This window comes from Pedobacter sp. AW31-3R, assembly GCF_052180285.1.
Classification (GTDB): Bacteria; Bacteroidota; Bacteroidia; order Sphingobacteriales; family Sphingobacteriaceae; genus Pedobacter.
Window position 1 is genome coordinate 4,037,006 of record NZ_CP197475.1, and the last position, 57,671, is coordinate 4,094,676.

37 protein-coding genes (2 of these 37 running past the window's edge) are annotated in these 57,671 nt (G+C 43.8%); 11 read left to right on the plus strand and 26 right to left on the minus strand.

What is annotated here, in order from left to right:
- A protein-coding gene (locus tag ACSBL2_RS16585; protein ID WP_442587661.1) for an aminotransferase-like domain-containing protein crosses the window boundary here: on the plus strand, window positions 1-1,079 show its 3' portion. Its footprint begins 415 nt before the window's first position; 1,079 of the gene's 1,494 nt are visible here — the last part of the coding sequence; its start codon lies off the left edge, out of view; it ends in the stop codon at window positions 1,077-1,079.
- 96 nt (window positions 1,080-1,175) lie between these two features.
- Here ACSBL2_RS16585 and ACSBL2_RS16590 read toward each other — a convergent pair whose 3' ends face one another.
- From ACSBL2_RS16590 to ACSBL2_RS16705, 24 genes are all read right to left on the minus strand, one after another.
- The gene (locus ACSBL2_RS16590; RefSeq protein ID WP_442587662.1) at window positions 1,176-1,616 is read right to left on the minus strand and encodes a carboxymuconolactone decarboxylase family protein; all 441 of its coding nucleotides are present in this window, start codon (window positions 1,614-1,616) and stop codon (window positions 1,176-1,178) included.
- A 13-nt stretch (window positions 1,617-1,629) separates the two neighbouring features.
- Complete coding sequence (locus tag ACSBL2_RS16595) at window positions 1,630-2,073, minus strand: DoxX family protein (protein ID WP_442587663.1); 444 nt, start codon at window positions 2,071-2,073, stop codon at window positions 1,630-1,632.
- 282 nt (window positions 2,074-2,355) lie between these two features.
- A complete protein-coding gene (locus ACSBL2_RS16600; RefSeq protein WP_442587664.1) occupies window positions 2,356-3,483 on the minus strand; it encodes a redoxin domain-containing protein in 1,128 nt (375 codons plus the stop codon).
- 32 nt (window positions 3,484-3,515) lie between these two features.
- Window positions 3,516-4,658, minus strand: a complete 1,143-nt coding sequence (locus ACSBL2_RS16605; RefSeq protein WP_442587665.1) for a redoxin domain-containing protein — start codon at window positions 4,656-4,658, stop codon at window positions 3,516-3,518.
- A 73-nt stretch (window positions 4,659-4,731) separates the two neighbouring features.
- Window positions 4,732-6,147, minus strand: coding sequence for a RagB/SusD family nutrient uptake outer membrane protein (locus ACSBL2_RS16610; protein WP_442587666.1), 1,416 nt, complete (start codon window positions 6,145-6,147; stop codon window positions 4,732-4,734).
- Window positions 6,148-6,331: 184 nt separating this feature from the next.
- A complete protein-coding gene (locus tag ACSBL2_RS16615) occupies window positions 6,332-9,838 on the minus strand; it encodes a SusC/RagA family TonB-linked outer membrane protein (protein WP_442587667.1) in 3,507 nt (1,168 codons plus the stop codon).
- Window positions 9,839-10,100: 262 nt separating this feature from the next.
- Window positions 10,101-11,282: a FecR family protein gene (locus ACSBL2_RS16620; protein ID WP_442587668.1), complete on the minus strand. Its 1,182-nt coding sequence runs from the start codon at window positions 11,280-11,282 to the stop codon at window positions 10,101-10,103.
- A gap of 122 nt (window positions 11,283-11,404) precedes the next feature.
- On the minus strand, window positions 11,405-11,965 hold the full coding sequence (locus ACSBL2_RS16625) for an RNA polymerase sigma factor (protein WP_442587669.1): 561 nt from the start codon (window positions 11,963-11,965) through the stop codon (window positions 11,405-11,407).
- Between the two features lie 110 nt (window positions 11,966-12,075).
- Window positions 12,076-14,934, minus strand: a complete 2,859-nt coding sequence (locus tag ACSBL2_RS16630) for a M16 family metallopeptidase (protein WP_442587670.1) — start codon at window positions 14,932-14,934, stop codon at window positions 12,076-12,078.
- Window positions 14,935-15,042: 108 nt separating this feature from the next.
- Window positions 15,043-16,236 (minus strand): redoxin domain-containing protein, encoded by a 1,194-nt coding sequence (locus tag ACSBL2_RS16635; RefSeq protein ID WP_442587671.1) that lies wholly within the window; start codon window positions 16,234-16,236, stop codon window positions 15,043-15,045.
- A gap of 12 nt (window positions 16,237-16,248) precedes the next feature.
- Window positions 16,249-17,643, minus strand: coding sequence for a RagB/SusD family nutrient uptake outer membrane protein (locus ACSBL2_RS16640; RefSeq protein WP_442587672.1), 1,395 nt, complete (start codon window positions 17,641-17,643; stop codon window positions 16,249-16,251).
- A 9-nt stretch (window positions 17,644-17,652) separates the two neighbouring features.
- Window positions 17,653-20,865: a SusC/RagA family TonB-linked outer membrane protein gene (locus ACSBL2_RS16645; protein ID WP_442587673.1), complete on the minus strand. Its 3,213-nt coding sequence runs from the start codon at window positions 20,863-20,865 to the stop codon at window positions 17,653-17,655.
- Between the two features lie 297 nt (window positions 20,866-21,162).
- Window positions 21,163-22,314 carry a FecR family protein gene (locus tag ACSBL2_RS16650; protein WP_442587674.1) on the minus strand — a complete coding sequence of 384 codons (1,152 nt, stop codon included), beginning with the start codon at window positions 22,312-22,314 and terminating at the stop codon, window positions 21,163-21,165.
- A gap of 68 nt (window positions 22,315-22,382) precedes the next feature.
- Window positions 22,383-22,958 (minus strand): RNA polymerase sigma factor, encoded by a 576-nt coding sequence (locus ACSBL2_RS16655; protein ID WP_442587675.1) that lies wholly within the window; start codon window positions 22,956-22,958, stop codon window positions 22,383-22,385.
- A gap of 254 nt (window positions 22,959-23,212) precedes the next feature.
- Window positions 23,213-23,605: an acyl-CoA thioesterase gene (locus tag ACSBL2_RS16660; protein ID WP_442587676.1), complete on the minus strand. Its 393-nt coding sequence runs from the start codon at window positions 23,603-23,605 to the stop codon at window positions 23,213-23,215.
- A gap of 65 nt (window positions 23,606-23,670) precedes the next feature.
- Window positions 23,671-26,016: a TonB-dependent siderophore receptor gene (locus tag ACSBL2_RS16665; protein ID WP_442587677.1), complete on the minus strand. Its 2,346-nt coding sequence runs from the start codon at window positions 26,014-26,016 to the stop codon at window positions 23,671-23,673.
- Window positions 26,017-26,236: 220 nt separating this feature from the next.
- The gene (locus ACSBL2_RS16670; RefSeq protein WP_442587678.1) at window positions 26,237-26,611 is read right to left on the minus strand and encodes a group III truncated hemoglobin; all 375 of its coding nucleotides are present in this window, start codon (window positions 26,609-26,611) and stop codon (window positions 26,237-26,239) included.
- 90 nt (window positions 26,612-26,701) lie between these two features.
- Entirely contained in the window at window positions 26,702-27,781 is a 1,080-nt protein-coding gene (locus tag ACSBL2_RS16675; RefSeq protein ID WP_442587679.1) for a redoxin domain-containing protein, read from the minus strand.
- 85 nt (window positions 27,782-27,866) lie between these two features.
- A complete protein-coding gene (locus ACSBL2_RS16680; protein WP_442587680.1) occupies window positions 27,867-29,312 on the minus strand; it encodes a PKD-like family lipoprotein in 1,446 nt (481 codons plus the stop codon).
- 22 nt (window positions 29,313-29,334) lie between these two features.
- Complete coding sequence (locus ACSBL2_RS16685; protein WP_442587681.1) at window positions 29,335-30,096, minus strand: DUF4843 domain-containing protein; 762 nt, start codon at window positions 30,094-30,096, stop codon at window positions 29,335-29,337.
- 155 nt (window positions 30,097-30,251) lie between these two features.
- Complete coding sequence (locus ACSBL2_RS16690) at window positions 30,252-31,688, minus strand: RagB/SusD family nutrient uptake outer membrane protein (RefSeq protein WP_442587682.1); 1,437 nt, start codon at window positions 31,686-31,688, stop codon at window positions 30,252-30,254.
- An 11-nt stretch (window positions 31,689-31,699) separates the two neighbouring features.
- On the minus strand, window positions 31,700-35,119 hold the full coding sequence (locus ACSBL2_RS16695; RefSeq protein ID WP_442587683.1) for a SusC/RagA family TonB-linked outer membrane protein: 3,420 nt from the start codon (window positions 35,117-35,119) through the stop codon (window positions 31,700-31,702).
- Between the two features lie 125 nt (window positions 35,120-35,244).
- On the minus strand, window positions 35,245-36,480 hold the full coding sequence (locus ACSBL2_RS16700) for a FecR family protein (protein WP_442587684.1): 1,236 nt from the start codon (window positions 36,478-36,480) through the stop codon (window positions 35,245-35,247).
- 93 nt (window positions 36,481-36,573) lie between these two features.
- On the minus strand, window positions 36,574-37,158 hold the full coding sequence (locus tag ACSBL2_RS16705; RefSeq protein ID WP_442587685.1) for an RNA polymerase sigma factor: 585 nt from the start codon (window positions 37,156-37,158) through the stop codon (window positions 36,574-36,576).
- Between the two features lie 783 nt (window positions 37,159-37,941).
- Here ACSBL2_RS16705 and ACSBL2_RS16710 point away from each other — a divergent pair.
- From ACSBL2_RS16710 to ACSBL2_RS16745, 8 genes are all read left to right on the plus strand, one after another.
- Window positions 37,942-38,502 carry an RNA polymerase sigma-70 factor gene (locus tag ACSBL2_RS16710; protein ID WP_442587686.1) on the plus strand — a complete coding sequence of 187 codons (561 nt, stop codon included), beginning with the start codon at window positions 37,942-37,944 and terminating at the stop codon, window positions 38,500-38,502.
- A gap of 125 nt (window positions 38,503-38,627) precedes the next feature.
- A complete protein-coding gene (locus ACSBL2_RS16715) occupies window positions 38,628-39,812 on the plus strand; it encodes a FecR family protein (protein WP_442587687.1) in 1,185 nt (394 codons plus the stop codon).
- A gap of 155 nt (window positions 39,813-39,967) precedes the next feature.
- Window positions 39,968-43,561: a SusC/RagA family TonB-linked outer membrane protein gene (locus tag ACSBL2_RS16720; RefSeq protein ID WP_442587688.1), complete on the plus strand. Its 3,594-nt coding sequence runs from the start codon at window positions 39,968-39,970 to the stop codon at window positions 43,559-43,561.
- Between the two features lie 19 nt (window positions 43,562-43,580).
- The gene (locus ACSBL2_RS16725; protein ID WP_442587689.1) at window positions 43,581-45,041 is read left to right on the plus strand and encodes a RagB/SusD family nutrient uptake outer membrane protein; all 1,461 of its coding nucleotides are present in this window, start codon (window positions 43,581-43,583) and stop codon (window positions 45,039-45,041) included.
- A gap of 41 nt (window positions 45,042-45,082) precedes the next feature.
- Window positions 45,083-46,024, plus strand: coding sequence for an ABC transporter ATP-binding protein (locus tag ACSBL2_RS16730; RefSeq protein ID WP_442587690.1), 942 nt, complete (start codon window positions 45,083-45,085; stop codon window positions 46,022-46,024).
- Between the two features lie 10 nt (window positions 46,025-46,034).
- On the plus strand, window positions 46,035-48,314 hold the full coding sequence (locus ACSBL2_RS16735) for a Gldg family protein (protein ID WP_442587691.1): 2,280 nt from the start codon (window positions 46,035-46,037) through the stop codon (window positions 48,312-48,314).
- 687 nt (window positions 48,315-49,001) lie between these two features.
- On the plus strand, window positions 49,002-52,073 hold the full coding sequence (locus ACSBL2_RS16740; RefSeq protein ID WP_442587692.1) for a SusC/RagA family TonB-linked outer membrane protein: 3,072 nt from the start codon (window positions 49,002-49,004) through the stop codon (window positions 52,071-52,073).
- Between the two features lie 40 nt (window positions 52,074-52,113).
- Complete coding sequence (locus ACSBL2_RS16745) at window positions 52,114-53,997, plus strand: RagB/SusD family nutrient uptake outer membrane protein (RefSeq protein ID WP_442587693.1); 1,884 nt, start codon at window positions 52,114-52,116, stop codon at window positions 53,995-53,997.
- A 102-nt stretch (window positions 53,998-54,099) separates the two neighbouring features.
- Here ACSBL2_RS16745 and ACSBL2_RS16750 read toward each other — a convergent pair whose 3' ends face one another.
- Entirely contained in the window at window positions 54,100-54,759 is a 660-nt protein-coding gene (locus tag ACSBL2_RS16750; protein WP_442587694.1) for an LA_2272 family surface repeat-containing protein, read from the minus strand.
- A 202-nt stretch (window positions 54,760-54,961) separates the two neighbouring features.
- Between ACSBL2_RS16750 and ACSBL2_RS16755 the strand changes: the two genes are divergently transcribed.
- On the plus strand, window positions 54,962-55,918 hold the full coding sequence (locus ACSBL2_RS16755; protein ID WP_442587695.1) for a hypothetical protein: 957 nt from the start codon (window positions 54,962-54,964) through the stop codon (window positions 55,916-55,918).
- A 14-nt stretch (window positions 55,919-55,932) separates the two neighbouring features.
- On the opposite strand, the gene ACSBL2_RS16760 is transcribed toward ACSBL2_RS16755, so the two are convergent.
- The gene (locus ACSBL2_RS16760; protein ID WP_442587696.1) at window positions 55,933-56,493 is read right to left on the minus strand and encodes a hypothetical protein; all 561 of its coding nucleotides are present in this window, start codon (window positions 56,491-56,493) and stop codon (window positions 55,933-55,935) included.
- A gap of 270 nt (window positions 56,494-56,763) precedes the next feature.
- Here ACSBL2_RS16760 and ACSBL2_RS16765 point away from each other — a divergent pair, with 270 nt between their 5' ends.
- Window positions 56,764-57,671, plus strand: the start of a protein-coding gene (locus ACSBL2_RS16765; RefSeq protein ID WP_442587697.1) for a hypothetical protein. Its footprint extends 982 nt past the window's final position; the window shows 908 of its 1,890 coding nt (coding positions 1-908); the start codon lies at window positions 56,764-56,766; its stop codon lies beyond the right edge, outside the window.

Sequence of the window (57,671 nt, forward strand, 5' to 3'; positions counted from 1 at the left end):
CTGATGCAAGGATAGCCCCCTTAAATTCCCTGCTGGCACAATACAGGAAATACCTGAAAAAGCCTTATATGAATGGTTTATTTATGCAAGGCAAACCTTCGGGATCGGCAAGCCTCAGAACGGAACTGGCTTCCTTTCTTGCGAAAACGAGAGGGCTATCTATTGACGCTGACCACATGATGCTCACCAGGGGAGCACAAATGGCCATCTTTATCGCCGCAAGAATGGTCATCAAACCCGGCTCTACCGTCATCGTTGCGGAACCGAACTACCATTTCGCCAATAAAGTGTTTGAACATCTCGGTGCGCAGCTTATCCAGGTAAACGCTGATGCCAATGGAATTGATGTGGATACTGTAGCACAGATCTGCAAGACCCAAAAACCGGACCTGTTGTATATCATTCCCCACCACCATCATCCAACAACAGTCACCCTCAGCAGTGAAAGAAGGATAAAACTCCTGGAAATCATCAGGAATTATAAAATCCCTGTGATTGAAGATGATTACGATTATGATTTTCATTATGGAAACAGTCCGATTCTTCCTTTGGCAAGTGCAGATCACCATGGTTTTGTATTGTACATCGGTTCAATCACCAAGACATTGGCACCCTCGGTCAGGTCGGGCTACCTGGTCGCGGGAAAAGAGTTCATCCGGCAGGCTTCAGCCCTAAAGCAAATGATGGAAATGCGCGGCGACCTGTTGATGGAAGAAGCTATTGCATCCTTGTATAGGAACGGAGAAATGCAAAAACACATCAGTAAATCGATCAAGCTGTATAAATCAAGGCGCAATACCTTCTGCGACCTGCTGAAGAATGAACTGACGGATATGGTTACTTTTTCCAAACCAGCGGGCGGCATGTCGGTCTGGGTGACTTTTGATGAAAAATATCCGCTTGCCATCGTGTCTGCGAAACTGGCAAAGGCTGGTATTTTCCTGAGTAATGGCAGTCCATACAATACCGCAGCTGTAAATTATAACGGAGTGAGGATCGGTTTTGCCGCCCTGAACACCGCTGAAATGGAAGATTTTATCAGTACGTTGAAACGGATTAAGCTCAGTTTCCATGTGTAAAAAAGAAATCCCGGCAGCTGTGACCAGGCTAAAAACAGGATTGCAGATCAAAAATGCATTCTTCCACCCCTCAGTAGAAGAATGCAGCACAGTTCATTAATCCTTCACCGGTTGCAGATGGGTCGTAATCGCTAATCTGTTCCAACCGTTAATCGTGATCACCGCCATGATCACCTGCGCAACTGATACCTCATCCAGTACTTTAGCCAGGTGGTTATAGGTCTCATCAGTAACACCTTTGGAAATTAAGGTCATTTCTTCTGCCAAGGCCAGGGCAGCTCTTTCCACTTCAGTAAAGAAGGGCGTATCCCTCCAGGCACTTAAGGCATAGATACGTTGTTCTGTTTCTCCATATTTTCTCGCGTCTTTGGTATGCATATCGATGCAGAATGCACAACCATTGATCTGGGAAACCCGGATTTTGATCAGTTCTTTCAGGCTTTTTTCCAGTTTTGTCTGGTTCAAATATTTTTCTAATTCCAGTAAGGCCTGATAAGCCAGCGGTTGTACCTGGTGTACATTAACTCTATTGCTCATAATTTAAATTTATTTATTTCTCTACTTTATAATTATCCAGACTCCAGCGGTATACAGGAATACCTGCCAGCAGTAATGATGAAGCACTGGCCACAAACACAGCATAGGTGAAGGGAGCGCGGTATCCTGCAAAAAACAGCATACTGAACGCAAAGGCCAATGTCAAGCCGAAACTACCCATTGCCGCTAATCTTGTTTGATACCCCAGCACCAATGCTATTCCGAATAGGATCTCCCCTGCTGTAGCCAAAATGGCCATGAGGGTGGTTAAACCGGTATTCATATAAGGCATTAAAGTTTGTGTGTACACCACAAAATTATCCCAATTTCCCCAGGCATTCCCCTGCTGCCCAACTTCCCCCAGCCACCCGAACCTGTCCATTACAGGAAGAATAAATCCTGAGCCGAGAGATACACGTAGAAATAATTGGGAGATATCGAATGTTTGATTATTCATGGCAGGTGTGAGTGTGAATTGATTTTTGTATCCTCAAAAGTAAGGCACAACAGAAAGGTATTCACATACCAGATTTGAGGAACAGGGCAGACCAGAGCGCAACTCCTTTTTTAAACAACAACAACAACGACAAAGCCCTGGCACTTTCTGTGCTGCTGCTTAAATTCAGCACCGCCTACCTCTCCTTTACGCATAAAAATGCCCCCAAAAGTAAATTTTGAGGGCATCACAGGTACTTCAATCAGATCACTCCTTTAGTACCCGCTCATTCCTATACCAGAATTATTTAAATAAACCTTCCAGGGTTTTATTCAGTTCTTCTCCGCGCAAATCTTTACCTACAAACTTTCCCTGTGGATCAATAAGGAAACTGGCAGGAACAGATTTCACCCCATATTCCGCAGCTGCTGCATTCGACCAGCCCTTTAAATCTGAAACATGTGTCCAGGTCAGCCCGTCTGCGGCTATCGCCTTTAACCAGGCATCTTTTTTCGAGTCTAACGATACTCCAAGAATTTCGAAGCCCTTCTCATGGTATTTTTTATACGCGGCCACTACATTCGGATTTTCCTTACGGCATGGGCCACACCAGCTTGCCCAGAAATCAATCAGCACATATTTCCCTTTGAAATCTGACAGGTTAACGATTTTACCATCGGCATCAGTCATAGAAATTTCAGGGGCAGGATTACCTTTTGCACTCTTGGCATCTATTGCCAGGGCTTTGGTGATCTGGCTGCCAATGGCGGACTGGCGAACATCGGGATGTAAAATGGCAAATAATTCCGCCGCGACCTTGAAATTCGGATAGCTGATAAAACGATCGGAAATAATTGCTGCAGAACCTACAGAAGCAGGATATTTGCCGATATATGTCCGAACTGCGGCCTGATTAAGTACATCCAGATCCGCAAATTCCTTATCAAATCCCACCCGCGTGACTGAATCTACCGGCCCATTTTTTCCAGCCGCATCCAGCCGCTGATAGATATCACCTGCTTTTGCTGTAATCGCTTTCCATGGACCATTGTAGAAGCCTGTATACACATCCTGTGCCGCAGACCCTTTGATCTCAGCCATAGACAAGCTGTCTTTAGTTGTATTCACCGTAATCGCTGAATTCTCCAGGATAAATCCAATCGGATATTTCAGGCTTTTATTCGTCAGGTTGTAAAACTCAGGCTCCTTAACTTTTCCCTTAAAGACAAAAGTTCCGTTGAGTGTATTTACAGAGTCAATAATGACCGGCTTGCCTTCCACTTCATGTCCCAGGTAGACTTTCCCCCTGGCATCGGCAATATTGCCTTTCAGCACATACTTACCATTTTGCGCATGCAGCTGCCCCCCGTAAAGGAGTGGCAATGCTGCAAGTGGCGCTATAGCTAATATTCTCTTTAAATTATTCTTCATTTCAGCTGTTTTTCTTGTGTGATTGTTTGCAATTAAATAGCTTTCAATTTCGCTACGATTTCTTCCAGACTTAAATTTTCGGCTACAACTACCCCTTTTTCATCCAGTAAAAACATGGCCGGAATGGCCTGAATTTTCCATGCGTTGGCAGTAGCGCCTTTGTCCAGTACACTTGGCCATGGCAACTTTTCCTCAGCCTGGGCCTTTACCCAATCTCCTTCTTTTTTGTCAATAGAGATACTGATCACCTGTAAACCTTTGTCTTTGAATTCGGCATACACCTCTTTCAGTTTAGGGATAGATTTACGGCAGGGCACACACCAGGAAGCCCAGAAATCTACCAACACATATTTGTGTCCTTTAATTAAAGAAGCCAACTGCGGACTGCTGCCGGATTCCGTTTTCACTTCAGCCAGAGGTGCTGCCGTTCCTTTAAAACCTACAGGATTGATCAGCTCTCCCAATACTTTTCCATAATAACTTTCTTTCGCCTGCGGAGAAAACTGTGCATACATCGCTTTATCTTCCGGAGTGAAATAGTTGTACAGATCCAGCGCAAAGAAAGGTCCCCACCAGGTATTTTTATTGTCACTCACTACCTTTTTAAGGGTTTCACCTGCAAGTTTGAAAAATGCGCCCTCATCAGACTCCAGTTTTTTCCAGGCCTCAGAGGCCATGATAGATTTCGCTAAAACCGTGTCCTTCATTTTATAGGCTTCATTCCTTTTCCCGGTTACTTCCTTGTTGGCTTCCTGGTTAGCCATGAAAAGTGAATCGAGCATCGCTTTCGGAGCTTTCTTTTTCAGGTATAAGGTATGGGCATCACTTCCTTTTACTTTAAAATCACCGAAATCATAATATTGACTTCCGGCATCACCTGTTAACTTCGCTGTTCCGTTCACTGTGATATGGGCACTTTGCACCATAACAGCCCCGGCACCAGGAAATGCTTCTGCCTGAATGTAAAAAAGACGCGGTGAGGAAACCGTACCCTTAAAGGTGAATTTGCCTTTAATCACGGTAGCCTTTGCCACAGGTTTCTCATCTGAATGGGTAGCCCCAGGAACAAGAATTAACTTTGTTCCCTCAGGAAGGCCTTTAATGGTACCACTTAAGGTAAATGGTGCCGGTGCAGCAGCCATCACCATAGTGGTAAAGACTGTGCAAAGCATCATTATAAAAATCATTTTAAATTTCAGTTTCATAGCTGTTTGTTTATTGCTGAGGTTTTTTAGTGTAGGTAAGGGTTTATTTGTCAACATTCTGTTGAATGGTTCCATTTCCAGGATTTTTTACAGCCCCCAGTGGGAATGGCATTGTCCACAAATGTGAACCTGGCGAAAGTGACAGTGCTTTTCCATTTTCTGTTTTGGTTCGTGTGGTTGCATATTCCGGGTCTTTATTCAAACGACGCGCATCAGCAAAAGGCACAATAGACATGATCATTTCATTCGCTTTGGTCCGCTGGATCAGTTTTACGGCCTGTTGTGTGGTGGTAGCAGTTAAAGGGCTATAGTTCGCTGCAAAAACCCGGGTCACCCGAACGGCATTTAAGGTAGCCATGGCACCGGAAACATCATTCAGACGGGCCTGGCATTCCGCTTTGATGAGGTATACTTCCGTAGTGGTTAAACCACCGGCATTAAAATAGCCTGTCGTAATACTGGTATAATAGGTATCCGCACCTACGGTTCTTAATTTCCAGCGGGAAGCAAACCTGGAATCCCCAGTTTCAAAACGGGTGGCACGGTCGGTACGCACAGCAGATTCACGACCTGCATAATTACTTTCCCCATGACGGAAATAGTAATTCTCTACGAAATTGAATCCCATCGGTGAAGTAGAATTGTTATAGACACCAGGCTCTTCAATCTGCGCTTTATTGGCTGCATAAAAAGCATTCCAGTCAAATAATTTATCGTTGTATTTCAATGCTTCATTGGCTGCTGCCAGGGCTTCAGTATATTTTCCCATCTGGAGAAAAATACGTGCTTTTAAGGCATTCGCCGACCCCAGGTTGGGATGCAATACCGTCGCACTTGTTGCCTTTAATACAGGCATGGCCTGATCTATATCCTGCAACATGAAATCATACAATTCCTTAATGCTGACCTGGGTATGGGGGGCACCGATATTTGCACTCAGGATTAGCGGCACAGACAATTTAGTCCCTGCATTTGCCTCTTCATACGTATCTGCATAATAGTTGGCAAGGATATAATAGTTAAATGCCCTTAGCACTTTCGCCTGACCAATAAGCTCATTGCGCTGCGCATCGGTTGCTTCCGTCGTTTCACTGGCATGCTCGATAATCAGGTTGCTTGTAGAGATTCCGGCATAACTGACATAATACGTAGATTCGTCATTGTTGTTCAATGTCACCCGGTTTGCAGTTTCATCCCAGTTATAGTTTGCTGTCCATAGCGGGTAATAGTTGAGATTAGCCACCGTTTCGAATTTATCATTCAGCAGCAGTCTGGCCTGGGTGACAAAAGTACGCTGATTTCCGTACTCATCACGGATCAGCGCCTCATAGTCTTCAAAAGTGGTGGGTATCTTTTGTCCCACCGGAAGCACATCCAGGAATTTTTTACATCCACTGAAGCCTATAAGTAAGGCCAGTGCTGAGATTTTTATCGTGTTTAAGAATAGTTTTCGTTTCATCAGAATATCTGTTTTATGAAGCTATCACCAGCATAGGTATTGCCTTTTGTAAGCGGTATGCCGATGGTTGCGTCAGTAAATATTTTTTCAGTTTCTTTAAATATCTTGTCATTTTGCCTTCTTCCTGCTGCCTCCGTTAACCGCATTGCTCCATCATTCCTGCAGCATGAAGTTTCATAGGCCGCTAGAAGTTCAGGTAGACTCCCCACACATAACTCGGCATATTGTATCCGTTTAACAGGTACTTGGCCGTGGAACTTTTAGCAATGGTGAATGCATTCTCCACGTTAAACTGGAACCTTACATTTTGCAGTCCCGCTCTTTTCGACATTTCCTGCGGCAGCTTATAAGCCAGGGAAATATTCCTAAGACGCAAGTGTGAAGCATCCAGCACATTGATATCTGCATTTTTATAAAGCAGGTAACTCTGACTGTCATATTCAGGATTTTCAGCAAAAAGAGCCCTTGGAATGTTTGTGTTTGCTTCGTCGCCCGGATTTTTCCACCTGTTCACGATATCTTTGTTTACGGATTCTATCACTGTGGTATATCCACCAAGCGCACTGTTGTAAGCATTATTCAGCAAGGGCAGGAAGGTATTCCTCATTTTATGGCCACCTTCAAAAGTCAGCAAAAATGAGAAAGTGAAATTTTTATAATCCAGCATACTGTTTACCGATCCACTGTATTTGGGCACTGTCGATCCGCTGTAGATGATCGACTCCAGTGTACCCGGCGTACTGGTTACCTTTTCACCGTTTTCATTGTAAACCTGCGGCAAACCTGTTTCACTTAAACCTGCCCATTTATAACTGTAAAGTGCATTATAGGGATTTCCAATGCGTGGATAAGCTTCAGGATAATCCAGTTGGAGGTAATAGACCGGAGCTTCAACATTGACATAGGTTACCTTGTTTTTGTTGAACGCATATTGTATCCCAAGGTTCCAGTTCAGGTCTTTGCTACGGATCACATCACCCGACAAGGCCAGTTCTATTCCATGATTCAGCATCTCTCCATTGTTGATGGTATAGGTGGAATAGCCAAAACCTTCCGTGGGGATACCCGTTGTACTGGCCAGTAAGTTCTTTCCCTCTTTACGGTAATAATCAATGGATCCCGACAAACGGCTATTCCATAAGGCAAAGTCCAGACCTCCATTCGTTGTTGTCGTACTTTCCCAGGAAAGTAATGGGTTAGGTCTGGTACCAATGGTTCCGGCTAAACCGCCAACGTTATTGTTCGGATTGTAATAGGCCGTCATGAATGGGGCGCTGTCCGTGTATACATTCCCTGCAATACCTCTGGATACACGGAGTTTCAGGTTATTTACCCAATCGGCATGAAAGAAGGATTCCCGGTGAATGTTCCAGCCGGCTCCCATCGACCATATCGGTGTCTTTTGGTATTCAGAACTGGTTCCCCATAAGTTGGAACGGTCCCAGCGGATACTCCCTGTGAATAGATATTTGTCTTCATAAGCATAACCCGCATTGGCATATAAAGAAACAAAGCGTTTATAACTGCTTCTTATATTCGCAACATCATTAGAAGAGAAATATCCGCTGCCCAGTAAATTACCCGGGTATCCTGCCAGTAAAGTCTGATTGAGCAGGCTAAAAGTTAAGGACTGGGGATCATAATTGTACAGAGACCTGGAATCATAATCCAGTTTTGTATTTCTGATCTCACTGCCCAAAATGGCCGTCAGGTTGTGTTTCTCTCCAAAGGTTTTGTCTATATTGGCCTGCTGGCGGAAGTTGTACGAACTGCTGAACTGGTTCTCGTTGTAGTTGATGTTTCCGTAAGGGAGATTAAATGTTGCCGTAGTCCCCGGATTACGTGAAGCAAAGCTATTTACCTTCGCACGTACCTCATAGGAATTTTTATTGTACAGCTGATTTAACCTGTTGGTGGTATATTCATACTGTACACTGGAGTTATAGGTTAACCAATCGGTAATCTTTGCCCCTAGTTTTATAAAGGACCTGGTATTGAACACCTTGCTTTTGCCAAGGTTCATCCCCTGCTCATCCAGCGGGTTGATATCCATATTGTACAGGCCATTGTTATTGATCTGCGTCATTGAATTTACAGACAATCGGGACTCTGCAGTGGAAATGAAGTTGCTGCCGTCAGCATTGACCAGGCGATCGTAAGGCAGGATGACATATCCAGGAGAAAGTGTACTGAAAGGCTGTGTATTCTCTTCATTATAAGACAGGTAAGTACTTAAATCCAGTGTCAGCCACTTATTGATTTTTGTCGTATTGTTTACGTTCAGACCAATATTCTCATCATTCGCATACTTGTCCTCACTCTTGTTGTTACGGTAGGTAACAGAGCTGTAGAAGGAATTTTTCTCCGTGGCATTGCCCACATTGATGTTGTATTGCTGATAAAAAGGATTACGCTTGCTGTATTTTTCTACATCATCATAATATTGATAACCTCCGGAAGCCAGCTGATTCAATTTGGCCGTAAGATCTGCCTGAGAAAGTGTTCCTGCATGATTTCTAAGCAGAGCATTGATCCCCTGACTTGGATAGGCCACATTATCCAGCAGACTTTGTGCATAAGCTGCAGCACCGGTTCCTGTCAGGTTCGGGTTATTTGCGGCCCATTCTTTTTCGAGATCAACGATATCCGCAGAACTCGTTAAATTGTCTGTATACTGGCGGTAAGGAGAAACGGTCAACGTACTGGAAACGGAAATCTGAGGTTTTCCGATTTTTGCTTTTTTGGTGACAATTACAATTACGCCATTGGCTGCACGTGCCCCATAAATAGATGCAGCTGCAGCATCCTTCAACACGGTAATGCTGGCAATATCTTCCAGGTTGAGGCCTGGAATTCCGGTTGTGGTGCCTCCTGTCGACACATAATTACTATTTTCTACCGGGAAACCATCGATAACATACAAGGGTGTAGTCACTCCGCCACTCATGGTTGTGGTACCACGGATTAAGCCATTGTTGTATCCCGGAATTCTTCCTTCCAGCAGGGATTCCATGTTACTTAAGCGTTGCTGTTCCAGTTGTTTTGCCGAAATATTGGAAAATGAACCTGTGACACGTTCTTTTGGCAGTGTTTGATATCCGGTGGAGACCACCACCTCATTCAGCTGACCCGTTTGAACGGTGAGTGAGATATTTCCCAAATTGGCTGCAGCCTTTATTTCTTTCGTTTCATAGCCCAGAAAGGAGATCACCAGGATGGCATCTTCATCTACATTGCTTACTGTGAACTCCCCATCGGTATTGGTTAACACCTGTTTCTTCAGCCCTTTTACCCTTATCGTTGCTCCGGGAAGGGGAAGATTGTTTTCGTCCAGTACTTTACCGCTAACATCAATCGACTGAAATCGCCTGATCACATTCTCCAGGAAAGTAGGTTCCTTCTTTTTAACGAGTACTGATTTATTTTTAATGCTGAATTCAAGTGGCTGGTTTTCAAAAAGCTGATCCAGTACCTCTTTTAATTCCGCATTTTTCACTTCAATATTTACCTTATTGGCATTTTTCAGGATAGAACCGGGAATCACAAAATCGTATCCCGTCTGATCACTGATCCGGTCAAAAATGACGAACAGTTCCGCATTTTTTGCCGACAAAGTAATCTTCTGCGCGAAGGTTGTTCCGGCGCTGACTTGCATAAAAAATGCGAGCAAGAGAAAAGTGGTTAGCTTCATGAATCTCCATAGGTTATACTGCGCGCTGGAATAGCGCACGAGTTTAGTGCAAATTTGGTACATTTGTTAAGTTCGGTTATTGCTTTAGGCCTTGTATTTTCGAGATCGCGGCTTTCAGCGGTGAGTTGATAATTTTGTTGACTTGACCATCCTTACATGACCAGTTCGATTGGCGTCGAACTGGTATTTTATATTTTCCAGCATCATTTGGTTCAAAGAAGCCCTGTAAATACGTAGTCTGGCACCTGTTTCGGGTAGCTCTTTATTGCATTACGGTCACCCTCCTTCCTTCTACTTTAAACTTTAATGATTCAGAATAGCTCAGCATTTTCAACACTTCGCTGATATTTTTATTTCTTGAAATGTTCCCGCTAAAGGTCTCTACGGGTATTTTACCTTCATAGATCACATCAATATTGTACCACCTGCTGATTTTCAGCATAATACTTTCAATGCTTTCTGCCTGAAAACGGAAGTAGCCATTTTTCCAGGCCATATTTTGCTTGATATCTGCACCGGAAATAAGCAGCTGGTCATCTTTACCCAGTACCGACTGCTGGCCTGGTTTGATGAGCCGGCTGGCTTTTTCTTTATTGATGACACGAAGACTTCCCTCCAGGAGTGTTGTCGTCGTTTTGTCCTGTTCTTGATCATCATTAAGGTTAAAATGGGTTCCCAATACCTCTATTTCCTGGCGCTGGGTTTTAACGATAAAAGGATGTTTCCTGTCTTTCGCAATTTCAAAATAGGCTTCTCCGCTAAGCTGTACTTCGCGAACCGCAGCATCTGCAAAAGAGGCAGGAAAGGTAATGGAGGAGGCCGCATTTAACCACACCTCACTCTGATCAGGAAGTCTGAGCCGATAGGTTTCTCCCCTGGCAGTAGACAAGGTATTCTTATTTGTCCCAGCAGCATTTCCCTGCTTGCCTACACTATAGATCACCTGTCCATCCGCTGTTTTTGTAATGACCACCCCAGCCTCTTTGGCAAGCTGACCATTCCCTGCATCGGATAAAACAATCTTCTTTCCATCTTGCAAAGTAAGCGTTGCAGAGTTTTTTCCCGGAGCAACATCATTGATGATGATGTTCGCCAGCTTTTGCTTCGGTGTTTCTTTCTGAAAGTAGAGGATTGCAGCAGCAACCAGTACCAGCACGGCAGCAGCAACAGTAAATTTACGCCATAAGGGGTAAGTTGTTTTCTGAACTAAAGGCTGGGCAACTGACTCCTCTCCTATCTTTTCTTTCAGATCCGACCACTTTCGGTCGGTATCAAATGATTGGTACAGGGTGAATACCTCGGCAGATTCCGCCCAGGTTGAACGCAGTTCTTCCAATAACGCTTGTTCTTCAGTACTGAGGTCATCAGACAATCGCGAATTGTTCTCCAGTCTGTCTAAGACTTTATTCCAGTCAGGAGTAAAAGGTTTTGGGTTTTCGTCCATAATTAATATACTGTCGTATGCATATTAAAAACGGGTGACAGAAACAGTAATATTTTTTGAAATATTTATAAAAAATCTGGGGAAGGCAAACGAAAAAAAGCATCAAGTCAGCTAAAATCCCCTCACAACCTATGAATAAACCATAAAAACAGCAAAAACAAGAGTAAAGCCATGCCCCTGATCGCTGCATAAGCTCTTTTAAGTTGTGTTTTTACCGTATTGATAGAAATCTGTTGTTTTTCCGCGATCTGGGCATAACTTAATTTATCCACCGCATGCATGATAAAGATATTTCTCCTGTTTTCAGGTAAGGTATGGATCAATTCTACGATTTTAAGGTAGCGCTGGTGCTGCCTATCCACCTGATCCGGCTCCGGCTCAGCTCCTTCTTCTATTTCGAGCTTCAAAAACTGGTGACTTCCCTTTTCGGCAACCGCATTTTTACGGATGAGGTCTATACTTTTATATTTAATGGCCCTGCGGGCATACCCCTCAAAACTGGAAGTCAATTTAATGGTATGGCGCCTTTGCCAGAAATCGATGAAAAAATCCTGGACCACATCTTCTGCAAGATACTGATCCTGAACATAATCCATAGCCACCATACACAAGAACTTATGGTTCCTGCGAAAGAGTATTTCAAATTCATCGATGTTGAGTATGGTGCCTTCTTGCCCCTCCATTAACCAAATATATAAATATAGTCAATCAGTAGCGGATTGTATGTCAAAAAAATGCCCTTCAGCGTTTAAACTGAAGGGCATGGTACAGTTAAGCCCTGAAGAAGATAAGGCTATTTCGCCTTAACCGTTTCAGGCAGGTGTACAAACCTGATGTAGTTCTTACCGGTAAGGTATTTCCGGGCTATCTCTTTTACGCCTTCGGGAGTAATTCCCCTGATCAGTTCAGTATAGGTAGAGATTTGATCCAAAGGTTCTTCATTCGTCAGCTGTCCGCTAAGGTAATCCAGCCAGAATTCATTGGTCTTCATGGTGGTTTCCATCGTATGTAAATCTTCCGCCTTGAACTTATCGATATTTTCCGCTGCAGGACCATCTTTCTTCAGCTTCTCCAGCTCATCTACAGCCGAGGCAATCAGCTTTTCTACATTGGCAGGTGCACAGCCAAAGGAAATAGACAGGCTGTAACGGCCATCAGGAAGTTTAGTGGTGCTGACGTCAGCAGATGGTGTATACACACCACTTTCTTCTTCACGGAGTCTTTCCAGTAAACGGATTTCCAATGCTTCTTTTAGCGCCTGCATCTTGAGGTCACTTTCAAAATCATAGTCAAACTTCCCGGAAAACACCAGGTAAACAGTGGCTTTATCTTCTTTTCCTTTGTAAATTGTTTTGGAAATTACCCCTTCCGGGATATGAATATGGAGGTCTTTTGCTGTTTCCTTCGTTCCGTTCGCCGGAAGGGATGCGATATATTTTTCCAGGTATGGTTTTAGTTTTACCTCATCAATGCTCCCTACAAAAACGAAGTTCATCCCTGTTACATTTGCAAACCTTTCCTTGTAAATAGCAAATGCCCGGTCAAGATCAATCTGTTCAATTTTTTCCAGGTCAACCGGGGTACGGCGGATATGATAATTCCCCAGAACGGAACTTACCGTATCGCCAAAAACTGTAGCAGGATCATCATCTTTATTCACCTGGCCCGCTTTTGCATTGGCAATGATCCCTTTGAAGATCTCTGCATCTTTACGTGGTGCTGTAGCATAGGCATAGAGCAAACTGAAAGCACTTTCCATATCCTTCGCATTGGTACTCCCGATAAATCCCTGCGTACGCTCGTTGATATAGGGGCCAACTGATAGCTGCTTCCCCGAAAGATATTTATCCAGCTGACTGGCATTGTAGTTGCCAACCCCTCCCGAAGGGATAATTCCGGCGGCATTCATGGCACTTTGGTAATCAGCATCACTGTACAATGATGTTCCGCCATTGGTAAATGCATGAAAGATGATCTGGTCATTTTTAAAATTCGTTTTCTTCAGGACCACGTTGACGCCATTGCTCAGCGTAAGGAAAGTAAGTCCTGCCTTGTCATTCCGCTCTTCTTTTACAATTTTTCCGGCAACCGGTGCATGGGCCAGCAAAGGTAAATTGCTTACCTCATCTTTAAAAGGGTCGATTTTCTCGTTGTTGACTTCCTTCATCCAGGTTAAAATGGTTGCTTCAGCCGGAAGAGCAGATTTATCTTTTTCCGGTCCCATCACAATGATATCCCTGTCTGTTTCCCTGATATATTCTTTCATCACGGCATTGACTTCTGCAAGGGTGATGGCGGGAATAAACCTGCCGACCATTTCATTCTGTTTGATCAATCCCGGAGTAGCCCATTGGTACAGGAAGTGACTCAGGTAAGCACTCACATAAGTGTCGGAAGTTCTTTTGTCTTTTTCCTTCATGATGGCTTCCATGGAGTTCAGGTATTCCAGTTTGGCACGTTCCAGTTCTGTTTTGGTAAATCCGAAAAGCTGTGCCCGGCGTGTTTCCCTCCAGGCAGCCTTAAATCCATTCTCCAGTTCTCCGGGCCTTCCGGCTACTGAGAGCGTAAAGGCATCCAGTCCGGCCATGATGCCGCCAATCTCAGCACCCCCCTCCAGATAAGGAGGGTTGGCCTGTCTGGATAATTCCATGTAACGGTTACTTAGCATTCCATTGAACAGGTTCCTGACCAGTGAAGCCCGGTAGTCACTTTCCGTTTTGACTTCTTTCTCTTTATGTTTAGCCAGTATTTGCACTACGGTGCTGGTCATTTCTTTATCCGTTACCATCAAAAACTGATTTTTTCCTGTGAGGGAAGAGGTGTATTTTACCCTTTCTTTCTCTTTTGCAGGGTTTTTCAGGTCGGCAAACTTTTGCTTTACCTCCTGCTCCATTTTTGCCACATCGATATCCCCCACAATGATAATGGCCTGCAGGTTGGGCCGGTACCAGGTATGGTAATAGTTGCGGATGACTTCCGGTTTAAAGTTCATCACCACGGCGGCTGTTCCGATAGGCAAACGGGAAGCATAACGCGAGTTGTTCAGGATCACCGGAAGCGTTAATTTCTGCATGCGTTCGGAAGCGCCTTTGCCCAGCCTGTCTTCCTCCATGATCACCCCACGCTCTTTTTCAATTTCCGAGGTTTCCAGCGTAACGCCCTGTGCCCAGTCGCGCATGATCTGCAATCCGTTTTTTACTACCTCCGGATCTTCTGTAGGCAGCGGCAACTGGTAAACAGTTTCATCAAAACTGGTATAGGCATTTAAATCGGCACCAAAACGTACACCTGATTTCTGCAGGTAACTGATCAGCTCGCTTTTAGGGAAGTGTTCCGTTCCGTTGAAGCTCATGTGTTCCAGGAAATGTGAAAGTCCCTGTTCTTCCTCTGTTTCCAGAATAGATCCTACCTTATTGGCCAGGTACATCACTACCCTGTGCTCAGGTTCGTTATTGCGGCGAATGTAATAGCTGAAACCATTGGGCAGTTTGCCTGTCCGCACAGAGGGATCCAGCGGGATCAGTGTTGAAAGCTGCGGATGGACCTGACGGACAGTGGCCTTGTGTTTAGCCGTTTTTTGTTGTGCTGCTCCAAGCAGAGGCAGGAAAGATCCTGCGATGAGCAGGCCGGTGATAATTTCGTAGGATTTCATTTGTGTAATCGGGTGTATAATTTTTGTCTAAAAACAGTTCAGCAGCGAGCTGTGTAATCCTGTTTTTATAGGTATGGTTTGGTTTGTACGGTAATATTCGGCGGGTGTTTATTTTCCCTGGAGCAGCACTTCAGTAAGTTTACGTTCCAGCGCTTCTCCCCTCAGGTTCTTTGCAATAATTTTTCCGTCCGGACCAATCAGGAAATTGGCTGGGATGGCCGTTACATCAAACAGTTTATTTATTTTATTGTCATTGTCCAGCACATTTGGCCAGGATAATTTGTCTTCGCGCAGCGCGATGATCCAGGAGCTCCTGTTAAAATCTGAGGAGATCCCAAGTACATTGAAATGATGTGCAGCGAACTTTTGGTTTGCAGCAACTACCGTAGGATTCTCCTGCCGGCAAGGCACACACCAGCTGGCCCAAAAATCGACAAGCACATATTTTCCACGGTAGGAAGACAGCGTGACCATATTCCCCAGGGAATCTGGCAGGGAAAATTCAGGCGCCTGCATTCCAATACTTACCTTTTGCGCACGCTGCAGGTCGGCTTTCAGTTTCTTGCCTATCGATGTCAGTTTCAGGGGAGCCTTGATCTGCTGGAATAATCCATTTGCCAGTTCATAAGTCATCCCATGCCTGAAAGATTCCGATAACAGGTATAAACTGAAATAGGTGGAGGGATGAATGGCGACGTACAAACTGTCTTCAGTTATTTTCACCCGGTCCAGGGAATCAGAGGTTTTTTCTATCCCCTTCATCTGCAGCTGGAGTGCTGCCCTGTTTTGGCTGCTGTCACCCAGGTGTTCCTCTACCTTGAAATAAGCAGATCTTACCTCAGTCAGGGCCAGGGTCAGTCCGGCTGTTTTGCTTTCATAAACTACCTTTTCTGCATTCAGCGGAGAACCACTAAGGATTGCGTTTGAAATATTTCCCAGCGGAAAGGAAACCTTAATGGCTCCCTTTTCAACAAACAGGTTATAGATCTTTCCTTCATCGGGACCTGCCTGATGATTTTTTCCCCTGGTTTTTATGGAATAGGAAAGTGCTGCCCATACCGGATCATTTACCCTGCCGGAGAAACTGAAGACTCCGTTTTTCAGCCATGCAGAATCCTGCAGCAGTTCAGTTCCCTGGTATCGGTCCAGGTGAACCATTACTTTGTCACTTGGCTTAACGCCGGTTATTTTGCCCTTCAAGGTATAATTGGGTGCCTTTACCTGTGCATAGGACAGGCTGCTGGCGACCGCCATTAAAATGACGAATATGAATTTGATTGAGGTATGATGTGATATGTTCATTTCAGTATATGTTTAATTGTAACCTGGGTTCTGTGTCAGGCGCGGATTATTTTGTATTTCTACCCTGGGTACCGGATATAAGGCGGCAGTGGGTTTCCATTTCGTGGGTTTATTTGCCGACATGACCTGGTCCAGCTCAGCAAGCCTGCGCAGGTTAAACCAGCGGTCGCCCCATTCAAAGCACAGCTCTACCCTTCTTTCCTGTTGTATAGCAGCCAGAACTGCCGCTTCAGGCTGTCCCGAAGCCAGGGCTCCCAGACCTGCACGGTTGCGGATGGTGTTTACATCCTGCAGTGCAGCATCCAGTTGTCCAAGGCGTGCCAGGGCCTCTGCACGAATCAGGTATTGCTCAGCCAGTCGAAATACCACCGTATATTCTTTGTACGCTGGATTTTCTTCTGTAAGCCTGTATTTATACACCTGGTATCCGCCAGTTTCCCCGGTATTGGAGGTGATGTAATTCCATCTCCTTTTGTCCCCTTCCTCGAAGGCATCAATGAGGGAATTTCCGCCTTCATCTGCTACTGCAACAGAAGCAAAGTCACCCAGGGTACTGGTTCCTATAGAAGTTCCTGTATCATTCCATATCTGAAGAATTGATTCTTTGTTGTCACTATGAAAAATATCCGTTACCGCATCGTCAGCACTGGTTCCCTCCATCATTCCGAGGGTATATTGTGACGGGTTACCGATAATTTCTGCTGCCTTCCGACTGGCATTATTCCATTCTCCGGTATATAAATACACCCTGGCCAGCAATGCCTTCACTGCCCATTTATTCGCCCTGACACGACCGGCAGTCGGATAGTTATCCCCCAGATGGTTCTCGGCCTTCAGCAGGTCGGCTATGATTTGCGCATAAACTTCTGTGACCGGCGTACGGGGGAAATCTTTGGTTTCTTTGTACGAAGTACTGGTCACCAATGGCACACTGCCATAAAAATTGACCAGGTAGAAATAAGAAAAGGCACGCATAAAAAGTGCTTCTCCGGTAACCTTTTCCTTTCCGGCGGTTGTCATGCCGGAGGAAGCGGAAACCCCTTCGATAATTGAATTTGCCGTATAGATGACATTGTAATATTCTGACCAATAGGAATGGGTAACAGAGTTTACGGGATCGATATTGTTATTGTACATGTTCAGGAATGAATCGTCAAAAGACATTGCCCCTGGTTTCAGTTCGTCGGAAGAAAGCCCTGTCGCTACAGGTATGTTGAATAAATTGCTGTTACTGGCCCATTTAAAATACATGCCGACCACTACACTATCGGCAGATTTATCATTGGCATATACTTGTGCGGCTGTCCTGATGAATTCAGGTTTTACTTCTAATATTTTCTTACATGATGTTGTGCTGAGCACAATTAATATCAATAAGAAGGCTATGCGGAGTAGGATATATCTCATTGTATAATTTTAAAAAGTTGTTCTTAAACCAAAGGTAAATGACCGCAGCACAGGCATGCTGAGACCGGTCTCAGGATCCATTCCTGGATAGCTCGTCAGGGTAAACAGGTTGTTCCCCATGGCATATACCCGCAGGTTTTTCATGCCCAGTTTTCCTGCCTGTTTTTCCGGGAAGCTATATCCCAGGGAAACATTTGAAAGCCTGATGTAGGAAGTATTGTAGGTGGTCGCCAGACTCGAATTGTACATAGAAATCAGGGAAACATCTGTAGTGTAGGCCATGCGCGTTCCCGGATTTTCCGGGCTTTGCCATCTGTTGAGTACCTCGACCGACTGGTTACTCATATTGGCACCGGGGTTCAGGTAGAGTGCACTGTTCCTTCCGCTCTTTTTAAAGCTGAAGAAAACATCCAGATCAAATCCCTTGTAAGAGAAACTGTTGTTGAAACCACCATAAAATGTTGGCAGCAGGCTATTGAAGGGGACATAATCAAATGGATATTCTACAGCACCATTTCCGTCAACATCCCTGAATACAGGCTTACCCGTTTGAGGATCAATATTCAGGAAATCGTATCCCCACAACAGGGATAAGGATTTACCCAGGGCATAGGTAGTGTTGTAGGAAGACGTGGCCAGATCAGGGAAGGCAAGCAGTTTATTTCTTGCCAGACTGAGGTTGAAGCTGGATGTCCAGCTAAAATCTTTATGTTTGATCTGCGAAGTGTTCAGCATAAATTCCCATCCGCTGTTCTGTATCAGTGCATTCATATTTTGATTTACACTGCCCACACCTGCCTGTGAACCGAGGGGATAGTCGATCAGCTGATTATCTGAACGGTTACGGTAATAATTTACGGTAAGCATTACCGCATCGTTCAGAAAACCAAGCTCTATGGCAGCTTCCAGCTTTTTGTTTTCTTCCCATTGATAATCCCTGTTGAAAAGATTTTGAGGAGTAAGACCAAGCCCCTGATATTTGGCATAGGTTTTTATGTAGTTAACAAAATAACTGTAATCCCCTATATTATCATTTCCTGTGAGTCCGTAACTTCCTCTCAGTTTTCCCATACTTAAAAATGGAACTGCCGATTTTATCCATTCGCGTTCCGAAAAAATCCAGGCTGCACCGAGCGACCAGAAGTTACCAAACTGTTTACCTGGTGCAAAACGCGAGGAGCCGTCACGTCTTAATGTCGCATTCAGAAAAAATTCATTCTGATATTCATACCCTATACGCGTAAAAGCAGAAAGGAAACGATACTGACTTCCCAGTTGTGTGGTATCAGAAATCCGGGCGGCCGACACATTGCCGAGCTGGGTATCGTCCGAATAGCCATAGGCATTGATGGCATAATCAGATGACCTGTTATCAATATAGGTACCTCCCAGTAATGCCCGGAAGGTACTGTTCCCTTTATGAAGCACATAATCTGCCTGCGGCTCAAAAGTGAAGGAATTGTTTTTGTTATTTACATAATTTGTTCGTCCGCTGGGCTCAAAAGAATTCGGGTCCTGGGCAGCTATAGGGGTTAACATCATTTGCCTGATCCGCAGATCAGTATAACCCATACTGGCTTTCAGCGTCAGGTCGGGCAGGACTTTGTACCCCGCAACAAAATTAGTGATATAACTTTTGGACTTGCTTTCCAGCGTGGTTAAAGAAGTGGCTATCGGATTGTCCACCGTCCAGTTTAAAGAACCATCCTCATTATATAAAGAGTAATTGGGTGGCAGACTGTAAAAACTACCGGGATCAAGGGCAATAGCGCTATTCTTGTCACCCGCATAACTGAGGGACAAGGCAAGATTCAGTTTATTATTTTTTGAATTGTGGTCCGCATTGAACCTTACATTTCCATTTTTAAGTCCGTCCCTGGTATTGTATACGGTTTTCTCATTTCTGTATCCTCCGCCCAGCAGAAAACGGGTCTGATTACTCCCGCCAGAAATATTCAGCTCTGCATTCTGCGTTACCGCAGTTTTGTTAAAAAACTCTTTCTGCCAGTTGGTATATTTCGTCTGACTCCACCTGGTTAAATCAGGGTAGGCATCTTCGGTGATTTCTACACCATCATTTATTGCCGCCTGTCTCCGCATGTCCAGGTATTGTTCCGTATTCAGCATATCCATATCATGTGGAATCTTGGCCACAGAAGTATATACATCGGCTCCAATCTGTACCTGTCCGGCTTTTCCTCTTTTTGTGGTAATAAGGATTACGCCATTGGCTCCCCTCGCCCCATAAATAGCAGTAGCGTCAGCATCTTTCAGGATCTCAATATTTGCAATAGAATTGGGATCGATACTTTTAAAAGGACTTTCACTTGATCCTGAGGTCAACACCCCAATATTGGTTAAACCAGCAATGGAACTGGAAGTAAAAGGTACCCCATCTACAATATACAGCGGGGTCCTTGCCTTTCCTGCAGTATTCAGCGTATTGATGCCCCTGATCTGTACGTTGGTTTGCGCTCCCGGCAGGCCACTGTTATTGGTTATCAATAGCCCTGCCGCCCTGCCCTGGAGGGCCGCGATAGGGTCAGATGTTGGTGTTTTCTCCAATACGGCCGCATCTATAGAAACGGTAGATCCGGAATTTGTTCTTTGGGAGGTTTTCTGTCCATAAGCCAGCACCCGCACTTCATCCAGCGCATTGGTACTTACCTTCAGCTCAATATTGAGCAGGCCCTGAACATCTGCAACACGAATTTTCTGCTGCTGGTAGCCAATATAACTGATGACCAGGACATCTTCCTTTTCCAGTCCCTGGATATAAAAACTGCCATCTTCCTTGGTCCGGCTCACCTGGCGTGTTCTTTCCACCAGGATGGACACTCCCGATAAAGGCCCCTGGTCGACCTTCACCACTCCCCTGACTTCAGTTTTTGGGATGAACATGGTGATGATTTTGTCGGCCATAGACTTTTCTTTCTTCCGGATAATGACCGACTGATCTTCTATCGTATAACTAAAAGGTAGGTTGGCCAGGCATTTTTCCAGCACCTCTTCCAGTGGGGTATTTCTGAAACCTGCATCAATTTTTACGGTTTGAAAAAGCTGGTCAGACGAGGCTATGACATTGTAACCGGTCTGCTTTCTGATCTCTCCGAAAATTTGTTTGAGGCTGGTATTTTTCTGCTCAAAAGTAACCTTTTGGGCAAATCCGCCTGCACTCACATGAAGCAGCGTTGTCATGAGTACAAGAATCGTTAACTTCATGATAAGCAATAATTTATAAAGGCAGCGCGGAGGCTTGCATAAAATCTTAGTATAATTTTTATACATTTGGTTTCTGTTAAAATTGAATTGATTCGTTTTCCCGATAAAATGTAGGTTTTAGCAAAATACAGCCAGGGATGTTCCACCATCCCTGGTTATTTATTCCTGAAATATCAGTATGCTAAAAGCCTTCTGTTTTGGATTCCTGCCTAAGGATCGTGCTGCTGGTTCTTCATGTGGATTGGTTGGGTTTAGTGATTGATTGATGATAAATTGATATTCGTATTTTTAATGCTGTTATTGGTCTACCAGCACTTTATTTCCGGTAATTTCGAACTCCACATCCCTGGTCTTCGCCAGCAGGCTTAAGACTTTAGAGAGATGGTCATACTTGGTAATGGTGCCAAAAAATTTCTTTTTCCTGATGTCCTGATCTTTGTAAACGATCTCCACATTGTACCATCTGGCAATCCGGGAAAGGATATTTTCCAGCGGTTCATCATTGAACATAAAGTACCCCTGCGTCCAGGCAATGGCCTCATCCGTATTGACAGCAACGATCTGTTCCCTTGCGTCCGAGCGTACAAACTGCTGGTTCGGTTTCAGTAAGCGGTTGTTGATTTTTACACTGCCTTCAAGGAGGGTGGTTTTGGCCAGGGCATCATCTGCATAAGCAGAAATATTAAAGTGTGTGCCCAGTACTTCTACCGTTTGTCCCTTGCTGTACACGACGAAGGGATGGGCTTTATCTTTTGATACTTCGAAATAGGCTTCTCCGGTCAATTCCACCTTGCGGCTGTCGGAACCAAGGAAAGAAGAAGGATATTGAAGAGAAGAGGCTGCATTTAACAAAACCTTTGTTCCGTCAGGTAAACGTACTTCATAGTTTTGTCCCCTGGAGGTAGACAAAGTATTCATCCGATTGTTCATGGCTACCCCCTGGTCGGCCAGCTCATAAACAATCTGTCCGTCCGCCGTCTTGCGGATAACCACTCCCTGTTCTTCGGCGAGGTCCCCTTTTCGGGCATCAGACAATACGATTACTTTTCCGTCGGCCAGGGTAAGGGTCGCATTGGTATTTCCGGGACCGATATCTTTGGTATAGACTACCTGTTCAGGATGGGCAAGGGTATTCCTATAAAACAGGCCGGCACCCAGGGCGATCAGTAAAGCGGCCGCAACGGATATCTTTTTCCATAGCGCAAATCTGCGCTGCTCTGGGAAGGAAAGGGTATTTTCTTCTGTTATATTTTTTATGCCATGGGCAGAAGACAGTCTCGCCCAGATCTCATCGCGGAGCTGAAGGTCGTCAATAGCCTCTTCGTTATATTTTACCGACCTTGCCGCAAAAATGTACAAATATTCAACAATTTCCTTCTCCTCCGGAGTACAAAGTCCCTGTTGGTATTTTTTAAGCAATTTTTCCTGCGCGAGCTGCTGATTTTCCATCTTTGATTTCCGTTATTATGGCCAATTGCAGGTATAACAACTCAAAAAGGGGCAGGTAGTAGACAGAATTAAAAAAAAGTTAAGAAAACAGGAAATGAATCGCCCATTTTGCGCTTAAGTATCCGCAGGGCATTATTTATTTGCTTTTTTACAGTCTTATCAGAAATATTTAACTGCTCAGCGATTTCTTTATGCGTCTTATGCGCCTTCCGGCTCAATTCGAACACCTCACGCATTTTAGGGGGCAAACTGCTCAGTCCTTCTTCGATCAGTCGTGCCAGGTCCTGTTCCCTTACTTTGCGGTCAGGTAACTGTGAAGGATCATGAATGGCCATTTCTGCCTGTGCCAGATATTTCGCTGCGATCCTGAAATGTTTGAGACGATTTAGTATCCTGTTCCGGGTAATGGTATAGAGGAATGCTGGTAAAGGAGGATGGATGGGATTGTCGTCTGATCTCGACCATAATGCAGTGAATACTTCCTGGATGACATCCTTCGCCTCTTCCTCATCGTTCAGCATGTGGTTGGCATGGCGGAAGAGCAACTGCCAGTAACGGTCATAGATCACTTCAAAGGCCTGTTTGTTTCCTGAATTAAATGCTTTTAAAAGATCGTCATCGCTTTCATGAATTAATCCTGCCATGTTCAAAAGTAATAAATAAATCGTATTTCAGTCAATAATTCCAGTCGCGCAACCGCCTCAAGGTTCATTTTAATCAGCGTCATGACACCATTCCCATCAATATCTTTAAAAAGCATTTATACCCTCTGAAATATAAGGACAATTCTGAGCAATAACTGGTTGTTTACACTAAAAGATATCAGCATACACAAAAAAGCCTCCGGATATTCGGTTTGAATTTCCGGAGGCTGTTATCTAAAAGCCTGAATGGAATCCTAAATGGCTAAGGTATCAAATATCTCTCCCCTGCTTAAACGGTTATTCACTTTTGCAATCACCTCTACTTTCGCCTTCAGACAAAGGGCATGGTCAGACAGGCGATAAATATCCTGGAAGAATACCAGCTTCAGTCCTTCCCGGGCTGTCCACAGTTTTACCGAAAATAAATCCCTGCTGGTCAGCGAGTTCTTAAAATCCATTTCTATGCGGGACACCATGAGCAGAATACCCTGCTCAGTTAATTCCTTAAAAGAACCTGCTTTGGCTAAAAGATACTCGTGCCTGGCATGTTCCAGATAGTGCTGATAAACGGCATTGTTTACCACGCCCTGGAGATCGCACTCATAATCCCTTACCTTCAGCTGAATTTCAAATTTATACTCTTGCATAGGCTGCAAAGATGAGTATTGTATTTGTTAATCCCGAATCAATATCAAATTTACCGGCACTGAGATCAGAACCTGAAAGCTATATTTGCCATCACCTGACACGGGGCAAAAGGAACACCGTTGATGTCCCAGGCCTTTTCACTCGTCAGGTTATTCAACTTTGTGGTGAATGTCCATTTTTGCAGGTCATAAAAAACACTGGCATCAAACATGACATAAGAAGGGATAACAAATTTATTGGTTGCATCCCAAAACGAATCGGCAGCATAATTTGCCCCGGCGCCAAGCCCCAATCCTTTGGCCTTTCCCTGCAGCAACCTGTAGCTTACCCATGCATTGGCCATATCCTTCGGACTTAATCCACTGTAGTTTCCTGAATTGGCAGTTGCTTTAATGATTTTGTTTTCATTGTGTCCGTACCCCAGTATAAAATTCAGTCCGGGAACAGGATTCCCGATCACTTCCAGTTCGTACCCTTTACTTTTTTGTGAACCATCCTGAAAGGTATAAGGTCGTGGAATGCCATTAACCATCACTTGTTCTGTTCTCAGGGAATTGGACACCTCAATATGGTAATAACTTACTGTAGCACTGAGTTTGTGGTTAAACAAGTCAAATTTTGCCCCTCCCTCCCATTGGTTCGCCTGCTGGGCTTTGAAAGAAGCGGTAGTTCCATCCGGCTGGATGACCGGGGCGATGTTCTGAAATCCATTCATGTAATTCGCAAATAAGGCAATCCGGTCTTTTAAGGGCTGATAAACCAAGCCCAGTTTTGGCGACCAGGCGGTTTGTGCATACTTATTTAAAGTTGCGGCCTCATTTGTTTTTGTTCCCCTGTTATCAAGACGGTCAGCTCTTAGACTGAGCATGGTCAGCCACCTGTCGGTAATGTTAATGACATCAGATACATATACTGCATACTGATTCTGCGAACTTTTAACAACTTCTTTCTTGTCCTGGTTAACCAACTGGTTCATCTTATCCAATGAAAACTCAGCGATGGTATGGTTGATATCCACGACATCATAACTCACTGTCGGAAAAGTAGTGTAGCTATTCTTATTAAAATAAGCATCCAGGCCAATAAGAAGTCGGTGTTTGAGTCCGGCAGTTTTAAATTCCCCTGTAAAATTCTGTTGCAGATTAACAGACTCAAAATCTCTTGGACGGAAAACTGAGACAAGCCTGTTGATGGTATGATCGTCCAGCCAGTAAGAAAAGACATTGCTGTAGTCTGACCAATGTGTTCTGCTGTAAGCGATCTGGGAAACAGACTTCCATTGGTCATTGATTTTATATTCCGCCTGTGTATACACATTCGCCACTTTCTGTTTAATCATGGCATCATCGGTGGTCAGTGAGGTATGGTAATCCAGCGGTAAGTCCTTAAAATTTCGTGCAGTCTGACCTCCAAAAAGCGGATATGCAGGAGCTACCCTTCCGGATGCATAAAATTCAGCATCCATCAACAGCGTAAGTCTGTTGTTTACCTTATACACAAAAGAAGGGGCAACAACAACTGAACGGTTGACACCATAATCCTGGAAATTATCCTGGGTACCGGCAGCAGCATTCAGCCGGAATAAAACAGTTTTGCTTTCATTCAACGGCGTATTCAGGTCGGCCGTAATCCTGCCCATGTTGAAATTTCCGGCAGTAACACTAACCTCTCCTGCAGCCACTTCAAATGGCTTCTTGGTAATCCTGTTGGCCAATCCCCCAAAGTTGATCAGGCTGGATCCAAATAAAGTACCCGAAGGACCTTTCAAGACCTCAATCCTTTCGGTATTGACCGGATCAATTCCCGCATATTGCTGGGCTGCCATTCCGTTGCGCAAAAAACTTCCGGAATAAAAACCTCGCGATTTGATATAATGTCCTCCATTTAGTGCGGTGGTTGCCACAAGTCCAGGAACATTTTTAAAGGCCGTTTTATAGTCCGTGACCAGTTGTTCCTTCATCATTTCCTGTGAAATAATGGAGTATACCTGCGGATTTTCCAGGTTACCGATGGGCAGGCGGGCTACGGTCTCTGTTTCCTTCCTGGCAAATTTATTTAATGGACTTCCATTGACCTGGATTTCCAGCAGTTCATTTCTGGTTTCATGCAGGGTAAAATTTATACGAAGCGTTTCTCCGGTACCTAAAACGACTTTCCTTTCCTGATTGGCCAATCCGACCCTGCTGATCAGCAAAATGTATGAACCCGCTTTGAGTGAGCTGAATTCATACTTTCCTATGGCATCAGACGAAGTACTCCGGGTAGCTGTTCCCCTGAGTTTAATAGTGAGGTTATCAGCGGCCTTGCCGTCTGAAGTGATCACCTCTCCTGTTATTTTCCCATTATGCTGGGCATTAACATGCAAAAAGAAGGAACTGAATAAAAATAGAACGGGTAAAAATAGTTTCATGTATGATGGGTGTGTTTAAGGCGGCAAACCTAATATTATTATATTAGTAACAGTGTAATTTTATTGCTTGATTACCCAAAAAAAGCATTTTTTAATTGCGTCATGCCAAGTAAAACACAGACCTCCCTTATAATCATTCCCCAAAAAATAAGCTGTTTACTGAAGTACAGCAACAGCTTATTTTTTGAATTTGTTCCGGTTACCATGGGTTCAGGTAACTTTAGGACCGGTTCAGTGATATCCCCTCCAGGCGACTTACAAAAATATGGGCAATCAACTGCGCACGTTTCTTTGCCTCCTCAGCCACCGGGCCTGAGAAATTGTCATCCATAGTTTCCTCAAACAAGACCAGCCACTGATCAAAATGTGCCTGTCCGATAAGCAGCGGTACATGTTTAGCAAAAGGATTCCCGTTGAACCCGGGAACACTAAATAAAATGGAATCCCAGAAAGCATACATCTTCTCCAGATGCGGTTGCCAGTCGCCCGTTATTGCCTTGGAGAACACAGGCCCCAGCATTGGATCTATTCTCACTTTGTCATAAAAACCATCTACTACGATACGGATATCGTCCTTATTTTTAAGATCTTCCATTCATTACGACTTATCGTCCATCTCTAGCGCTCCTTTGGCAGCTGTTAATTTAGCATAAATCCCCTGAATAAAAAAGACCAGGCCACCATTCTATAAAAATAAACCCTCCAATTTTTCCAGCAGACTTTCCTGCTTCAGCCCGGTAGCAATAATTTTTCCGGAAGGATCAATTAAAAAGTTTTGCGGTATGCCCAGGATAGCATACTTTTTAGCCACCATACCGGAAGGATCAATCACATTCGTCCAGGTCAACCCATCCGTATGTACGGCTTTAAGCCAGGGTTCATTCTTTTTGTCCAGCGAAACACCCAGCACTTCAAAACCTTTATTTTTATAGGTATCATAAGCTTTTTTGACATTTGGGTTTTCCGAGCGGCAGGGCATACACCAGGAAGCCCAGAAATCTATCAGTACATATTTCCCCCGCATAGCCGACAGGGAAAATGATTTACCCGCAGTATCCAGTACCGAAAAATCGGGTGCCATCCTGCCTACTTCCGTCTTTTTCATCTCCTGTGCCCTGGCTTTGATTTGCATCACCTGCTCATTTCCCTTGTAATAAACAGGGTCGAGCAGTGCAACGGTTTCTTCTATTGCTGTGGAAGACATCGCCGCCAGCCGGGTATTTAAAATTTCCAGTCCCAGTACCGATTTGCTATTCAATTTCACCAGCCTGCTGATCTCAGTACTAATTTTCCGGTTGACCGAGTCCAGCTTTTCCTTATACTGAGCGGTACTCCAGCCCCGTTTTCCGGGATCCAGTTTCATTTCATAAAACAATCTACTCTGGCTATCATACAAAGGATTAATCGTTTTAACATAATACGTATAGGCATCATTCAATGCTGTACCTGAAGCCCATACACCGGCATAAAGTGTGCCTTCAATTTTTATTTCTCCATTCTCCAGATAAAGGGTCGCTACAGAAGAAAACACACCTTTCCTCCTGATAATGTACATTTTCGGCACAGACACCTGCGACCCCTTAAATGAAAAAATTCCGTTTTTACTCCTTACGCTATCTACATTCGTCAGCGTCTGTCCAACCAGCGTAAGGTACATCAGCCCATCAGGCATATTTTTAACATTTCCCCTGATTTCATACCCTTTTCCCATACTGCTCCCGCTGATTCCCAGCATCAGGCACAGGCCTATTATCAATTTCTTCATTTTATCTCTTCTTTAAATGGATAAGGCCATCCTGATTCTTTCCAAAGCATTTCATTTCTTCTGAATAAACCAGGATGGCTTTTTGTTATTGTATTTTACGTAACATCGACTTGATCACCCCGCCAACTTTATCGACCCTTCTGATCACTGCACCGTTTGCGGTCAGTGAAGAATTGATGATCAGCAGGCTGCCAGGAAATTCAGCATCCCCTGTATTTAGCCCCAGGGCCAGCTCATTTACACTTTTCGCATTGCTGTACGCATAACTGATTGCAGTGATCTCGGCATCATAGGTACTGATCGCATTGACCGCTACTGCACCCTGAGAAAGGGCATCAAGATTTAAGGCCTTCAGGCTTCTGCCGGTACCGATCAGTAAATAGGGATTGGTAGCATGGGCAGCAAAACACGAATTCGCTGTGACCACCCCATCCGGAAATTCATAAGCAGCCTGGGCCGTCCATTTTTCCAGACCGTTCACAAACTCAGAGTTCAATACATGCAGTACGTATTTCCCTGATGGTGTTTTGATCACAGACAGGGCTTTGGCCGAGGAACTCTGACCCATCCATACCGATTCACCGGCAACATTATTCGGATCGAATGCCGGGGTTGAGGTTTGCGCTAATGGCAATGGCGATACCACCGTAGAAAAACTAGCCCTGGCAAAACGTAAATACCTTTTGTTGAGCTGGTCATAAACCAAATAATAATCATACAATGGCCCTTTTGTATAATTTCCGGCCAGCTCGTATCCTTTGTTGTCCCCGTCGAGTGGAAACTCATAATTGGCATCATCGACGCTGTTATACCCCACATTCTTGGAGTATATCTTGCCTCCCGAGATCAGAAACAGGAAACGGTCGTTTGCAAATTGTTCTGCATTGATGGCCAGGGGCTCAAATCCGGGAGCCTTAAATTCCGTTTGGTAATATTTGATCCTGGCCAGTGTCGTTCCGTCAAGATCTACACTGTTTCCGGCTTTACAAAGTATAGCAATGCGGTTGACATCAAAATCATAAATCTGTTTGACGACAACAGCACCTGTGCCCAATGCCTCCCCATTGATGGTTTTGTACACGTCTTTGTACAATTCCCCTTCTCCTTCATAAGACAGAAAACTCAGGCCCGCCTGATGATTGCTCTCCGTTAAAAAGGCCCAGCCTGTTTGAAAAGGAGAAACAATGGTCAGTTTTGTACTTGTGGTATACCTGACATTGGTTTTATTGTTTTTAGCCTCGAAGACCAATACATGTGCTGCCGTAGCTTCATTGCTGAAAGTATAATTAAAATCTTTTGTCCGGCATAAGGTATCGCCTTCCATCATCCAGTTGAACGTAAGGTCAGCTTCGTCAATAGCAGTGGTTAAGGTTACGGGAATGGTTAGGCTGGTCTGAAGAAAAACACGGTAGGCATCAGCAATCCCCATGGTTTTTACCGGCTGAACCGGTGTATAGGTATAGTTTCCATCATCCTTCAGACAGGAAGCCAGGCATACGGTAACCAGTAGTAATAATATAAATCGTCTCATTTTTTCCTTGTTAAATTTTGAATTAATAAGCGGTACCCAGACTTAAAATCACTGAATTATTTAGCTCAGGATCATAAGGATCACCTTTTTCACTGCGCAGCCAATTTTTGAAAGAAAGTACGGATGACTTTGCCTTCGCCTCATTAATGGTCAGCACATTAAAGGTCAGGCCCATATAAGGCGCAACCGACCAGGGGTCTGTACCATCGCTTACCTGCATGTATTCCAGCCAGAGCAGGCATTTGAGATTAGAATAGGCACCCAGAATTCTCACATGCTGGGCAACCCACCATTCAGGTTTAATCAGCCTGTCGCTGACCAGCACTTTGGCAATAGGTTCCTGACCCGGTTTAAAGTTTTCATTGTCCTCAATCTTAAAAACAACTGCGTAGGTAGCGGTTTTCATCTTTGCCGTCCGCTTGAGTTTGATTTCAATATAACCTTCAGATTTTCCGGCCGGGATTTTCTGCTGGTCGGCCACAATCTCAAAATCTTCACCACGCAAAGCGGTAGTCAGGGAATCAACCACACTGACTTTAAAAGACCTGTCTTTGTCCGACAACCGTCCCGCAAATTTCACAGGGATCTGGAACACTTTTTCTGTTATATGCTCTGCACCGAAAGTAAATGTGAAAGAACGCTGAGGGTAAACCTGTGTACTTTCCTTGGTTAAATTGACGTACAAATAATTGTTGTCATCAAAAAACATCAGCGAATCTTTTTTACAGGAAGAAAGGGTAAGAAGCGCAGCAAGACAAATGACTATAAATTTTAGCTGTTTCATTAGCATATAATTGTTCTTTAAAGGTGATGAAGTGATCAGAAGCTTATTCATTGCTGTTTGTTAGCAAAAAGCTTCTGATGGTTTCATTAGCATATATTTTTCTTGTGATAAGTGGTGAAGCCATCATGGGCTTTTACACTTGGTTTCATGATGGCTTAGTTTGAAGGAATATTTCCGAATTCTTTTTCTGCCTCAGGTACCGGGAATACAAACTTTACCGGCCCTACAATCGGCTCTCCGAACCAGGAGAAGAAGGATGGAATATAAGTCTGATTTAACCGCTTGTAATTGAAAAAAGTCTGCCCTTCCAGAAAGGTTTCTTTTCTGAATTCTTTCACCATCAATGCTTTTAAATTCTGATCGCTGATATTATCGGCAATAGAGCGGTCGGCCGATAAATACCCCCTTCTGAAACGCAGCTCACGCATCAGGCTGACGGAAGTTGCTTTATTCCCTGCATCCAGTGCACATTCTGCCGCAATCAGGTACATCTCCCCCAGCCTCAGCATCGGCATCGTCTGTTTTTTTATGGTGCTGTAGGCGTTGACTTTCTGTTTATATTTTGCCGATACCGTTTTATTGCCATACGAATCTGCCGACATCTGGTACAGGTACCTGTAATCGTTGAGGTCATCAAAAACTGTTGCCGCATAACTGGATCCGCCACTTCCCACGCTATAAAAACCGGTCGCAAAATAAGACTGGTAATAGGTTTCCAGGTTACTGACATTCAGGGCAAAAATCAGCTCAGGCATAAATACCACATCAGGGCTGTCACCGGTTAAGGTGGTAGGGTCAACCCAGGAAAAAGGACCTTGTTCAATGACTTTTTTCGCATACAAAGCCGCATTGGCTTTATCGCCGGCATACATATAAATCCTGGCTTTTAAGGCCTGAACGGCCCAGTAATTAAAGCGGTACTGGCGGTTGGTGAGGAAATCATTTTTTGAGGAAGACGAATTCTCCAGTCCGATACTGAAAATGGGATCCACACTCAGCAGTGCTTCGGCTTCATTTAAATCACGGATCACCTTCGCCAGTACGGCCGATGAGCGGAGATGTTCGGAACGGATACGCTCATAATTTTCCACGTAGGGAATGGCAATGACCGTACTGTCCAGCGTATAAGCCGGAGCATACATTCTCAGCAAATCGAAGTGCATAAATGCGCGCAAGGCCAGCGATTCTCCTTTGATCAGTGCAAATTCCTGCGCGGAAAACAGCGATTTCTTCTCATCGATGGCTTTCAAGATACTGTTGTCATTGGCAACGGTATTGTACATTTTATTCCAGATTGCATCCATCACCGGCCTGTTTTCGGTAGAGGTGTAATTCCATGAAGTGAAGCCCCCATAGCTGAAATAATTATTGTAAGCAGCAGACTCAATGGCACCATAGGTTAACTGGTGGCCATACAGGGAATTGTCTACCATACCAGAGTAAATGCCAAATAACATCTGTTTAAACCCTGCAGCGGTGCTGATCAGTTCATCCCGGTCTTTCTCCGTATCCGGTTTTACATCCAGCCACTTCGTACAGGAAAAAAGAGTGGTCATTAATAAGAAAAGGAAAAATATTTTAAATAATCTCATGAGGATATGAATTAAAGATTAGTGCGTAAACCGATACTGAAACTACGTGCAAAAGGATAATCCAATCCACGCTCCCGCTGAACTGTAGAGAGGAAAAACAGGTCTGATGTGGTTAAGCTTAACCTCAGCGTTTCCAATCCCATTTTCTTTACTGTCTGTTTAGGAATCTCATATTGAAATGAGGCCGAGCCCAGGTTCAGGTAGGAATAATCCTGTACGAAACGCGAGCTTGCATAGGTATACGTAGAAGTCAGACGTGTCGTTAAATTGGCTTTAAAATTGACTTCATCGCCTGGTTTCTGCCAGGTATCGTACAGCACTCTTTTGTCTACGTTCTGGAACTTATTGGAATTCTCTACCTTGTCCACGAGCGTCTGGTTATAGACCTGACCTTTTAACTGATAGGCAAAGGTGAGGTTCATGTAGAAACCTTTATAGGCCGCATTGATTCCCATGGTTCCTCTCAGTTTCGGCTGTGTATCTCCAACGATGACCTTGTCATCTGCATTCCAGACCAGTGTAGGAACACCTGCTTTAGTCAGGAATAATTCCTGGCCGGTCATAGGATCTATTCCCAGCGATCTTACGGCATAAATAGCGGTAGAGGAAGCACCTTCTTCGTATCTGACCAGTAGTGTATGCGATGCTTTCTTGTAATCCGCATCACTCGAATAATTGGCCCTGTTGTCTGCATTGTCATTAAATGCTTTCAGCGCAGAAGAGATTGCAAGAATCTTATTGGTATTGCGCAATGCGGAAACATTAAAGGATACATTCAGGTCTTTACTTTTGAGCACAACCGCCCGCATACTGGCTTCAAAACCCCGGTTACTCATCTGTCCCAGGTTGGCCGTGATCGATTCAAAACCCATGGATGGCGGTGTAGTTACCGGCAATACCATGTGCTGCGTTTTATTGTTGTAATAGGAGGCATTAAAATCAAACCTGTCCAGGAAAGTAGTTTCAAAACCCACTTCCCTGTTCAGCGTGTTCTGCCAGCGCAGGTTTTCATTTCCCATGGCCAGCAGATAAGCTCCCAGATTGCCATCGTAACGGATACCTTTGTAATAGGTATAGATATCCTTAGCCTGATAAGGAGCAAAAGAAACGGAACCTGTTTCCCCCATACTGGCCCTGATTTTCAGCTTACTGATCTGTTTGATATGCTGCATGAAAGGTTCATTGTGGATGTTCCAGCCGGCACCAATGCTGTAGAAAGGAGCAGATTTGGTATTGGACCCAAACTGGGAAGAACCATCGAGGCGATAGGCAAAGTCGGCCAGAAACCTATTGTTATAGGTATAGTTCAGACTACCAAACGCACCGGCAAGCCTGGTTTTTCCGGAAACACTGGTTGGTGCACCTCCCAATTCATAACCTTTGGCGAAGGAAGGTTCAGGAGTATCGCCAGAACCGAATCCCTGCGCTACAAATCCGTATATCCTGCTGCTGTTTTCAGCCAGGTTGACCCCACCGGATACATTGATAAAATGTCCACCGTAGTTTTTATTGTAATTCAGGATTACGTTACCATTGTAACCTTCAGTCGTATTGTCCGTATACGTATATTTTCCACGGTCGTCAATGTCGGTAATGGTACCAAAATAACCGGCATAATCTACATAAGTGGAGGAATTTGGCGATAGAAAACTGGTGCTTTTCCCCGTATTGTGCGTATAGCTGAACTGTGTCCTGAAACGCAGTTCCGGTAAAATGGTCCAGTCCAGCGCAAAGTTATTGATGATATTGGTATAGCTGGCTTTATTGGTATTTCCAACAGTGGCCTCATAGACCGGATTTACCGGAACATTCGCATTCCCCCAGTTGTAATCAACACCACCGTAGGCATCGGGATGGGCATAATATTTATACAAACCACCATTCAGGTCATAGATAGGAAAAAAGCTATTCATGCTGGTATAGGTACTGAAACTGCCGTAGGGCGACTCCTGCTGGTTATTTTTATCTACCGTTAAGTTATTGGAGAAAAGAAGTTTATCGTTGAGGTTGTATTGCAGGTTAATACCAAGTCCGAGGGTTTTACGTGATGACTCTTTCATCACCCCTTTGTTTTCATTATACCTGGTGTTGAAACCATAACGCATCCTTTTGTCGCCCCCCATCAGGTTGATGGAATGTTTTTGTCCGATGGAATTGCGCAATGGCTGAGCGAGCCAATTGGTATTCACCCCTTCTGCAATCCACTGATTGATCATGTTGTATTGCGGCATCAAGGTTCCGTTGTCATTTCTGTACATATTGAACCGGTCATACAAGGCCATATTTTCTTTGGCATCCAACAGGTTATAATCACTGATATCAGGAAAATTAAAATCCATATCCAGGTTATAATTGATACTCAGTTCCCCCTCTTTCGGTTGTTTGGTTTTGATGACCACCACTCCATTGGCAGCCCTGGAACCATAAATAGCCGTTGCGGCAGCATCCTTTAAGACCGTGACAGATTCAATGCGGTACATATCCAGGTCAACAACAGCCTGTAGGGTAGTCTGATAGCCATCCAGGATAAAAGTGGGCAGATTCGGATCGCTCATTAAGCCCGATTTATCGACAGATTCAAAGCCCTGGAACTGGGACTCTCCCCTGAAACGGATTTTAGGCAAGGCATTCGGATCACTTCCCGCCTGGTTGTTTTCAATGAGGTTGACCGAGGGATCGATCAGGCTCAGGCTTTTCAGCAGATTCTGTGTCCCCATATTGATCAGTTCAAGTCCGGTCACTACCCGCGCATTACCGGTAAAACTGTCCTTATTCCTGTTGAAATAGCCGGTAACCACTACATCTTTGATGCTGTTGACATCTTCTTCCATCGCGAGATCAATGGTACTTTGTCCCTTGAACAGTACCTCAACCTTCTTTTTCCCGACATAGCTGAAAATCAATATACTTTCAGGATCGTCAATAGCGATGGCATAAAACCCCTTGGCGTCGGTCATTACTGCCTTTTTGGTTTCTTTGATCATCACACTTACACCTGAAAGGGGCTGACCGCCGACCTTATCGGTTACCTTTCCGGATACCCTGCTGGCTATACCGGCCGGTTGTAAAGTATACACCTGCGGTTTAATCACCACCGTATTCTGGTTAATGGTATAAGTTAAAGGTTGTCCCTCGAAGCATTGCTGCAGGACCTCATTCAGCATGGCCTGACGAACAGTTATGCTTACCGGTTTGGAATTCCTGATCAATTGAGGATTATACAGGAAATTGTAGCCGCTTTGTTTCCTGATCTGCTTGAAGATGGTTTCCAGGTTAGCATTTTTCTCATTCAGGTCAATTTTCTGTGCATAACCATGGGCTCCTGCCTGCAGGATCATAGTGACCATTAAGGCCATAAAAAGTTTCATGAACAGGAATTTTGGAGTAATAAATATCCATTCCGGCACAGCCGGAAGATGATTAAATTTCATACATTTGTTTGGTTTGGGTTTGTCTATGAGTTGATAACATTAATTTTCATTGGGTAACCCATTCTTTGATCAGGGGCGGTGCAACGCTCCTGATTCCTGGTACCCTTTGAATCAGATCGTAAAGTTTACTGCATAACGATAATTCTCCTTTCTTCAATTTTAAAGTGAACCATTTCTGTTAATTCTAATGTTTTTAAGACCTCGGATACGTGTTCAAACCTGGAGACATTCCCGGAGAAGACCACACCGGAGAAATTCCCGCGATAAATGATATCGACATTATACCAGCGCGCCAGTTTTCTCATGACACTTTCCAGATGCTCATTGTCAAACATGAAATAGCCATTTTTCCATGCTACGGCCTCTTCAAGGTCTGCCGTTCTGATATGTATCTGGTCAGAATGCTGATTCACCACGGCCTGCTGTCCGGGCCTGAGTATTTCTTTTCCGCTGCCTTTACTGATACTTACCGCACCTTCAAGTAAGGAGGTTTTCACCTGACCTTCCTCAGGATACCCCATAATATTGAAATGGGTACCCAGCACCGCCACTTCTACATCCGCTATTTTCACATGAAAGGGCTGTTGCTTATTTTTGGCGACTTCAAAATACCCTTCACCACTCAGCTCTACTGTTCTTTCCTTCCCGCCAAAAAAGGTGGGGAATTTAAGGGAAGACCCGGCATTGAGCCATACCCTGGTTCCATCGGGAAGGACAATCTGGTACTGCCCGCCAAGCGGTATATTGATGGTGTTAAACACATTTGCTTCCGCCCCATGATCTGTCCCGTTTTTAACATAGCTGATCTGTCCGTTGTCAGATTTATGAATCGCCATTTGGCCTTCATGCGCCAATATTCCATTTTTTATATCATCAAGTGCAATCTCTGATCCGTCAGACAAAGTAAGTACTGCTTTATTGCTGCCGGGAAGAATGCGATTTTTCGCATTTGAAGCCATTTCTGAACGCTGCTCCCGGGTACTGCGCCCCATATAAATATACAGCCCGGCAGAAAGGAGAAGGAATACAACCGCAGCAGCAGCATATTTGTAGAATTCGGTAAATGATTTTTTATGTACCGGGAGTTGAGGAGCAATCGTGGTCATTTTTGCGGCTGGAAGCGCTACTGTTGAACGGGTATTGCCTAAAATAGACCGGAGCATTTTTTCACGGTCAAAAACAATAGCGGAATCTTCAACCGGTTCAAAATATTGATAGGCAATTTCCATGAAAGCGGCCATATCTTTCTCTGCATCTGCCTTCCCCAATAACCTGAACAACTCATCAATTTCTGATGCATTTGCCGTTCTTTCGTAATATTTAGAAATTAAACTGTTAAAATATGATTTCGATTCATCCATAGCTACACTAAGCCTCAGGTAACGGCTTACAATGATAAAGACGCAGGGATTTTAAAAAAGGGGTAGTCAAAATTAAAAATAATATAAATTTTATCACTTTATCCATAGCGGACTGAGTAAAATAGCGACAATTACCGGATTACCCTTTTCATTCACCTGGTTTTTCAACGCTTTTACCGCTGCCTGAAGATGTTTTTTGACAGTTTCCGGCGAAATGTTCAGCTTATGCGCGATTTCCTCGTATTTAAGCCGCTCATATTTACTGAGTACAAACACCTTTTGTTGTTGCGGTGGCAATAAAGCAATTGCATGTTCAATTTTCAGTCTTAATTGTTCTGTAAGATTTACTTCATCGGTCAATGAATAATCTGCAGCCTGTTCTTTTTCCCATTCCCCATGCTGGTTAGCCTGGGTTGCCTTCTTCCGTAAAAAACTGATGGTTTGGTTCCGGGAAAGAATAAATAAATAATGACTAAAGTTCTTTACATCGGCCAGCTTCATCCTGTTTAGCCATATTTTGATGAAAACGTCCTGAACAATTTCTTCTGTCACTTCAATAGAATCAGTGAACTTAAAAATATACTGGCCCAATTTTTTATAATAACCATCAAATAGCTCGGTAAATGCCCGCTCATCTCCCAAAACTACTTGTTTGATAAGCTGATCTTCGTTATGCACAGGTTTTATAGCCAATGTTGGAGGAATGTGGTTACTGGGTTATAGCTAATTCAAATGCATATATACTTCATTTATTACAATAAAACACTGATATTCCTTTAAAAATCAACTGAGGCTCTCGATTTCAGGTAAGTATTTCCATTTTTCATAGAAAAAGATGCATTTCTTCTGGTAATTCTATACTATTTTGCGATGTTTGAATAACTTGCTGACCAGCGCATCTGCCGGATCGATGTGGAATGCAACCTGAACGATAGCCTATGAATACTTTCCAATCTTTTAAAGATTCCTTATCACAGCATGAAATGCCGGCGAACTTACCGGTACATTTACAAGCCCTGTAGCATGATGGTAAAGGCGACTGGAAAAAAGCACATGACCTGATCGATCAGCTGGCTGACAGACAATCGGCACATCTTCATGCTTACCTGCACCGAAAAGAGGGCGATATCTGGAATTCAGATTATTGGTATAACCGTGCCGGCCAGAAAAGGCCAGCGGGATCACTTGAACAGGAATGGGAAGAGCTGGTGAAACTGTTTCTGTAAATGCCAGCAAACGCAGCTGATTTTAGGATCAATATATTGCCACTTAAAGCAATTTTTAGGATCAATCGAACAACAAATTTTGCATTCCTTAAAATGCTTGCTATATTCGTTGACCCTGTCATTTAACATCAGACATCGGCTTCAGCGGTACAAATTGGAATTTAGTGTTTTTTAACAATCATGATTAACCTCTTTAGTAAACAGGTTAAAAAATGCAGGGTATCTACGAATTGGTATGAATACAGAAAATATTCTCAGCGACCAGGAACTGACCATCCAGCTTAAGGAGGGTAGCCGCGCTGCGTTCAACCAAATCTATTACAGATACTCGGAATCACTCTACCGCTATGCCTTTAACATTGTGAAGGATGAGGATGAATGTACGGATGCCATACAGGAAGTCTTCATCTGGTTATGGTCCAACAGGGAAAAGGTACAAATCAACGCGCTGAACGGGTACCTCAGTGCAGCGGTGAAGTATAAGCTGACCAGGGTCATCCAGCAAAGTAAGAGGCGGGCGGAGATTCTTGCGCAACGGCCTGAACTCAGCCATTCTTTTATTGACAATAGTCTTGAAATACGCGAACTCCAAACCGTTATTAACGATTTTATCCATACTCTTCCCCCAAAAGCAAGACAAATTTTCGAGCTGAGCCGAAACGAATACCTGAGTAATAAAGAAATTGCCGAAAAAATGGGGATTTCTACAAAAACTGTAGAAAACCAAATGACCATTACCCTCAAAAAACTCAAGAAAAACCTGGGAGCGATGTCTTTCTGGTCGCCATTCCTCTAAAAAAAACACAAAACAGAGAAAAATAAGGATAATTAAAAAATAATTCCATTCTCTTTGGGGGTTAACCCCGGTTCAAGTCCCTATCAGGTATACACCGGATAAAATTCCTACCGGCAAACAGATAGATGGAAGAGAAAAAAGAAGATTCAACGCATTCTGAGGCGAATTCTAAAAAAAATACGAAAGAATCAGATCATTCAGCGCGTTTGGTCAGGATTTCTAATGGTATAGGCAGCCTGGAAGACTTAAAATGGTATAATGCCTGGTGCAATGCGCAACAAACGGAAATCTTACCTGTAAATGATTTCAATGAAAAACAATTGGGTATGCTGCAGCAGATCAATGTACAGATCGACCGTAGCGTTTCAGTGTACAGAATGAATATCATTCGCATTACCGCTGCCGCAACCCTATTCCTTGCATTTTCTACAGCCCTGTATTTCTATGATCAACCTGGATCAACACCTCAACATACCGTAGAACTGGTCGGCAATGACCTTGCTCCCGGCAGGAATTCAGCCACGCTGACACTGGCTGACGGACGCAGGATCGTGTTATCGGCTGCTAAAAACGGACAGCTTGCAAAAGAATCCGGCGTTAGCGTAAGTAAGGCTGCAGACGGACAACTGGTCTATGAAATCAAAGAAAACCCTTCAGCATCCAGGGAAAAAGCGGTGCTCCAATACAACACACTCGCAACAAACAATGGGGAACAGTACCGGGTCCGTTTACCGGATGGCACCATGGTATGGCTAAATGCCGCATCGTCTATCAGGTATCCTGCTTCTTTTGCTTCCCTGAAGGAACGGAAAGTGGAACTGACCGGCGAGGCTTATTTTGAAGTGACCAAAGACAGGAGCCATCCCTTTATAGTAGAAGGCAGAGGACAACAGGTAAAAGTACTGGGCACACATTTTAACGTCAATAATTATCAGGATGAAAGCTTCACAAAGACTACCCTGCTGGAAGGAAGTGTGGAAATCAATAACCATACGCTCATCGAACCAGGTGAACAGGCGACAGGAAATGCCGGACAGCTGAAAGTAAGCAGAGCGGATACCGAAGCGGCGGTAGACTGGAAAAACGGAGATTTTATTTTCAATAAGGGAGATGATTTTAAGTCTGCCATGCGCAAAATTGCCAGATGGTATGATGTAGAGATTGTTTATGACGATGCAGCTTACACAGGAATGGAACTGCGGGGATGGCTGTCCCGTACAAACAAGCTTTCCGTGGTTTTACAAACAATTGAATCTACCGGTAAGGTACACTTTAAGATTGAAGGAAGGAGGGTCACTGTGACGAAATAATTACGCTATTCTGTTACGGGCTCAAAAAAAAGAGCCTGGGGTGCTGAAACACCCGAGGCCCTGAGTCCGGTATTAATTAAAGAAAAGATCAACTCATCTGCATATGCCTGTAGCCTTGTAAACGAAAGGCATTATGCTTTAACCAAACTTAACAAATGTATAAATTTTATACCATGAAAACGGGTGTACTGAATCCCTGTTTTCGAAAATTTCTGCTCATTATGCGCTTAACCATCGTGTTCATCCTGGGAACCTTGTTGCAGCTGAGTGCCGCGACCACTTTTGGTCAGCGCATTACAGTGAGTATGCGCAGGGCTTCTTTGGAAAACGTTTTAAAAACCATTCGCACACAAAGCGGCTATGACATCATCTACGATGGCAAGGACCTTTCAGGTACGCAGCCAGTGGATATGTCGGTTAAGAATGCTACACTTCAGCAGGCCATGAACAGCGCCTTGTCCGGACAGCATTTAACCTACCATGTGAATGGAAAGGTGGTTGTCATTAAGCGCAGGGAGGAATCTTTCATCGAAAAGGTGAAGAACTACATCGCTGCGATTGATGTGCGCGGAAAGGTAGTGGATGAAGAAGGCAGGCCGATGTCGGGTGCTACGATCACAGTAAAAGGAACCAACAGGCATGTGCTGACGAATAATGAAGGGGAATTTTTCATTGCTGAGGTACAGGAAAACGCCATCCTTTCCATATCCTTCCTGAGTTATGAAACCATTGAAGTAAAAGCGGTGTCGGACATGAGTATACAAATGGTTCCGGCAACCAGCAAACTGGAAGAAGTTAATATTAGTTATTCCACAGGTTACCAGAAGGTCTCTAAAGAAAGGGCTACAGGATCCTTTTCAAAACCTGACATGAAGGTTTTTAGTCAGCGTACAGGTTCAATGGATGTCATGAGCCGCTTAGATGGATTGGTACCGGGACTGACCATCCTGGCAGGGCCTAATAACATGACCGGAAATGATGAAAAAGGAAGAACACAAAGGGCACTGGTACGTGGAAAAGGAACCGTCAGGTCCAGTTCTGAACCGCTGTATGTAGTCAATGGCATGCCGGTGGCCAACTTTTCCAATATTAATCCCGATGATGTGGAAGATATTACCGTGCTTAAAGATGCTGCAGCTGCGGCTATCTGGGGAGCAAGGGCGGCAAATGGGGTGATTATTGTCACGACCAAATCGGGCTCAAAAGATAAAAAACTGTCCATTAGCTATTCCTCATTTTTTAACTTCCAGGGAAAACCAGACCGCGATTACCTGCGCCTGATGAACTCTTCGCAATACATACAGACCGCCAAAGAACTGTTTAATCCAACAGCCTACCGCCCAACAACGTTATCGGGTGCATTTGTAGCTCCGCATGAGCGCATCATGTACGATGGTTTCCTGAAGCTCATCAGCGAGGATGCAGTGAAGGCCGGCCTTGACAGCCTGGCAAATATCGATAATTCGGGACAACTGGACGAACTCTGGTACCGCAATGCGATGAGTCAAAACCACACCCTTTCTATTGGCGGCGGAAACCAGTATTATTCTGCTTATACCTCAGTGTCTTATACGAATGACCGGAGCAATACCCGGGGACAAAAAAGTGAGACCTATAAACTGAACCTGAACCAAACCTTTAACCCCACTAAATATTTAAGCTTCTCGCTCTTTACTGCACTGAATAATGCGGTCAGCAAAGGGGACAATGCACCGTCCATAAGTGCAGATGTTATTCCTTACCAATTGTTCAAAGATGCCCAGGGAAATAACATCAGTATGCCCTACATGCAAAGTATATCACCAGACATCAGGGCAGACTATGAAGCGCGAAGCCGTATCAGCCTGGATTATAATCCACTGGACGAACGCGGTTATGGTTTTAACGATGCCAACAGGACAGCCATCAATATTATCGGTGGCGTGGAACTCAAGTTGTTCCAAGGCCTGGCCTTCCAGGGAAATTATGGCTTCCAGAAATCGCCGGGCACTACCCATACTTACCGGGACAGTAAAAGCTATGCCCTAAGAAGTCAGCTGGTTAACCTTACGGTTGCCCCTACTGTGGATGACATCCCTGTTTATTATCTTCCTACTACCGGTGGTACTTACCAGATTGGAGAAAGCACGCAAAAAGACTGGACTGTTCGTAATCAACTGGTATACAATTCAAGGGTACGCCAGGGAAAAGACTACCTCTCCCTGCAGTTCGGCCAGGAAGCACAGGAACAATACGGAACCAGCAGTTTTTCCACCCTGCGGGGCTATGATTTAGACCTGCAAACCTATGCGGCGATTGATTACAATACACTCAGCAAAGGAATCTTTGGCGTAGTACCTGGCGGACGTGGCGGATTATCAGAATTGCCATTTTCCAGCACAGATCAGAAAAGCCGCTTTATCTCTTATTTCGCATTGGCGAATTATACTTTTGATGGTAAGTACAGCATCGACGGAAGCTGGAGGACTGACCGGACTACATTGGTCGGATCTGACCAATCCGCGCAGGACAAACCGGTCTGGAGCGTTGGAGCCAAATGGGAAGTGACCAAAGAAAATTTCATGAAAGACCTGGGCTGGCTCGATAACCTGGGCGTACGTGCAACGTATGGAATTACCGGGAACTCACCACGGACTGGTGAATCTTCCTCCAAAGATATCCTAAAAATTGAACCTGGCAGACCTGTTCCCGGAACCGGTGCAGAAATTGATGTTGCAGGGAATGATAAATTAAGCTGGGAGTCTACCCGTACCATCAACTTCGGGATCAACTTTTCCGTGCTTAAATCACGCCTCAGCGGTAACATTGATATGTACAACCGCAACACCACTAACCTCCTTGCTGCAGTTGTCCTCAACCCCTTTTCAAGCTTTGGCAGCTCAACAGGGAATCTTGGGGAATTGTCCAACAAAGGAATTGAAATCGGCCTGACCAGTAACAACTACACAAGCCGCAATTTCAACTGGAGCAGTACCTTTACTTTCAGTTACAATTACAACAAGCTGGTTTCCTATGAGGAAGACCCTATTGCCCTCTCCTATGCCACCAGCAAGGTGAATTCCAATTATCTAATTGGTTACAGCATGAACTCCCTATTCGCTTATCAATACGCCGGACTTGACAATATGGGTGATCCTTTGATCAGGTTAAAGGATGGTACAGTAACGAAAAACAGAAACTTAGCCACACCAGACGATGTCGTGTATATGGGGACCACTATCCCTAAGTTTAATGGAGGTCTGTCAAATACCTTTAGCTATAAGGACTTCAGCATCTCTGCCAATTTAGTCTATAACCTGGGTCATGTGATGCGAAAAGAAACCCTCGATTATTTTACCGGCCGCCTCACAGGAAATGAAAATTCATTTACCGGAAACCTGAGCACCCTGTTCCTTGACCGCTGGAAGCAACCCGGTGATGAGCTGAAGACCAATATTCCTGCTTATGTAGCCGGAAATGCAAACAACAACAGAAGAGAGCTGAGCTACTATTCCAGAGGGGATGCCAACGTGGTCAGTGCCTCTTACATTAAATTACGCGACGTTTCCTTGTCGTACTCCCTGCCGGCGAGTGCATTGAGAACCTTACATATCAGCTCTGCACGCCTATTCGTTCAGGCAACCAACTTCCTGGTATGGACCGCCAATAAAGAGGGTATAGATCCCGAATATGCAAGCCTGTCTGAAGGAACCAGGACCTTACCTCCTTTCAAACATTCCTTCAGCATAGGAACAAACATCAGTTTTTAACCCACATTGAACAAAAGAGATGAAAAGATATAGTTATACCCTCCTGCTCTCAGGAATCCTGATTTGTACCGGACTTAGCTCCTGCAAGGACAGCTTCCTGGAAGTAGATCAAAAACAACGGATTGTAGCCAAAAAAATCAGCGACTACGACATGCTCATGAACAGCCGAAAGTTTTATACGCTGGATGAAGGCGGATGGCAGGCTACCGTATTGCTTGGAGACGACGTTGCAGCAGAAAACGACTTTCTCAATGGAAATGGTACCGTTCAGACACAACGCCTTTTTCACTACGAAGATGTTGTATATGAAGAAGGACAGGAAGCGCTTGACCTGAAATCGTTCCTTAACAATTTATATGTTTGCAATAAAGTGATCATGGAAGTGCCGGATGCTATCGATGGAACTGAATTGCAGAAGAGAAACCTGATTGCTGAGGCCAAAGCCACCCGTGCCTGGTTGTACCTGCAAATGATTAATTTTTATGCGAAACCTTATCAGGTGGCGACCGCAGCAACAGATCCCGGCTTTCCAATTATAAAAACTGCCGACATCTCCATTCGCTATTACTCCAGAAATACGGTGCAGGAAGTCTATGATTTGATACTACAGGACCTAACGGAAGCCATACCAGACCTTCCTATAGACCAGAATTTCGCGGTCAGGATGACTAAACCTGCAGCTGAAGCCATTCTGGGTAAGACCTATGTATTCATGCACCGTTTTTCAGATGCACTTCCACATTTTGACGCTGCCTTTACCGGTATCAGTCAGCAACGGAATCCTGCGAAACTATACGATTATAATATTGTGCTTGGCCCGGAAGGATCCTTCCTTCCAATATCCTACAACGGACCAAATGGCCCGGGAAACAATCCGGATGATTTTACAGAAGCCCTGCTCTCCAAAACCTATTACGAAGGATCTTATCAGCCCATAGGTAATGACGGGCTGGTACTCAGCGAGTCAGCACAAAAACTCTATGAACCAAACGACTTCCGTCTTGAGTTTTATTCAGCAACGTTTAATGATGAAGAGCCCAATCCTGCGGGGAGACTGCGTAAGTATGGATATACTTTTATCAAATTTGGCATTCAGCTGCCAGACTTGTACCTCATGCGTGCAGAATGTCGTGCGCGTTTAAATAACCTGAGCGGTGCTATGGAAGACCTGCTTGCCCTGCGCAGTAAACGTATGCCTGACACCAACGAGGGCATGCCTGCATCGGTAGCCACCAATCAGCGCGAACTGGTCCATTTCATTATCGATGAGCGTACCCGCGAATTCGCCGCAGAAGGCTATCGCTGGTTCGACATGAGAAGACTCTATAAAGACCCGCTATTTGGCGCTGAATTGCCGGCACATATAGAATATTACAGCGACGCAGCAGCAAAGAGCTTTCCCCTGAAGGAAGAGAGACTGACATTGCGTTTACCAAGCTTCTATATTGTAGCCAACCCTGGAATGGTAAATAATCCTTAACAAACACTCCTTGACACAAACTAGAGAATTAAAAACACCAAATGGAAGACAGTATTGTTAAAATAGAAAATTTATCACACCGTTACGGCAGAGACTGGGCGGTACAAAATATCAATTTCGAAATCAGGGAAAACGAAGGTATCCTGGGTTTGCTTGGCTCCAATGGAGCCGGCAAATCTACCATCATGAACATCCTTTGCGGGGTGCTGACCCAAACTACAGGGAATGTCTTTATAGGAGGGGTAAATCTTGCCAAAGAACCGGAAGAAGCGAAAAAACTACTGGGTTTCCTGCCACAAAATCCACCATTGTATTTCGACTTCACGGTACGGGAGTACCTCACCTACTGTGCCCACCTCCGCCTGATTCCTGAAAAGGAAATTCCGGAAGCGATAGACCGGGCGATGGAAAAGTGTGGCGTTGCCCATTTCCATAACCGGCTCATTGGCAATCTTTCCGGAGGGTACCGCCAGCGTGCAGGTATCGCGCAGGCTATTATTCACACGCCAAGACTCGTTGTGCTGGATGAACCAACCAATGGTTTGGATCCCAATCAGATTCTTGAAGTCCGTGCACTCATCAAGGAAATTGCTCGGGACCGTTCAGTCATCTTCTCCTCACATGTACTATCAGAAGTTCAGGCCACCTGCCAGCACATCCGAATGATTGAGAGTGGTCAGATGGTATTTGAAGACAGTATGGATGCCTTCAACAATTACATACAGCCAGACAGTCTGATGGCCAGCTGGAAATTCGCCCCTCAAATGAACGAATTGCTGGCTATTCCAGGGGTCACGAGGGTAGAGGAAATCTATAGCGGGCAGTACCGAATATACTTCCAGGGCAGTCCGGATATCACAGAAACCATTATAGACACCAGTGCCGAACGCAGCTGGCGTTTACGCGAGATCACCTTAGAGAAAAGTTCACTGGAAGCGATTTTCGCTCAATTGTCCAACAAAACCAAAAAGACCACGGTATAAAGAAATAAAAATGAAAGTTATCTTAAAAATTGCCAGACAGGAATTAGAAACACTGTTCTTCTCTCCTATTGCCTGGCTTATACTCATTATATTCGCTGTTCAGTGCGGCATCAGTTTCACCGATAAACTGGCCATATTTGAAGCCAACCAATATGGAGGAACCAATCTGGAGCAACTCAGCATTTACATGTTCAGCAGCAACAGTGGTTTTTTCGGCCAGATCCAAAAACACCTGTATTTGTATATCCCATTGTTGACCATGGGCTTAATGAGCAGGGAAACGAGCAGCGGCACCATAAAACTGCTGTTTTCCTCTCCCGTGAAAATATCAGCGATCATTTTCGGAAAGTATCTTTCCATGGTGGTTTATGGTGCCTTGCTGAGCTTCATCATGGTACTGATCTGTCTGGGCGGTGTTTATTCGATCGCAAATATTGACCTGGGCATCCTGTTTTCCGGGATGCTGGGACTGTATTTATTGATCTGTGCCTATGCGGCAATCGGATTATACATGTCCTGTCTTACCTCCTACCAGATGATTGCCGCCCTGAGTACACTCGTTGTGCTGGGTATACTAAGTTATATTGGTGGTGTGTGGCAGAATGTGGCTTTCGTCAGGGATTTAACTTATTTTCTTTCCATTAACGGCCGTGCAAGCCATATGTTCTTTGGATTGATCTCGAGTAAAGACCTCCTGTATTTCGTTTTGGTCATTACTTTCTTTATTCTGCTGGCCATCATGAAGCTGCAGGACGACCGTCGTGCACGTGGAATTTATGCAGCGCTGGGCCGTTACACCGGACTTTTCGCCACGATACTGCTGTTCGGTTATATCAGTTCCCGCCCTGCTTTCACGGCCTATGCCGATGTGACAACGCTTAAAAGTAATACGCTGACAGAAAACAGCCAGAAAATCATCGCCCAACTGGATAAACCGATGGTGATCAACTCCTATATCAATATCATGGATGGAGGTGCCTACCTGGGCTTGCCAGCCAGCCAGATCAGCGATGCGGAACATTTCGAGCGATACATCAGGTTCAAGCCAGACATAAAAATCAACTACATCTATTATTATGACATGCCCCTGGACGGCCCTAATCCTTTTAAGGACCACAAGGAACTTGTTGAAAAAGCCAAACGTAAAGCACAGGCAGAACGTATGGATTTCGACAAGATCCTCTCTCCTGCTGAAATACGTAAGGTTATAGATTTGCGGCCTGAACAGAACCGCTTCGTGAGGGAAATCAATTATGATGGCAAGAAAGTATTTCTCCGAATGTTTAATGATCCGGATGCCTACCCTTTTGAGCAGGAAATTTCTGTGGTACTGAAAAAGTTATTGGTGAAATCGCCTAAAATAGGTTTTATCACTGGCCATGATGAGCCTGACCTGGAGAGCATGGGTGATCAGCACTATTACTTTACGATCGCCGCCCGCAGTTCAAGATCGGCGCTGATGAACCTGGGATACGACCTGTGCAACATTTCCTTATCCGCTAAAATTCCGGAAGATGTAGATGTACTGGTCCTCGCAGATCCCAGAAATTCACTGACTGCTGCAGAGCTAGGGAATCTCGATCAGTTCATTGAAAGAGGCGGATCTATGCTGATTGCCGGAGAACCAGGAAGGCAATCTATTTTAAACCCTGTCATCAAACCTTTAGGCCTTGAATTTCTTCCGGGAATGATTATTCAGGACACCAAAGATATTGCGCTGAATTATGCCTTAAGCCACTTTTCTCCGGAAGCTTCAAAAATAAAATCATTTGCACATGTTTCCTCTTTCCCTGCTCCAGTTGCCTTATCCGGAGCTGTGGCATTGCGTTATACACCGGACACATCTTTCCAGGCAACACCAATGCTGATCACCGATCCGGCACACAACTGGAACCGCCTTCGTCCCCTCACAGGCGATTCTCTCCGTTTAACCTATCAGCCTTCAGCAGGTGACCAGAGAACAGTCCTGCCACTGGCCTATGCACTGGACAGACAGCAACAGGGAAAACAACAGCGTATTATGGTGATTGGTGATGCCACATTTTTCAGTAATGGAGAAATGAGCAGACAAAATGTAGCCAAAGCAAATTTCGAGTTTACCCATAATATCTTTGGCTGGTTAACCGGTGATATTTTCCCTGTAGATGTTAGCAGACCTGCTACCCAGGATAACTTACTGACAATTAACCGGAATACCGTATCAATGTTTCAACTATTTTATCTGGGTATCCTCCCTGGTCTCATTGGTGTAGCGGGGGCAATTTTACTGATACGCAGAAAAAGAACCTGATGAATTTAGGCATCCGGTTAAAAAAATAAAAAAATTAAGGCCAAGGGTTTAGTTTGGTCTGGTAATTGTAATTAACTAAACGGTTTAGTTGATTAATTTTTAAGGGTTAACTGTGGTTGGTTAACCCTTTTTCTATGCCTTAAAAATCGACATTTTCCTTCTTCAGCTCTTCTTTTTTTATTCCACAGCGGACAATAGCACATAAAATATGCTTTTCATGAAGGCACCAATGGTTATCCATTGGCAACATTTCAATTGCTTATACCCACATGAATTCGTTTTAGTCTGAAAAAAAGGTCAGGTATCCAGAAAAAGCTACAGTCCACTGATTTTAATATGATGTTCTTACTGGGGACTACAGCAGAAGTATAAACCTGGCCATATTGCATCACCCGCAGCAATTAAAAAAGGTCAACAATACCAGTCTAAGGAATAAAACATAACAAATATTAACATAAATAAACCAAATATTAATAAAAGAGCGCACAAGAAAGAAACAAACCAACAACGATACCCCCCTTAAAACGCAAAAAAAATCAAAACAACAACTATAAAACACTGATAAACAACAAACAGATACAAACAACCGACTAGAAAAAATTAATATTTAACTAATTCCTGATAAAATACAAGTGATTAGCATCACATTATCGCACTAGATTTAAGGCAACCTAAACCATAATTTTCATGAACCTTAAATTAACAAAACCCAGCTTAAAAACTGTTTTTGGTGTAATCTTTTGCTTAATGATCCCATGGGCAGCATCAGCCCAGAGCAGCACTGTAACAGGAAGAGTAATGAGTGCCGACAGCCTTCCCATTCCCGGGGCCACTGTAAAGATTAAAAATACCACTCAAGGTGTATCTACCTCAAGAGACGGTACATTTTCCATTAGCGCCTTTGGCACGAACATACTCGAGATTTCCGCTATTGGCTTTCTAAAAAAGGAAGTGAACATTGGGGGAAAGCGAGTACTAAACATCTACCTGGAAGAAGATAACCAATCACTGGGTGAAGTAGTCGTGGTAGCTTATGGAAAGCAGAAAAAGTTAAGTCTGACCGGTGCAATATCGAGTATTGGCACCAGAGAACTTACCCAAAGTCCTGTAGCTAACTTAAGCAATGCACTTGCGGGAAGGTTACCCGGATTAACGACCCTACAGAATAGCGGTGAACCAGGATTTGATGGTGCTCAGATCTGGATCCGGGGAATGGCCACATTTACAGGAAGCCAAAGTCCCTTAATTCTGGTAGACGGTGTAGAAAGGGCTTTCTCAGGTATTGACGCCAATGAAGTAGAGAGTATTTCCATCTTAAAAGATGCCTCCTCCACCGCAGTATTCGGTGTAAGGGGAGCAAACGGAGTTGTACTGGTGACCACTAAACGTGGTAAAGAAGGAAAACCATCTATCTCCTTCAGTGCGCAAACCGGTATCCAGGATCCTACCCGTCTCCCGGAATACATGGATTCATTTGATGCACTTTCACTTTATAAAGTCGGATTGATCAATGACGGAAAGAATTCATCAACATATACCGATGAATACCTCAACAAATTCAGGGACAGAAGCAAACCTGCTTATCAATACCTGTATCCCAATGTCAACTGGCTGGATGAACTCCTCAAGTCTAATGCTGCGATGTACCAGGGCAACCTGAATGTAAGTGGGGGAGATAAAACAGTACGTTATTTCACTTCCATTTCTTACCTGAAACAGGAAGGACTTTACAAATTCGCCGATTTATCAGATTATAATATTCAGGCGGTAAATAACAAATATAATTTTCGATCCAACATAGACATCAATATCACTAAAGATCTGAGCATGGAGCTCAACCTTGGTGAGATTGTCTATGACAATAACTATCCCAATGTTTCCGCCGGCGCATTATTTTCAGATATGCAGGGAATTCCACCTTTTTTGTACCCCATGCAAAATCCGGACGGCACAGTTGCCTACCTACCTGCCAAACCTTACAATCCATACGGCAGACTAACGCAGGGTGGATACCAGCGTAACTTCCAGAATACCTTACAGGCTACAGCAGGCTTTAACCTGAATATGCCTTTTGTGACCAAAGGACTTAGTGCAAAAGTGAGGTTATCATTTGATTCATTCAGTTACCGGAATGTAAACAGAGGAAAATCTTATCTTACTTATCAGTATGCCATAGCAGACGATCAGGAAACTGATCTTACCAAGGGAACTTATACCAAGGTTACCGATGGAACAAATAACCTTGGTTATGATGTTGCTGCCAATAGTGAGCGAAGAACCCAGGTAGAAGCCTATTTAAACTACGACAGGACTTTCGGACAAAAACATGCCATAACCGGGATGCTGCTCTACCAGCAGCAGTCTTTCTTTGATGACGTCGCTTCAGGAAATGCAATCCTGGGTCTCCCGTATAAATACAACGGGATCATCGGACGTGTAACCTATGCATATGACAATAAATACTTCGGAGAAGTCAATTTTGGATATAATGGTTCCGAAAATTTTCCTGACGGACAACGATACGATCTTTTTCCTGCTTTTTCTGCTGGTTACCTCCTGTCAAACGAAAGCTTTTTCAAAGATAAAATCAAATTTATTGATGTTTTAAAGCTGAGAGCTTCTGCAGGAACCGTAGGTAATGATAAAATCGGAGGATCAAGGTTCCTGTATCAAAGCACATGGAACCTGGGTGGAACAGGATACCAGTTCGGACGCAATCGGGATGGAGTGTCCTATGGCGGCACTGTAGAAGACCAAACAGGAAACATGGCGGTTACCTGGGAAAAATCCAACAAATACAATCTGGGATTAGACCTTACATTACTTAAAAACATCACTTTCACGGGCGATGTGTTTTATGAAAAAAGAACTAATATTTTAGCTCCTCCCGGAACATTACCCACAACACTCGGTGTAGTCAACCTGCCAAATGTCAATCTGGGTAAAGTAGAAAACAGAGGATATGAGGTTTCCCTTGAATACCGTCAGCAAACCATCAACTATGGATACTTTGTCAAAGGGAATTTCTCTTTTGCCAGAAACAAAATACTGGAAATGGACGAACCTTCCTACCTTGGCCATGAATACCAGAGAAGAACCGGCAGAAGTATAGGAGATCAGTATGGACTTATCGCTCTGGGATTATTCCAGTCTGCCGAAGAAATTCAAAACAGTCCAAGTCAGAGTGCTTATGGAACCATTCAGCCTGGTGATATCAAATATCAGGATATGAATGGGGACAATGTAATCAATTCACTGGATGCTACTTTTCTGGGACGACCGTCTACAGCAGAGAAAATCCTGGGCTTTGCATTCGGATTCAATGTTAAAAATTTTGATATCAGTGTATTATTTCAAGGCGCATTCGGTGGTAATGTATGGTTTACCGGCCCAAGGATATGGCCTTTTTCTGGTGATTCAGGAGTACTTGAGGATATCAATGGTAACTACTGGACCACAACACATACAGATGCAAAATACCCCCGGATTTCCTCAGCTGCCAATGCCAACAATAACCAGATTTCTAACTACTGGCTGTATTCCTCTGATTATCTGAGATTAAAAAATATCGAATTTGGGTATACCCTTCCCAAATCATTCACAAAAAAGATCGGCATTAACAGTGCAAGAATCTTCGTCAATGGCCTGAATCTGGCTACCTGGGATAACATTAAAATCTTTGATCCTGAATCTCCTAATGACTCTGGAAACTATCCGCAGCAGCGGGTATTCAATGGAGGTATTTCCATCAGTCTTTAACAATCTATCTACATATAAAAACACCTAAATAAAAACGAATATGAACAGAGTGCTAAAAATAAAAATGATCGGTATAGCTTTGCTGCTATTGAGCATCATTAGTTCCTGTAAAAAGTTCCTGGATGTTGTACCTTCAGAGCTGGTGACTGACGAACAAGTATGGGGAAATATTAATAATGCAAACGGGGTTCTGGCCAACCTCTATTACCTGCTTCCCGGAGTACTTGTTCCCGGCGGAGGTTCACTGGAAGAAATTACTGCAGCAACAGATGAGAGTTATCACCATTGGGGTGCAGGATATTATCCACTCTATTATAATAACGGAGCATGGAATCCGGGCTTTAACCCTTATGACAACTGGGCAAGTCAATATCAGAATATAAGAAAAGCCAATTTATTCCTGGAAAACATTGATAAAGTTCCTATTCCAGGTGATCAGGCTATATTTTATGCCACTGTTATTCCAAGATACAAGGCAGAGGCAAGGTTCATTAGGGCAATGTTTTATTTTGAACTGTTTAAACGTTATGGGGGTGTTCCGATTCTCACTCAATCCTATAAGCCTACAGATGCAGAAGCATTGAAAATGCCACGCAGTTCAACAGATGACCTGGTAAATTTTATCGTATCAGAATGCGAAGATGTAGCAGCACAATTACCACTAACCTATCCTGACGCAAATCTGGGCAGGATTACCAAAGGTGCTGCACTCGCGCTGGCATCCAGGACACTAACTTACGCTGCCAGTCCGCTATTTAACGGCAATACCAAATATGCGGCTATAAAAAACCAGGATGGCACGGTACTTTTTAACCAGACTTACGACAGAGAAAAATGGAAAAAAGCGGCAGATGAAGCTAAGAAAATCCTGGACCTTAACGCTTACACCTTGTTAAAAGTGGCTGGCGATCCAATCAACAGTTATGCAAGAGTATTCAATACACGCGAATGGAATGAAATTATTCTGGCTAAAACTGTAGCAAACACCAAGGGTCTGGAACAGGAATTAAATCCGTATGGTGGTGTATTTGGTGGATGGGGAAAATACAGTGTGCTACAGGAACTGGTTGACAGTTATGAGATGAAAAATGGATATCCAATTGATCGTCAGGGTTCCGGATATACAACAGAAGGATTCTGGAGTGGTGAACTGTATGGCGGTGGCGGGTATAGCGCGAACGTAACGCTAAGCAATATATCCAATCGCTTCAAAGACCGCGACCCCCGCTTCTATGCTTCGATTGCTTATCAGGGCAGTAAATGGGCAATTGACCATACGAACAATATGCCGATATGGCTCGCCTATTGGGGTGGCAATGGAGGTACCTCACAAGGATGGCCAAAATCTACCGGAACCTATCCGGAGACCGGATATAATGTACGAAAATGGTGTGATCCCTACGTAGATTTGCTCCAATATTGGACCAGTCCCGATGCACAGCGTAACGATCCGATATTCCGTATCGCCGAGACTTACCTCAATTATGCAGAAGCATTGAATGAGTATCACGACGGCCCAACTGCGGAAGCATTTGAAGCAATTAATACCGTTCGGGCACGTGTAGGAATGCCTGGACTTCCGATATTACCCGAAGACAATACCAAAGAAGGTTTCCGTAAACGTGTACAAAATGAGAACAGAATTGAATTTGCTTTTGAGGGACACCGTTTCTGGGATGTAAGGCGATGGTTAATTGGGGAGACTGTAGACAATGGTGTAGTGCATGGTTTAAATGCAAAACCTTCAACTCAGGAACTGAACGCAACAGGCCTTGATGTAAATAGTAAGGAAGCTGGTCTTGCCGTGTTCTACAAAGTAGTCCCTCTTCAAACAAGAGTCTTTAACTATCAGCATTACCTCATGCCAATTCCTCAAACTGAACTGGAAGTGAATACAAAGCTTGTTCAGAATTTTGGCTGGTAAAAGAAGAATCTAAACCCTATACAAATATCACCTCCGGAAGAATATTCTTCCGGAGGTGATATTGTTTGATGGCAATTCCTATGTTTCGGATCCTTTTCCCGGTTATGATTTCCCCTTAAAATTCCAGTTCAGGATAGGCAATTTACGTTTCTGGTTCACATTCCACAACCCAAGCTGTATCCCTTTCAAATCAACTGAATTGTTCATCAATCCTATTTGTAATCCCCTTGCGCGTCGGCCACCATTGCTCACTCCTATTTGCAGCCCATTCATGACCGAACTTTCATTGAACATGGACAGCTGAATACCGTTATTTCGTTCTGAAAAATTCATCATTACACTTAAGCCTATCCCATTCACAGAGCGATTGATCTGTCCAATAAATCCGGCACTTATTCCATTTACCATACAGTCACACACTGTTCCTGCAGGGGATAAATTGAAACCATTGATCCGCTCAGCGGGTGGACTGGCCATCGTTGCTTTATATTGCTGTTCATCTCCCGAAATCGGACTACTTGGTATGAGCGGAACTAAAAGTCCCAGACCAACAGCTTCCAGTCTGATCCCATTGGTCTGCACATTCCTGTACTCCTCCCCTTCATCATCGAGGCCGGAGTACAGGCCCACAGAGATACCCGTAATGTTTTGATTCTGGTGATGGAACGTCCCTACCGGGAAGCGGTTCTTTCTTTCCGGCGACTGTGCCTTTACCATCTGCGCCACTCCAAGGAGTATAAGTAATATCAATTTTGATTTCATAGCTGGTTGTTTTTATATCCAAATATATTCAACTGCTGCCCTGCACATTATCCTTAAACATTCCTGGTGTTATGAACATTCATGTTTTACATTATTTTAAGTAAAAAAACCTTATATTCATCATGTATAAGGTGAAGCAGTTGGGTACATCCCATTTAAAATTGAAACAAATCAATGGGCTTCAACTTTTAGATTATTTATAATGACGGAACAACAGGTTAAATTCTTTCAGGCGATCAGTTCATCTCTGCCGGCGTACCAGAATCTTGCTCAAAGTGTAGCCGAAGTATTGGCCATCAGCACCAATGAGGCGTATAAAAAAGTGAAAGGCAGCAGCACTTTAAATATGAGCCAAATTATAAAGTTATCTGATGCCTTTGGAGTTCTGTTTTTGTACCAGCCGAACCAACTCCCTTCTGTCACTTTCAATTACCTGTATGTCAATCGGGAAACCCCAAACATGTTGGGTTATCTGCAGGACCTACTGGAAAACCTGAGATACATCCAGCAACGCAAGGACAAGCATATCATGATCACCAGCGACGATATCCCCATATTTCATTTCTTCAAATATCCAGAACTGACTGGCTTCAAACTTTTCTTCTGGGCAGATAACTCTGCACTTAAATTTGATTACACTGCGATTAGCGAAGAGATCATTGCCATTGCCCAGGAACTCCATTCTATTTATCTGGAAATCCCAAGCACTGAGATATGGGCGAATGATACCGTATATGGAACCATAGACCAGGTCCGCTATGCTTTTGAAGCCGGACTGATCAGTGACAATGCGCTTGCTGAAAAAATCGTAGAACAAATTCGATACTGCCTCACGGATATGAATATGTATGCCATCAGTGCCAAGAAAACAATTGATCCCAACCATAGCTTCAACTGGTACAATTGTGAAGTGTTGGGCAGCCTTGCTTATTTAATAGAATTCAAGGATAGCATGCGGTGTTACAACAGATTTAACACATTCAACTACCTTAAAACCGACGACCAGTTCTATTGTGCACAGACAAAAGACTGGATGCAGGGCCTGATCAAAAAATCGGTATCTTTCAGTGGGCAGGGCGAAAAACACCGGAATAAATTTTTGTATACTGCTTTTGCAGCATGCGATGGTTTGATTAGCGAGATTAAAGGAGAAGGATGAATGTAACTACCAAACTACCTACTCCTGAAATTAAACTGATAAGCTACCCGCAGGCCAGTCACCGCAATCACGCTATTTGATTGTCCATCAATATCGACGAAATCTGTATTGAATGTAAACTCCCACTGTTGAAGTCTACCACTCTTCAATTGATAGCCCAGGGCTGCTGAACCCGCAATACTACCGTCAATTAAATCCTCATTACCTAATGCCAGGTAAGGAATTAAGCCAAGCTTTACGAACCATTTCGGAGTCATGTAATATCTTGCCGCTACACCAAACTCCAATAAATCAACAGTAGGAATCCCTGGTACCAAATTCGCATGATCGATATAATACCCCCCAACTGCGGAATTCAGGTGTTCATAACCGATGGTCGTTTCAATCCCCCATTTACTCCCTATCGCAATATTACCCTGCAAAGCGAACCCCGCCCCAACATTGTAGTCACTGGTAATGGGCTTGTTTAAGCCTAACCGTAGTCCTATACCGCTTGCTGACTGGCTATACGAGAATTGCGCACAGGAAAGTAAAACGATGACAAATGCAATGATTTTATGGGTAATTATTTTCATGGATATGGATGGAGTACTCTTTGGTCTAAACTTTAGCAAAGCTAATTTATTTTCACCTTATGAAACCATAAACTCGATTAAACATCATAGATAAATGATTATACTTTATAATAAAAATAACAATCGAGTGATCCATTTTCATATAAAATCATTTAAAACTAACACGTCGTCAAATAAATTAAAAATACCTATATGTAGGTATTTTTAAACAAGTCAATCCACCTTAATTTTATTAAAAAAATTATCAATTTAAACTTAAACTACAGCAACATGAAAAGACGCTCTCAGCTCATGCTTCTCATCTTCCTTCTTCTGTGTACGTATTCAAACTTAAAAGCTCAGAACCCAGGGGGTACTCCGCCTCAAAACAATCTAACAAAACAAGACACGACAAAGAATCCCTGCGCCAAATGCGAGGAAATTAAGGACAGGACAAATAACCGGCAACCCTCAATAAATAACCAGAAGATCACAAGAAACAATACATACGTCATAGAATATGATTTTAAAACCAAGACCTACAAAAAAAATAACGTTACCCCATGGATTCACCAGCCAGTGGTCTTTAAGATCATAAACATCAATAGATTATCTTATAATATCAATATTTCATCGAGAGACTCCACCCTGGATTTGGAGGAAAAAACAACAAACGTAGATCAGGTCAAGCCTCCAGAAATAAATGCCGAAAAAGCTACTGAAGCCGCTAAAGATGTCATACAGCCAGCTACATCCCTGATTGGAGTAAAAGATTTAAAAGGAGAAGATGGAAAAAAAATAGAAAACTTGTTGCTGTTACAAACCCAAATATCTAAACTTGAACATAAAAAAAAGATCAAGGAGAAGGATATTGCTGATTTAAAAAAACAACTGGATACATTATCTCAACAAAATATATCATATTCAATCAAGCCAGATTCCAATCTCAACGGAATAGTAACTGAAGATTATTCAACTCGAATGCAAATAAATAACACGATCAGCAAGAGACTAGAAAAAGAAAGCGTTGAAATTTCCAAAGATCTAGTTAAGATCGTTAATGAAATCAAAAATTTACAAAGCAAAAAAGACGAAGAACAAGACCAGAAAAAACAAAATACAGCTAAAGCGATGGTGAATTACAATGACAATGTCGAAGCACTTAAAAAGATATATGAAAATGTGAGGACTACTTATAA

Bases quoted from the DNA above. Each gene is read 5' to 3' on its own strand.
- ACSBL2_RS16690 (WP_442587682.1), bottom strand. From the start codon at position 31,688: ATGAGATTATTTAAAATATTTTTCCTTTTCTTATTAATGACCACTCTT.
- ACSBL2_RS16740 (WP_442587692.1), top strand. From the start codon at position 49,002: ATGAACCTTAAATTAACAAAACCCAGCTTAAAAACTGTTTTTGGTGTA.
- ACSBL2_RS16625 (WP_442587669.1), bottom strand. From the start codon at position 11,965: ATGGAGGGGCAAGAAGGCACCATACTCAACATCGATGAATTTGAAATA.
- ACSBL2_RS16695 (WP_442587683.1), bottom strand. From the start codon at position 35,119: ATGAAATTTAATCATCTTCCGGCTGTGCCGGAATGGATATTTATTACT.
- ACSBL2_RS16600 (WP_442587664.1), bottom strand. From the start codon at position 3,483: ATGAAGAATAATTTAAAGAGAATATTAGCTATAGCGCCACTTGCAGCA.
- ACSBL2_RS16730 (WP_442587690.1), top strand. From the start codon at position 45,083: ATGGAAGACAGTATTGTTAAAATAGAAAATTTATCACACCGTTACGGC.
- ACSBL2_RS16755 (WP_442587695.1), top strand. From the start codon at position 54,962: ATGACGGAACAACAGGTTAAATTCTTTCAGGCGATCAGTTCATCTCTG.
- ACSBL2_RS16615 (WP_442587667.1), bottom strand. From the start codon at position 9,838: ATGAAGCTAACCACTTTTCTCTTGCTCGCATTTTTTATGCAAGTCAGC.
- ACSBL2_RS16725 (WP_442587689.1), top strand. From the start codon at position 43,581: ATGAAAAGATATAGTTATACCCTCCTGCTCTCAGGAATCCTGATTTGT.
- ACSBL2_RS16715 (WP_442587687.1), top strand. From the start codon at position 38,628: ATGGAAGAGAAAAAAGAAGATTCAACGCATTCTGAGGCGAATTCTAAA.
- ACSBL2_RS16685 (WP_442587681.1), bottom strand. From the start codon at position 30,096: ATGAAACAGCTAAAATTTATAGTCATTTGTCTTGCTGCGCTTCTTACC.
- ACSBL2_RS16650 (WP_442587674.1), bottom strand. From the start codon at position 22,314: ATGGAAAATCAGCAGCTCGCGCAGGAAAAATTGCTTAAAAAATACCAA.
- ACSBL2_RS16605 (WP_442587665.1), bottom strand. From the start codon at position 4,658: ATGATGCTTTGCACAGTCTTTACCACTATGGTGATGGCTGCTGCACCG.
- ACSBL2_RS16595 (WP_442587663.1), bottom strand. From the start codon at position 2,073: ATGAATAATCAAACATTCGATATCTCCCAATTATTTCTACGTGTATCT.
- ACSBL2_RS16670 (WP_442587678.1), bottom strand. From the start codon at position 26,611: ATGGAAGATCTTAAAAATAAGGACGATATCCGTATCGTAGTAGATGGT.
- ACSBL2_RS16655 (WP_442587675.1), bottom strand. From the start codon at position 22,958: ATGGCAGGATTAATTCATGAAAGCGATGACGATCTTTTAAAAGCATTT.
- ACSBL2_RS16620 (WP_442587668.1), bottom strand. From the start codon at position 11,282: ATGGACGAAAACCCAAAACCTTTTACTCCTGACTGGAATAAAGTCTTA.
- ACSBL2_RS16735 (WP_442587691.1), top strand. From the start codon at position 46,035: ATGAAAGTTATCTTAAAAATTGCCAGACAGGAATTAGAAACACTGTTC.
- ACSBL2_RS16590 (WP_442587662.1), bottom strand. From the start codon at position 1,616: ATGAGCAATAGAGTTAATGTACACCAGGTACAACCGCTGGCTTATCAG.
- ACSBL2_RS16680 (WP_442587680.1), bottom strand. From the start codon at position 29,312: ATGAGACGATTTATATTATTACTACTGGTTACCGTATGCCTGGCTTCC.
- ACSBL2_RS16745 (WP_442587693.1), top strand. From the start codon at position 52,114: ATGAACAGAGTGCTAAAAATAAAAATGATCGGTATAGCTTTGCTGCTA.
- ACSBL2_RS16700 (WP_442587684.1), bottom strand. From the start codon at position 36,480: ATGGATGAATCGAAATCATATTTTAACAGTTTAATTTCTAAATATTAC.
- ACSBL2_RS16750 (WP_442587694.1), bottom strand. From the start codon at position 54,759: ATGAAATCAAAATTGATATTACTTATACTCCTTGGAGTGGCGCAGATG.
- ACSBL2_RS16760 (WP_442587696.1), bottom strand. From the start codon at position 56,493: ATGAAAATAATTACCCATAAAATCATTGCATTTGTCATCGTTTTACTT.
- ACSBL2_RS16665 (WP_442587677.1), bottom strand. From the start codon at position 26,016: ATGAAACTATTTTTACCCGTTCTATTTTTATTCAGTTCCTTCTTTTTG.
- ACSBL2_RS16720 (WP_442587688.1), top strand. From the start codon at position 39,968: ATGTATAAATTTTATACCATGAAAACGGGTGTACTGAATCCCTGTTTT.
- ACSBL2_RS16645 (WP_442587673.1), bottom strand. From the start codon at position 20,865: ATGAAGTTAACGATTCTTGTACTCATGACAACGCTGCTTCATGTGAGT.
- ACSBL2_RS16640 (WP_442587672.1), bottom strand. From the start codon at position 17,643: ATGAGATATATCCTACTCCGCATAGCCTTCTTATTGATATTAATTGTG.
- ACSBL2_RS16710 (WP_442587686.1), top strand. From the start codon at position 37,942: ATGAATACAGAAAATATTCTCAGCGACCAGGAACTGACCATCCAGCTT.
- ACSBL2_RS16630 (WP_442587670.1), bottom strand. From the start codon at position 14,934: ATGAAATCCTACGAAATTATCACCGGCCTGCTCATCGCAGGATCTTTC.
- ACSBL2_RS16675 (WP_442587679.1), bottom strand. From the start codon at position 27,781: ATGAAGAAATTGATAATAGGCCTGTGCCTGATGCTGGGAATCAGCGGG.
- ACSBL2_RS16660 (WP_442587676.1), bottom strand. From the start codon at position 23,605: ATGCAAGAGTATAAATTTGAAATTCAGCTGAAGGTAAGGGATTATGAG.
- ACSBL2_RS16635 (WP_442587671.1), bottom strand. From the start codon at position 16,236: ATGAACATATCACATCATACCTCAATCAAATTCATATTCGTCATTTTA.
- ACSBL2_RS16610 (WP_442587666.1), bottom strand. From the start codon at position 6,147: ATGAAACGAAAACTATTCTTAAACACGATAAAAATCTCAGCACTGGCC.